The sequence below is a fragment of the Lentibacillus saliphilus genome, from assembly GCF_019093865.1.
GTDB classification, from domain to species: domain Bacteria; phylum Bacillota; class Bacilli; order Bacillales; family Amphibacillaceae; genus Lentibacillus_B; species Lentibacillus_B saliphilus.
On record NZ_JABJXD010000012.1, the window covers coordinates 1 to 57,671 of the forward strand.

Consider the following 57,671-nt stretch of genomic DNA (forward strand, 5'->3'; position numbering starts at 1 on the left):
TGCGCTTCTTGTAAAAGCGACCTCTTAAATATACCATGTGACAACAATACTGTCAACAACTTTTTTAAGAGTTTATTTTAAGCTACGCGTTCTTTAGCGCAACTTTTACATCTTAACATTTCACATCACATCTGTCAACACCGTATATTTCCTTTCGATGGTGTAACAAAAAGCTGGAAAACTATTTGTTTTAATCAGCGTTGACTATTGTATAACGGCACCTCTCAAAAAGCAATACATTTTTCACGACTTTTATATGGTAATAAAATGAAATCAATTTCAAAAGGCACATTATAATTGATTCGATAGCGACGTATAACCTAAAACACATTAATACATCCTATTATTAGACTGGAAGGAGGCGGTTTGTTTGCTTAAGTTGTTTTGCGTTACGGTATCAACTATATTATTATTCCTTAGTCCTCTGATTACACTTTCCGCATCAACTGAAACGACGGAAGTTAAACTTGATACAGAAAAAGTAGATCTCACAGGAAATAATGAAGATGAACATCTCACCTTGAAAGGAATGCCACTTTCGGACGATTCGCGATACTACCAAGACTTATGGGTCGACATTATCAACAATGAAGAGCAGTGGTCCATTCGATATGGAGGTGGTTACGAACCTACAATTAAAATTGTGCACTTGAAAGGGACAATGGCGCCACACATATATTTTAAGGCTCAATTAACTGAAGACGACCATTACCAGATGACCCATCATCTTCATCGTTTTAAAGACGGAAAAATGTCGCGCATATCTCTTCCTCAACTTGACTATTTAAACGCTTCTATCACCAAACAATACGAAGCGCTGATTCAAACTTCACCAACAGAAAACGCAATTAAAGTAGACCTGTCTAATTATAAAGAACAACTTAACACGATTTTATTTGATATAAAGAACGAGGAAAAGGATAAGGTACCACTATGGGTTGACGACAACATAGCATACAATATCATCGTCCTTGGAAACCAGGATGACCATGTCTTAGAAAGCATCATACCGATCAAAACAACGAAAACTGGAACAGTGCTCGGGAATATTCGTACCTTATGGGAACGTAAGGAGAATCAGTGGATTAACGTTCATACACAATGGGAAAAGAGCTAAGGGTGGAAAGCATAACACATACTAAGAGGGCAAACACGCATTTAACCGTGTTTGCCCTCTTCTCTTTACACTTCTTAATTAGCAACAATATTAACAAGCTTACCAGGTACTGCAATCACTTTACGAACCGTTTTATCAGTCAACCATTCTTGAATTGTTTCATTAGCGAATGCCATTTTTTCAAGCTCTTCTTTTGAACTGTCTGCTGGTACATTCATTTTTGCGCGAACTTTACCCATAACTTGGATAACTATTTCAACTTCATCTTCTACGAGTTTTGCTTCATCATATGCTGGCCAAGCTTCATAGCTAATCGTTCCTTCATGGCCAAGACGCGTCCAGAGCTCTTCCGCAAGATGTGGTGCAATTGGAGACAGCATTTTCACAAAGCCTTCAACATGGGATTTATCCAGTTGTTCAGCTTTATAACCTTCATTAACAAATACCATTAACTGAGAGATCCCCGTATTGAAATGGAGATTTTCAAAATCTGTCGTCACTTTCTTGACGGTTTCATGGTAGACCTTTTCCATTGGTGATGCTTCAATGGTGTCAACAATTTTGTCTGAGAGTGATCCATCTTCATTAATGAATAGGCGCCATATCCGATCCAAGAAACGTCTTGATCCGTCTAAACCATTCGTTGACCACGATACGTCAGCATCAAGTGGTCCCATAAACATTTCATACAACCGCAACGTATCAGCACCATGAGAATCAATAATGTCATCTGGGTTCACGACATTTCCTTTTGATTTACTCATTTTTTCGTTGTTCTCTCCAAGAATCATCCCTTGGTTAAAGAGCTTCATAAATGGTTCTTTCGTAGGGACAACACCGATATCATAGAGGAATTTATGCCAGAATCTTGCATAAAGCAAGTGAAGAACGGCATGTTCGGCACCACCAATGTAAATATCAGTCGGCAGCCACTTTTTCAAAAGCTCAGGATCAGCGAGCATATCAGGATTACGTGCATCAATAAACCGCAAGTAATACCAGCAGCTACCTGCCCATTGTGGCATTGTGTTTGTTTCGCGTCGCCCTTTCATACCTGTCTCAGGATCTGTAACATAAATCCAATCACTATTAGCAAGTGGTGATTCACCTGTACCAGATGGTTTGATTTCAGTCATTACTGGCAACGTCAACGGCAATTCTTCCTCTGGTACAGTTGTCATCGTACCATCTTCCCAGTGGATAATTGGGATTGGCTCTCCCCAGTATCGTTGTCTAGAGAACAACCAATCACGCAAACGATAGGACACCTTTTTCGTTCCTTTATCATTTGCCTCGAGCCATTCGATCATTTTTTCTATGGCTTGCTCTTTATTCAAACCATTTAAGAACTCAGAATTAACGAGCATGCCATCTTCCGTATATGCGGCTTCTGTCACATTACCGCCAGAAACGACTTCTTTTATTGGTAGGTCAAACGCCTTGGCAAATTCATGGTCGCGTTCATCATGAGCTGGTACAGCCATGATGGCACCACTACCATAAGACATGAGTACATAATCGGCAATCCATATTGGCATTTTTTCATTGTTTGCCGGGTTAATGGCGTAAGCACCTGTAAAGACACCTGTTTTTTCTTTCGATAACTCAGTCCGTTCAAGATCTGACTTCGTTTGAACGGCTTTCAAATACGTTTGAACAGCATCAGTCTGTTCAGCCGTCGTTATATGATTAACTAATGGATGCTCTGGTGCAAGGACTGCATACGTAGCGCCAAACAATGTGTCAGGTCTCGTTGTAAACACCGTAAATGTCTTTTCATGACCGTCGATTGTGAATGTGACTTCTGCACCTTCTGAACGACCTATCCAATTACGTTGCATATCTTTAATGCTTTCTGGCCAATCAACTTCTTCCAAATCGTCCAGCAATCTGTCCGCATACGCCGTAATTTTAAGCATCCACTGCTTCATTGGCTTCCGAATAACAGGATGGCCCCCCCGTTCACTTTTACCATCAATTACTTCTTCATTTGCAAGCACTGTGCCAAGTGCTGGGCACCAGTTTACCGCCACCTCATCCATATAAGCGAGACCTTTTTCATATAGCTTTGTAAAAATCCACTGCGTCCATTTGTAGTATTCTGGATGTGTCGTACTAATTTCTCGGTCCCAATCATAGGAAAAACCGAGCTCCTGAATTTGCCTTTTAAATGTAGCGATATTTTTATTCGTAAACTCAGCTGGGCTATTTCCGGTATCAATGGCATACTGTTCTGCAGGCAGACCAAACGCATCCCATCCCATCGGGTGTAGCACCTCATAGCCTTGCATCCGTTTTACTCTGGATAAAATATCTGTTGCAGTATACCCTTCTGGATGTCCGACGTGTAAGCCTGACCCTGATGGATAAGGAAACATATCCAAGGCGTAAAACGGCTCCTTGTCAGAATGTACATTTGTTTTAAATGTCTTATTATCTTGCCAATACGTTTGCCATTTCTTTTCGATTTCTCGATGATTAAATGCCATTATATCCAACCTCCTCTATAAAATTAAAAAAAGCCCCTCATCCCTAAAAAAGGGACGAGAAGCTGTAATTCCCGCGGTACCACCCACATTAGCGCCTTAATGACGCTCGCTCAGATCCTTAACGCGGATAACGGTAGATACTACTTCAGTTCATATCTACAACTTCAAGGCGAGTTCATAACACTTTAGGGACAGTTTTCACCAACCACTGCCTCTCTTGACCTAAAGCCATTATTACTAGTCCTTTGCAACGTTTTTACATATGTATCGCTTACTATAATAGAAAGACATGGTGTTGTCAAGGTGCAGCTACCTAGAGTGAATATCTTCCCTCATGACATTTGGCATGCTACTATAATGATAGATCATAATTTAAATGAAAGAAAGTGTGCTTAACATGATTAAAGGAATTTTACAATATGCTCATACACTCTTAGCAGATAGCCTTCAAGATGGTGACACAGCAATTGATGCAACGTGTGGCAACGGGCATGATACTGCATTTTTATGTAAGACTGTCGGTACTTCTGGCCATGTATATGGATTCGACATCCAAGACCAAGCGATTGAAAACACAAGAAAAAGATTAGCCGACGATAAATTAACGAATGCCACCATTATTAAAGACAGCCATGCCAATTTTATTCATCACATCCCCGTTGATCAACTCAACCACATTGGAGGTGCTATTTTTAACCTCGGCTATTTACCTGGAAGTGATAAGTCCATTATTACACAAGGTGAGTCGACCATTCTAGCACTGGAAGGTATGCTCGAGCATTTAAAAACAGATGGGGTTATCATTCTCGTCGTTTATCATGGGCATGAAGGCGGAGATACAGAAAGAGACCACATTATGAAATATGTCCGGTCCATCGATCAAAAAATGTGTAACGTCCTGTACTATGGTTTCGTTAACCAGAAAAACAATCCACCATTCATTCTTGCACTACACAAAAAAGCCCATCATAACGACTAATATGCACCAAACACATTCATCCTAATTAGTACAAAACACACCTTAGATAAGGCGCAAGGAAAAGCGCTTCGCTTCGTAGGTGTGTTTTGTACATTTATGTATTAGGAAAATTTGCGTTTGCTCCACCAATAAATGAGTTGAGCATTCCAATGGAAGAATCGTGCTCGAGGACCACTTTTTCGTAATAACAATTTCGTCATGTCGACGCCATTTGGTAGAGTTTTCACTTTTTCATCAGCAAAATACAATCCGACAAGCCCTTGCGAGACCATCTCATGAAATAGACGCTCAGGCATCGCTTGTACAGCTGCAATAGACTGCTCTGCGAAAAAACCAAGCCGTTCTTGTAAATGAGCTTGATCTTTGTAATGGCTGCAAAAGTTCAAATCCCCCTCTTCCACATCCTCTGTTTGATCTATATAATAATCCAACAAAATATGTAACCCTTGCACATACGGAAAATAGGAATTCGTAATGACGTCGCTCTGTTCAGACGTTATCGTACCACGTAAGGCATAAGATACTAAGCAAAAAATCCCCAATGTAGAACCGGCTGAAGCTGAAAATTCATACCATTCTAAGCCTTTAGCGATATCTTCATGGTGATGATGCCAGTCTGTTAATCTCGGCACACGCTCTGGAACAGCAACATGCTTATGAACTTGCAAATCTTCATAGAGCCCTTCCAAAAATTGAAGCTTTGGCTGAATGACAGAATACCGCTCTAGCTGACGCAACGTTGCTTGGCACGTCCGAACGAGATCAGCTAAATATTCACCATCATGCTGATCTAAACGCAAAGCATAATAATGATGTGGTGACGCATCTGGATCTAGTGCATCCTGCATCGATCTATGTAATAAACGGAAATCATCTGGATCAAGTGACGTGCTACGGTCACATAAGTTATCAAGGTAATCACTAATCGTTTGGTAGGCGACGATAAATCGCACTGCTTCCCGCCACCTATGTCCAGATAACAATGCAAAAACGGCGCCTCCTTGACAATGGAACCGCTTCGTTTCAATACTCGATACTGCTTGTATGCGTAATTCCTCATTCGGAATGGCCTTTGCTTTCCTAGACCAGAAAGCAAGCTCCTTAGTTACTTCCGGTAAAATTCTTCTATATACAGCTGACATGAGTGTCAATGCCGTCTTTGGTACACGATGTGACACCGCTGATCCTCCGTTCTTCATCTACACGTCTATATGGTTCATATTTAGTATACTAGGCTAGCTTAAAAACACAAAACCATCTAGCCTATGTAACATGCTATCTGATGTGATAACCCCATCATCCATTTAAGGAATTTTATACATCAAATCTATTCCCCACCTTCTGCCAAGGTTTCCACAATACTTTTTGTTATACTACATGTATCACCATTAATATCAGGAGGCTACATATGATACACTCATTTGAAAATAGCTCACCTCATATCCATGACACGGCGTTTATTGCTAAAAATGCTACCGTCATTGGAGATGTTCATATTGACGAACAGTCCAGTGTTTGGTTTCAAACCGTCATTCGTGGAGACGTTGCGCCTACGCGTATCGGGAAGCGGGTCAACATACAAGATTTAAGCATGATTCATCAAAGTCCTAACCTTCCAGTAACAATAGAGGATGATGTCACAGTTGGGCATCAAGTCACCATTCATGCTGCCACAATCCGACATCATGCATTAATTGGTATGGGCGCGATTATACTTGATGGTGCTGAAATTGGAGAGCATGCATTTATCGGGGCTGGGAGTCTCGTTCCCCCAGGGAAAAAAATCCCCCCACGCACTTTAGCATTAGGACGCCCCGCTAAAGTCGTGAGAGAGCTTACGGATAAGGATTATGCAGAAATGGAGCGCATTCGCCAAACATATGTGACACGGGCAACGTATTACCGAACAGAAACAGATTTGTAGATCCCTTAATTTAAATGTCATTAAAAAACGACCAGACTTGCTACCGAGCAATTCTGGTCGTTCATTTTACCTTTTATTTAGCAATCAATGCTTGTAAAGCCTTTACCTTATCGGTTTTTTCCCACGTAAATTCAACATCTGTTCGACCAAAATGTCCGTATGCGGCTGTCTGTCTAAAAATCGGCTTTTCTAAATCAAGCATGCGAATAATGCCAGCTGGTCTTAAATCAAATAATTCACGAATTGCTTTAACGAGCGTTGCTTCATCTACAACACCGGTATCCATCGTATTAACTGAAATTGATACAGGCTCAGCGACGCCAATTGCATAAGCGAGCTGAACTTCACAACGCTTAGCGAGTCCGGCAGCGACAATATTTTTTGCAACATGCCGTGCAGCATAAGCAGCAGAACGGTCAACCTTCGTAGCGTCCTTTCCACTAAATGCCCCACCACCATGACGGGCATAGCCACCGTATGTATCAACAATAATTTTTCGACCTGTTAAGCCAGCATCACCTTGTGGTCCACCAATCACAAATCGGCCGGTCGGATTGATAAAGTATTTTGTCGATTCACTCAAGAGATGTTCAGGTACGACTGGCTTGATAACGTGTTCAAGCAAATCTGCATGAATCTGCTCTAAAGTTGCCTCTTCATGATGCTGTGTTGAAATGACGATCGTATCAACATGAACCGGTTGATCGTTTTCATCATACTCTACCGTTACCTGTGTTTTACCATCTGGACGTAAGTAGTCAAGCGTACCATCCTTTCGAACATCTGCCAGACGCTTGGCCAATTGATGAGAAAGCGCAATTGGCATCGGCATCAATTCATCCGTCTCATCACAGGCATAACCAAACATTAACCCTTGATCCCCTGCACCAATCGAGGCAATTTCTTCTTCGCTCAACTGTCCTTGGCGTACCTCTAATGCTTGATCAACGCCACCAGCAATATCCGGTGATTGTTCATCAATTGCGGTTAGAACGGCACATGTGTCAGCATCAAAGCCATATTTAGCTCTTGTATATCCAATTTCCTTAACTGTTTGTCTAACAAGGGCTGGAATATCAACATATGTTTGTGTCGTAATTTCACCAGATACGAGCACAAGTCCTGTCGTTACTACGGTTTCACAGGCGACACGTGCTTTCGGGTCATTTTTTAAAATTTCATCAAGAATCGCATCGGATATCTGATCACACATTTTATCTGGATGACCTTCTGTTACGGATTCCGATGTAAATAAACGGCGATTTTTAGCCATATGGCTAAACACTCCTTCTATATAAATTACGGAACGCCTCCATCAGTCTGTATAAAACAAAAAACCTTTCCACAATCATGAGGAAAGGGTCACTTTGCCTTTCACTCTTATTGTTCAAGGAATCATCCTTGCACCAGTTAGCACCTTTTCACAAACGTGACGGTTGCCGGGCTTCATAGGGGCAGTCCCTCCACCAACTCTGAATAAGAGGTATCCGTTCGTTCTATATGCTATCGAATGCGGGTCAGGCTGTCAACTCTTTTAAATAGCACGTCATAGAAAATTAAGGGCACACATATAATTTTTTTGTATAAACTGGATCATTAGTATGGACTAATAAAATTAATGTGTTATACTAATAGCAGAATTTACAAATACACATCTAATGAACGACAACAGCTTAACTTTATCATTATCAAAAAGGTAGGTTATCATTCATGAAAACAATAGAGTCATTTAAGCTTGAACAGTTGCTGACTCATCACAATCTCTATGAAAATGCGTCGGTTCCTTATCTTGTTGAAAAGATCCTTGAGCGTCGTGAAGGTATATTAACTGCAACTGGGGCCGTTCGTGCAACAACTGGAAAATATACAGGTCGATCACCTAAAGACAAATTTATCGTTAAAGACGACTTAAGTGCCGATCTTGTGAATTGGGGGCCTGTCAATCAACCAATCGATGAGGTCGCATTCGACCAGCTCTACAACAAAGTGATCGATCATCTTCAAAAGCAAGATGAACTCTTTTCCTTCAAGGGCTTTGCCGGTGCGGACAGTAAACATCGCCTACCGATAACAGTTATTAATGAATATGCATGGCATAATTTATTTGCCCGACAATTATTTATTGTACCATCTGAACAAGAATTTGCCGAGCATCAATCGGAATTCACCGTTATTTCAGCACCAACGTTTCAGGCCGATCCAGTTGTAGACGGGACACACTCTGAAACATTTATTATGATATCGTTTAAACGAAAGATTGTATTAATTGGTGGAACTGAATATGCTGGCGAAATTAAAAAATCCATTTTTTCCGTCATGAATTATTTGCTTCCACAAAAAGATGTCATGCCAATGCATTGCTCAGCCAATGTTGGGCAAGAAGGTGATGTTGCTTTGTTTTTCGGACTATCAGGTACGGGGAAAACAACTTTATCTGCTGATCCACATCGCCGTTTAATTGGTGATGATGAACACGGTTGGAGCTCAAATGGCGTCTTTAACATCGAGGGTGGCTGTTATGCAAAGTGCATTAATTTATCACCGGAAAAAGAACCACAAATTCATCAAGCTATTCGATTCGGAACAGTTTTAGAAAACGTTGTGCTTGATGATGCAACTCGACTGCCGAATTATGATGATACATCTTTAACCGAAAATACAAGAGCGGCTTATCCACTAGAAAATATCGATAACCTTGTATCACCTAGTGTTGCAGGCCACCCAAACACGATTATTTTTCTAACAGCTGATGCATCTGGTACATTACCACCTATTAGTAAATTAACAAAAGACCAAGCGATGTACCATTTCCTTAGCGGCTACACAAGCAAATTAGCTGGAACGGAACGTGGTGTTACAGAGCCTGAGGCAACTTTTTCTACATGCTTCGGTTCGCCATTTTTGCCACTTGCACCATCAACTTATGCAAAAATGCTCGGGGAAAAAATTGACCACTATAATGCAAATGTTTTCTTAATCAATACCGGGTGGACTGGCGGACCATATGGTGTTGGTAAACGAATGAAGCTCACATACACACGCGCAATGGTACACGCTGCACTTGAAGGTGAGTTGAATACTGTTGAAGTCGTAAAGGATGATATTTTTGGTCTAGACATCCCAATGCATGTCCCTGGCGTGCCTGATGAGGTGTTGATTCCGAAAGATACGTGGACAGACCAGGATGCCTACACCACTCAAGCAAAAGAGCTTGCTCAGAAATTCCATGAGAATTTCGAGCAATTCACACACGCTGATGCGCATATTGCTCAAGCAGGGCCCCTTTACAGGCCTTAATCATTTTGTACCTCATCCCAAGAGGGTTTTATATATGTTTAGTACCATTAATCAAGCTGTCTTAGGGCAGCTTGATTTTTTTGTAGCAATCGTCTCTCAAACACTCTTCTTCCAATTCATCTATAGGCATTCACACATTTTTCCTGGCAAACATAAGCTATCCCGACAAACAAATTGAGATTGAAAGGATAGGATGACCTCATGAAATCTATAAAATATGCTGTTTTCCTAAGCATCGCTCTTCTCTTATTAGCAGCTTGCCAATCTAACGAAACATCATCCGTTAAAGTTGCCGAAGTGACACGATCTGTTTTTTATGCACCACAATATGTCGCCTTGGAAAAAGGTTTTTTTGAAGAGGAAGGACTGGATGTTGAACTTCAAACGACTTGGGGCGGTGACAAAACGATGACCACCTTGCTCTCAGACGGAGCTGATGTCGCCCTTGTCGGCTCGGAAACGTCAATGTATGTGTATGCCCAAAATCCAAAAGACCATGCTGTTAACTTTGCACAGCTCACGCAAACTGATGGAACATTTCTCGTCAGCAAAGAGCCGCAGCCTGACTTTTCCTGGACTGACTTAAAAGACACCATATTTCTTGGTCAACGAAAGGGCGGAATGCCACAAATGGTCGGTGAGTATGTCTTGAAGCAGCATCAAATCGATCCACATCAAGACCTTGATTTAAGACAAAACATTGAATTTGCAAACATACCAGGTGCCTTCGTATCAAGTGACGCACAATACGTTCAACTGTTCGAACCAACGGCGAGTGTTTTCGAAAAAGAAGGAAAAGGTCACGTCATTGCATCATTTGGAGAGGAGTCTGGAAAGGTGCCCTACACCGTGTTTATGGCAAAAGCGAGCTTTCTTGATAAAAATAGCGACACTGCCAAAGCATTTACACGGGCCATTTACAAAGCGCAGCAATGGGTGAATGACAACAGTCCAGATGATATCGCTAAACTGATTCAGCCATATTTTGAAGATACCGACTTAGATATGATTGCTTCTTCAGTAGAGCGCTATAAAAACCAAGGTTCATTTGCAACAGATCCGATTCTTGATGAAGAAGAATGGAACAATCTTATGGATATTATGAATGAAGCGGGTGAACTACCGGAAGACACACCATATGAGACCCTCGTCAACACAGACATTGCCAAAGACATCATGAACGAATAAGGAGGGAATTCGGTGGCTTTTTTAACCCTTGATCATGTCTCACATCACTATTTCTCGGAAAAGTCCTACACTAAAGCACTTGAGGACATTACATTTTCAGTTGATGAAGGGGAATTCGTTGCATTGCTTGGTCCAAGCGGCTGTGGCAAATCAACCATCCTATCCATTATTTCAGGTATTATTTCTCAAACAGAAGGTTCTGTTCTCCTCAACAAAACACCCATTTTAAAATCAACCATGGCAATTGGATACATGCTACAGCAAGATTACCTCTTTCCTTGGAAAACGATTATGGATAACGTCTGTATGGGGCCGAAAATAATGGGGACCAAAACGGTAAGCACCACACAAAAAGCAGAAGATTTACTTGAAGAGGTTGGATTAACAAATATCTCATCTACGTATCCCGATGCTTTATCAGGTGGCATGCGGCAAAGAGTCGCTCTCGTCAGAACACTGATGACAGACCCGAAAGTGCTCTTGCTTGATGAACCATTTTCAGCATTAGACTATTTAACAAAATTAAAGCTCGAAAATCTCGTGTCAAAGCTATTGAAGGAATACAATAAAACAGCCTTACTCGTTACGCACGACATTGGTGAAGCCATTTCGATGAGTGATCGCATCATCGTTATGGACGCCAACCCCGGAAAAATTGCCAAATGTTTTGAAGTCCCGATTGAATTACGTAACGAGGAGCCTTTTTGGGTGAGAAGACACCCAAAATACCATGTCTTGTTTGAAAAAGTATGGAATGAACTCAACAAGGATGATACCATTTCCTCCACTCAAAAGGAGGTTGAGAGCCACAATGAAACAAAGGACTGATGACGCTTTATTTGAACAATATCAAATACGCGTTAACCGCGATAAAAAAATCGTATTAACGTGGCAAGTTATTATTTTAATCGGCTTTTTTGCAGTGTGGGAAATAAGCAGCCGGCTTTACTGGATTGACCCACTTATATTTAGCTCACCTACAAAGGTGTTTAATTTGATTACACGTAAGGTCATCGACGGATCGATTTTAACCCATTTACAGATTACAATTTTTGAGACGGTTCTTGGTTTTATTATTGGGACAATACTTGGTATTGCTTTCGCAAGTATTCTCTGGGCATCTCCACGGTTATCACGCATATTTGACCCTTATCTTGTCATCTTAAATGCGATGCCTAAAGTTGCTCTTGGACCGATCATAATCGTTGCACTTGGTCCCGGCTATGCTTCAATCATTGCAATGGGGATCATTATTTCGGTTGTCATTACAACCATCGTCATATACTCGGCTTTCAAGGAAGTGAATCCCAATTATATTAAGGTTCTGCAAGGCTTTGGCGCGACAAGGCGGCAGTATTTTAGAGAAGCTGTTTTCCCGGCGACACTGCCAGCTATGATTTCAACACTCAAAGTCAATGTAGGTCTTGCTTGGGTCGGGGTTATCGTTGGAGAATTCCTCGTTTCAAAAGAAGGACTTGGATACCTCATTGTTTATGGATTCCAAGTGTTTGATTTTACACTCGTTATGTCGAGTTTGATTTTAATTGCCATTGTAGCAGCCTTAATGTATAAAGTCGTTGAAAAAATTGAGCGGTGGCTCATCAAACATACAGGTTAAAAAAAGGTCTGGTCACACATTGTGCCAGACCTATTTCATATGATGCGTAATTTCTTCAATACACAGCGGGACAATTTCATCCTTCATTATAAAGCTGAAGCGTTTGTCATGCTTTAAATGAGCTGGTAACTGTTCTTGAAGTACAGGGCCTTCTGTTTCAAAATACGTCGGCTGTTGCTCTAAGCGACTGATGGTCGCATAATAAACGTTTTTATAGACAGTTTCATATTTCCCTTGTACAACATACTGTGCAACATATCGAAGCGTATCAACAATGCCCCCTGTTTCCTCAAAGACTTCACGAATTGCAGCTTGTTCCGCAGTTTCCCCAGGCTCAACCTTTCCACCCGGGAACTCAAGGCCTCGTTCAGTATGTTGGGTTAAAAGCCATTGTTGATGATAGTTACATATAACAAGAACATGCTTCGGCTTTTTTGTAAATGGATGATTCGAAAAAGATAGCGTGACGACATTGTTATAAAAGTCCGTAAATGTATGCATGGTTTCAACTGCCTTTAAGTTTTGTTAGTCTTTTTCAATGGGTTGTATTCATAATTATATATCTTTCGTGTTTCTATCACGTGAAATCATTTTTGGTACAGCGAGACGATGTACAGTTATTCACTCACTATGCTTGTTATTTTCCACGTTTCATCATACGTAAATTCTATCTCTATCGAGTATGACCCGTAAAAAACAGAATCATTATGTTGAATGACTTTAACGGTAGTATGGCTGATCGTTTCTTTGTGATAGGTGTTCTCCGGATCAAACCAAGGTGCCGTTTCTGTTGGAACAATATATAACCCATCAGGATGTTCTTTAAAGTAAAAATCAACATAGCGTTTTGCGATATCTCGATCAGCAATTTTTTCATACGCATCAAGAAGCTCAGATTTTGACGCATAATGAATGACTTTATTGGTGTCGGTTGTCTCTTGAACAAGCGTGTCCATAAAAGCCGCAGTCAAGCGCTCGATCTCATTGTCACTAATATGTGGCAGTGTCTGCGCTTTTAGACGCGGCTGTTTCTGAGCTGTTAATTGATGACTGACATTCGTTGCTTCATTCATTTCGGGAACGATTAGTAAAGTCATTAAAATACCAACACTTAATAAACATACTACCATGATTACACGTTTGACAAAAGCCATCCCTTTCCCCCCTCTTGTTAAAAAGCGTATCGACCTGTTATCTAATATATTCCTTTAACTAGAAAAGTATAAACTACAAATCTTTTAATATAGAAGCAAACTTAATAGAAAATAGGAATGATACCCTTTTAATTAAGTTAATGCTCAGGTTATAACAGATGCAGAGGTGGATTGTATATTAATATTACTATTGAAAGTAATAATTTTAATAAATATTAACTAAAAGTAACTGCAACAACAAAGTCCCATCTTGATGACATACTTTAAGAATCAACCATTCAAAACAAAAAACGCAGAAGTCTTAAAACCTCTGCGCCGAATTATAAAAACAAGGCCCCCAAACTATAACCGCATATCTCCTAAAACACCCATCTCTTCAATATGTTTTTTTGTTTGATCGCTGCCGAGTTGGTAAATGAGTGTAAACGCTTTTGTTAGACCGTCATCATGCTCATGATTAAAGCGGTCATTGTGATAAGACATGATCGGTACATAAGAACGAAAAAACGAGCCCATATCCGCTTGGTGCATGTGATCCATCAGACTTCGAAGTGTCACGATTTCTGATTGTGTTGCATAAACAACAAAATCAGTATTGTTACCATATGGCACCTGGGAAATTTCAGTCGTTCCAATATTAATATAGTATTTCTTTCGATTCATCTGACAGCACCTCCACTATCAGTGTTTACTAAAAGCATCAAACAATGTAACAACTTGATTATGACTTATGATTGGTTAGAATATGTGTCCAGTATTGTAACAAGCTTGTAGCGCATGACCTTATTCGTTGCATTACGTGGCAACGCATCAACGAAATAAATCTCTTTTGGCACCTTATACCCCGCTAATTGCCTGCTAACATGATCTAAAATGTCGTTTTGTTCTAAGTTAGAATCAGACCTTACAACGAAGGCAACAGGAACTTGTCCCCACTCTGGATCTTCTTTTCCGACGACAGCGGCCTCATTTATACCTGTCACACCATATAAAACACTCTCTATTTCAGATGGATAGATATTTTCACCACCAGAAATGATTAAATCATGACGACGATCCACAATATAAAGAAAACCATCCTGATCTAACCTACCAAGATCGCCCGTTCTCAGCCACCCATTCTCAAACGATTCTTTTGTCGCTTGCTCACGTTTATAATAACCGCTCGTGACCATTGGACCTTTTACATAAATGTCTCCTACGTCACCCTGATTTGCATCAATGTAAAGCTGTGCCGGGATGAGTGGCTTGCCGGCTGAGCCTGTTTTTTCTAGTGCATCAGCAGCACTGAGGGTTACAATTTGAGATGAGGTTTCGGTCATGCCGTACGTTTGAAAAACAGGGATGTTCAACGTCTTGGCAGCCTTCAATAGCGGCAATGGAACGGGTCCGCCTCCGAGCAACATACAGCGAAACGAATGAGGATATGGCGTGTCTCCTTGATCAGCAATCAGTCTTTGCAACATGACTGTCACAACAGAGGCAATCGTAACCCCCTTTTCAAGAATCGCTTTGTTAACGACACTTGCCTCAAATTTTTCAAGCAAATAAACTGGCATGCCATAAATGACACTACGCAATAAAATTGATAACCCACCAACATGAAACAAAGGGAGTGCACAAAGCCATTTATCCTGCTTATCTAATCCAAGATTTAAGGCAGAAGCAATAGCGCTCCACCAATGGTTGCCATATGTATGAACAACACCTTTTGGAAAACCAGTCGTCCCTGACGTGTAAATGATAGTAAAAGGGTTATTCAAGACAAGTTCGGATTTCAAGTGAACGATGCTTTCTTCCAACTGTTCAATGTCAGAAAAGGCTTGTATTTTATCGGCAAAGGTCATTTCAGAAGCTGCATGACGTAAATCATCATGCACTAAAACTTTTTCAACATCCGCGTCCTCAATCTGAAAGCTTAATTCCGCATTCGTCAACCTAATATTTAACATGACAGCCACTGCCCCAAGATAGCTTAACGCATGTATTGCAACGGCCATGGAAAGATGGTTAGGGGACAGTAGGCCAACATGCATCCCTTCCTTCACACCGGCTTGACTGAGCTTCCGAGCAAAGGATTGGCTCTTTTGTTGTAACTCGAAAAAACTAACCTTCTCTCCAGTAGCCAATTCAAACGCTGTAGCATCTGGTACAAGCTCTGCCTGTTTTGTCAGCCAATGAGGAATTGTTTCATGACTCATGATAGATCTCTCCTTCAAAAAACATCATATCTATATTTTATTCTTTCATATCACTCAAAAAAAAAACCTTTATAAGGAAATGGTACACTTAAAGTGACCCATTTCCATTATAAAGGAGAGATTAGTATAGACAAGTATTCATTATAAGCTGTAACCAACCGTAATAATTTCGTGACCACTTACAGGAACATTTATTTTACCGTTAACGTCGAGAGAGAGGGTTTCTTCCTGTTCTTCAATGACATTACTTTTGTAGGCAGATGTGCTATAGGGTAATTTAATCTGCAATGTGTCCTTTTTATCATAAAGATGGAACCAACGCAGCATAATGTCACCAGTAGCCTCAGATACCCGTGCTGATGAAAATGCAAGCTTGTCTCCTTGCCATTCAACAAACGACCCCTCTGGCGCTAACGCACCGTCCTGAATCGGTGCCTGGCTCGTAGTCCATGGCACCTGATACTGATAGGCCTGTCGGTAACTGTCAGTTGCATCACCACGATGCGGATAGATGGCAAATGATACTGTGTATTCACCTAGACATTGCGCTTCAGGGGTCGGGAAATAGCCCCAGTCACCCATCTCACCAACTGAACGGAGTAAAGTCACTGCAATCGTGTTTTGGCCATCCCTTAATACTTCATACTCGTTTAGACCATAATTGGCGATGGTTAAGCCTTCTTCTTCGTTGCCAATAGAGACGAAATCCTGTTGGTGCTGAGAGTTATCAGGATTTATCCACTCAGCAGATGGCTCGTTTGGTCGCTTAACCACTTCGAATATCGAATCGGCATAGTGTTCGTTCGTGTCAATCATTGTTGGGAATAAAACACGCAATCGATGATCTTTTGCCTGGTTATTGAATGTAGTCTTTACTTGAACACCTTTACCATTTTTTTCAAGTGATACGTAAGTTTTGATGATAAATGGCACGGTTTCTTCTTTTCGAGCTGCTCTTCGCATATTAAATTGAACAAGCTCTTTTTGTTCACGGTCAAGAAGATCAGTCGCGCTTTTTGGTATCGCCCATTCATGTATGATTTCATAAGTTGCACGGAAAGAGGTATCCTCAATCACTTGAATATGTGCAGGAATTTGTTCCGTTGTTAAAGGTGTCTCATTTTCCGGTTGTTTAAACATATATTCATTACCAATATCACCGGTGTCTTCGTAGATTCCTAAACCACGATATGTTCGGCCCGTTGATTTGTCTGTAATCGATAATGAGCCATTAGATGCAATCTTCACCTCTAGATGATCGTTAGCCATCGTGTTCGTTCCAATAATCAGTGTAGAGGTTGGTTCACATTTCTTCTTTTCTTCTACAGGTATGAGGGCAAATGTTTTATAACCCAATGCTGGAATGTTTTGAGCTTCAAATGTTATTTTTGCCTGACGTGCCATAAATGGTTGCCTGAACTTATCATTTGGTAGATCATAGCCAAACATTATACCTAAGTCTTCCATTTCAAAATCATATTCATATCCATCGCTATCTACGAGTTTTTTATTACTTATTTCAAATGTTTTTAAGTTGTCTTGATTAACACCCTCAGAAAAATATTCCCGTTTTACATTAAGAGTGACACTGAGTGTGCCAGTACGCTCATATCCCGTCGTATTAAAAACGACAAACGGTAGCACTTCGCCCTCTCCGAATTGCGTCGTATTAATCTGCTCTGTAATGGCCGCTGACGATTCTTCAATCAAGGCTTCTGCCACATGCAAGCTGTCCGCAAATCGTGTCACCATATTTCGATGCACTTCATCGACACTGCAGCCGCAAATGCTATCATGAGGATGGTTTTGCATGAGCTTCTTCCAGGCATATTCAAACTTATGATGGTTATATGACTTACCGAGCATATAAGCGAACGATGCAAGTGGCTCAGCAACTTTTGCCAGCATCGTTTCGCCTGTTCGGTTCATTTGTTTTAAATACACACGTGATGACGCTGTATTAACAAGGGTTCCCCAACCATCCGTTTGTTGACTTCGCAATTCCCCATCAACCGTTTTTAAATTTTGTGGTAAAGCACCAACAAGACTTTCAATATAATCATTGAAATTTGAATGCTTAAATGTTACGTCAGGGTATAGCATTTGGGCAGTCTTAATCGCTTCAGGTAAATCTTTTTGAATCGGCTGATGATCACATCCGTTCATGACTAACATGTGCGGACTAGACGCAAACTTCTCCAGTCCTTCCATCCTACTCGACCAATAGGCTTTTGCCTCTTGTTTATCAACGGGAACCTCATTCCCGTTGCAATACCAGTTGGCAAATAAAACACCATACACTTTGGATCCGTCCGGTGAACGCCAGTACATTTCTGAATAAGGCGATTCAAAGTTGTCTGATTCAATTACGGTATTATTGAACCCTGTTGGTTTCACACCTCGCCCAAAAATGGCATTATTGATGCCAGCCTGACGAAGCAGCTGGGGGGCTTGGCCTATATTACCGAATGAATCCGGAAAATAGCCGACTTTAGAAACATTTCCCCATTGCTTAGCATCCTTCATTCCGTATTGAAGGTTCCGTACATTCGATTCGCTGCTCGTTAAAAATTCATCCTGTAAGATATACCATGGCCCGATATGTATCATACCTTCTTGAATGAACTGTTTAAGATCTTCTCTTTTATCGGGACGCACCTGCAAATAATCCTCGAGAATAATTGTCTGACCATCTAGATGAAAGCTTTTAAAACCTGGATGTGTTTTCAATGTTTCCAAAAGGTCATCCATCAAATCAACGAGGCGCATATGATGATTTTCATAAGGCATGTACCATTCTCGATCCCAATGGGTATGAGATATAATATGAATCTGTTTATTGTGTGTCATAATAACCTCCATTGACCACCTATATTTTTAAAGACATGTTGATTGTGTAACATGCTGACGTGCTGCAGCCAACACCTATTGAATCGTGCATTAAAATCGTCCTTTTGTGGCTATAATCATATCGTTAACCTTTAGATGCTCCACCAAGACTGAAGCCTTGAGACATATATTTCTGTCCCATAAAATACAAAATTATGACTGGAATTGTGTATACAAAGGAAAATGCTGCGAGTTGTCCGTAAAACACCATTCCATGCTGACCAAAGAACTGAAAAATGGTTACGGAAGCCGGTAATTTTTCCACTGATTGAATTAATATAAACGGCACAAAAAAGTTGCCCCAGCTATTTGTAAACGTAAAGATCAATACTGTAAAAATCCCCGGCTTCATGAGTGGCGCAATAACTTTTCTCAGCCCTACCAATACTGAAGCACCATCAATCCACGCAGACTCTTCAAGTGTAACTGGAACTGAATCAATGAAATTTTTCATCAGCCAAATACCATATGGCAATCCAGAAGCCGATAGAAATAGCATTGTAGCAATGAGTGAATCATTTAAATTAAAGAATACAAACAACTGATAAACAGGAACCATGATGGCAGTCATAGGCAACCCTGACATAAACAAGATTGTTAGTATAATAGAATTTTTATGCTTCAAGTGGTATCTCGATAATGGATACGCCGCAAGTGCAGATACAAATACGAGTAATAAAGAAGATCCCAGAGACAGGAATACCCCAATAGCAAAAGCTCGTAATATGTCCGGATCAGTCAACAATTGTGTCCAATTATCAAGTGTGAATTCTTCCGGCCACTCAATGGACAATGTCGCATGTGCATCAAAGGAAGCAAATAACATCCAAAGAAGTGGTATGAAAAACATGATCCCTATAATTGTAAGTATGATGTAGGGTAATGCGGTTTGTAGTCGTTTTTTACTGAACATATGAATCCCTCTTTTAATCGTCAGTTTTCAAAAATCGAATATACAGTAAGCTAAGCGCAATTCCAATTAACAAAAGTACGAGTGAAATAGCTGTCCCGTATCCTAATTGATAATTAACAAATGCCTGATCATACATAAATAATGGCAATGTAGTTGATTTTTCTCCTGGACCGCCACCAGTAAGAGCGAATATTAATGTAAAAACACCTAGCGTTTGTAATGTAACTAATACCATATTTGTTACAGCTGCACCTTTTATAATTGGCAAGGTTACTCTCCAAAGTCGCTGCCATGCATTAGCACCATCAATTTTAGCTGCTTCTTCAACTTCTTGCGGTACATCATCAAGAGCTGCCTGATACATCAACATGGAAAATGCAGCACCATGCCAAATGTTTACAAAGATCACGCTAATCAAAGGGAATTTCAACAACCATGCGATAGGTTCAATGCCTGCGAAGCCTAAAATAGTATTCAATGTACCTTGATCACTTAAAAATGCAAACCATACGAAAGCCACCACAATTTCAGGTGTAATCCAGCCAGCTAAAACAAGTAATCCAATCGTACTTCTGAATGGTTTTGCTTTTTTCTTCATTAAAAATGCAACTAGAAAGCCTACAAGCTGTTGGCCTATCACAGCGGAACAGATCAGAAAAATGAGGGTATTTATAATGCTCGTTTTAAAGCTTGGATCATTAAACATACGGGTAAAGTTATCAAAACCAATAAATTGTGTGTTGTTGGCAGCCTCTCCTGTTAAAGCCATATTCGTGAATGAAAAATAAATGGTCATGATAATCGGACCCATGACAAACAAGAGTAGCAAAACGATGGCAGGTGATCCAAATATAAGTGCCCTAAGATAAGGGTTTCCGTTAATTGATTTATGTTTTGCCAAGATCAAACACCTCTTTAATGAATGGGGCCATCATATGACGGCCCCAAAAATTCAATGTTATTCTGTCTTAGTATTCTCTTCTCCTACGTCACGTTTGACGTCTTTTGCAAATTGTTTCATCGCTTCTTCGGGTGTTAAATTGTCTGTTGTTACAGCTTCAACCGCACTCTGAATATTGGAAGAAACTGCAGGATAGTTATCATAAGATGGTCGATAACTCGTAAATTCAAGGAAGCTTGTCATTTTATCCTGGTATGTCAATTGATTGTATTCATCCATTTCCGCAATATCTTTACGTGGCGTTAATTGAGAACCATACCTTAGATTTTCTTTACTTGTCGCCATTTTTATAAATTCCATGGCAAGGTCTTTGTTGTCCGATTTGGCTGGGATTGAAAGGGTCCAACCACCAGACACAGTCGTATGACCTGGATCTTGTCCATCGGCTGTTGGCATTGGAGCAAGGTCAATAGATTCACTCCATTCAGGCCATGGCGCATTACCGTTTTCTTGCCAGTTTCCTGGTACCCAGTTACCATCAAGCGCAATACCTACTTCGCCAGCAGGCATTAATTCTGTTGAAACTTTGGCACCTCCCTGACCTGTAATGCCCCAACTTAAACTTGCACCAAGATCATTCGAATATATTTGATCAATAAACTCAAGCGACTTTAAAAATCCATCACTTTTTACAATCCATTTTTCCTTTTCTTCATCGTATAATTTACTGTCAGTCCCATTTAAGAGAACTAGGAATGTTTGCATCGTAGTACCTTCACCCATTGCTTTTCCGGAATTCAGCCAAAAAGGCACTTCGACCTGATTTTTTATTTTTTCAGCAGCATCAAGAACCTCTTCCCATGTTGCAGGCTGCCATGGTACGTCAATTCCAGCTTCTTCGAATACTTTTTTGTTGTACCAAAGTCCTCTAACATCGGTCGAAATTGGTACACCATAAATTTCTCCGCCTTTTCCTGTAACACCGTCTTTTACAGGCTCAAAAAATTGATCCCAATCAGACCACGCATTTACTTTATCTGTGATTGGCTCCAAATATCCTGCTGCAGAATCTGGCTTGATTTGGTAGGAATCCTCCATTACAATATCAGGTGCTGTTTTTTCTGATTTCATCATCAGAATTTTCTTGTTTGGATAGTCCCCTTCATTACTCTGAATTTCAGTAATATCTACGGTGACATCTTCATGCTCACTTTCAAATTGTTTCTTAACGTCTTTCATCCAAGAAGCAAAAGAATCATCAGGTGCTTTATATACGAGTTCTAACGTCTTTCCGTCTCCTTTTGCATCGTTATCATCCCCACCACACCCAGTAAATGCTACAGCCACTACAGCTAAAACTAATAAAGTAAGTATGCGTTTGCTCCAATAACTCATATTTATCTTCCCCTTTCAAATGTGTATCAAGATCGTTAACACGAGTCGCGTAATTGCGTATTGAAGCAACCACCCCCTTATTGTAGTTAGTGGACACTTGTTGATAGGACAACCCTATCGACCTTTAAAAAAAATGCGCCCTCTGGATAATCAAACAATCTTTGTTGTATGACAGCTGCCGCTCCAACTAAATTAGATTGCTTATGAAATTTCGATTGCGCAAATGTGATTCTCTCTGAAAAAGGTGAAAATGTACGTTGCTTAGCTACGTGTTCTGCAATTTTGATCATTTCTGGATATAGCACGGTTACTGATCCACCAAATATAACTTGATCAGGCGCAAATAAATTAATCGCATTGGCCACACCCAATCCGAGATATCTACCTGCCTCATCTAATATATGTTTAGCCAGCTGATCACCTTGTTTAGCGTGATTAATAATAAGATCTATTGTTAACGCTTTCTCGTTACGTACAAAAGCTTCTTCAAGTGTCGTTGGGTACCCGCGGCGTATTTCTTCTTTTACACGTCTCTGGATCGCAATACCGGAACTGAGCGCTTCCAAGCAACCAAAATTACCACAATTACAACGTGGGCCATCAATGTCTATTGCCATATGCCCAATTTCACCTGCACCATTTCCAAACCCTCGGTGTACACGGGCATTTATAATGAGTCCCCCACCAAGACCAACGTCGTTAAAAATATAAAGGATATCCTCATCCGTAGTGACATGTCCAAACCATTGTTCTGCCAAAGCAGAGGCATTGGCATCTTTCTCGAGGACGGTTGTTAATCCATATCTATCTTCTAGCAGATATTTAATATCAATGTTGCTAACACCTTCCATGTTTGGCGGTGTCAACATCCGCCCATCTCGAGCATCAATCGGCCCTGGGGCAGAGACGCCTATACCTGCTATCTTCACGGAATCATTCGTTCTTCGCTCTAGCAGTTGGTCAATTACCGTGTAAACTCTTTCAATTAAAGGAGCACCTTGAGTATCAACTGTTGTCTCCTCAATTACCCGAGCTTTTAAATCAATTTCTGCTGCCGAAATGTGTTCAACGCCGATATCTACCGCAATAACGTGGATGCTATTCCAGTTCATATCATATAACACAGGGGGTCTGCCACCTTCTGATTCACCATACCCCACTTCTTTAATTACGTTTAATTTGACCAGATCAGCTACAATGTTACTAACAGCAGCAAATGTGAGCGACAAATAATTTGCAAGCGCAATTTTAGTAATTGGACCTTGTTCACGAATCTGTTTTAAAATATAAGAACGATTAAGTTGTCGGACACCTTCCCCTTGAAGGTTTTTAACTTTCGACATTGACTTACCTCCACTCATTTTTAAATTAATTATAATAAACCATTGAATAAACCGTTTACACAAAGGGATAATACATGTATTAAGTGTTAATAACCGCTATTTATGATGTTCTTATTAAACTATTTTTAATAAGTGTTTAAAAAAAGTATAACATGCTCTATTATATTCGTAAACATTTTCAACCAAGTTTATAAACTTTAATCCATATATTTAGATATTGAAGTTAAACATATTATTTTAGATGAAATAATCCCAAGCAGAAAAACCTTTACTCAAATATGGCAAAGGTTTTTCGCTTTCAACAAAGTGCTTAACGCTTATGGGAAGCGTGGGAACTGTTTGAAATCAGGTGTTCTTTTTTCTTTAAAGGCATCGCGTCCTTCTTTTGCCTCATCTGTCGTATAGTAAAGCAATGTTGCATCGCCCCCCATTTGCTGGAGACCTGCTAAACCGTCCGTTGCTGCATTGAATGAAGCCTTCATGAAGCGTAGCGCTGTTGGTGATTTTTGTAGAATTTCCTCACACCATTGTAGCGTCTCAGCTTCAAGCTGATCGAGTGGAACCACTTTATTTACCATGCCCATCTCATATGCTTCGTCAGCATTGTACTGGCGGCATAAGTACCAGATTTCGCGAGCACGCTTCTGCCCGACCATTTCAGCTAAAAGACCAGCGCCGTAGCCTGCATCAAAGCTACCAACTTTAGGGCCTGTCTGTCCGAAAATTGCATTGTCAGCTGCGATCGTTAAGTCACATACGATATGTAGGACGTGCCCACCACCAATTGCATAACCAGATACTTCGGCAATGACTGGCTTTGGTATCGTTCGAATGAGTCGCTGTAAGTCAAGCACATTTAATCTTGGCACTTGATCTTCACCGACATAACCACCATGACCTCTAACAGACTGGTCGCCACCTGAACAAAATGCCTTGTCGCCAGCACCAGCTAATACAATGACACCAATTGATGAGTCGTCTCGTGCATCCGCAAATGCATCAATCATTTCATTAACAGTTAGTGGTGTAAACGCGTTTCGCTTTTCAGGACGATTAATCGTCACTTTTGCCACACCGTTATATTTTTGATAAATAATTTCCTTATAGTCGCGCACTTTTTCCCAGTTTACAGTCATAATTTACCTCCTAGTATAAAAACAGTTTATATATTGTTTTGCTTGATGAAATTATATACCATTTTACCAAAGATATGGGGAACTTCCACATGAATTGCATGTCCGACATCGTCAATCATCTCGAAATGGGAATTTGGCAAGTGCTCCACCATTGTTTGATTGATTTGAATAAACTTGTGATCGAGGGAACCGACCAAAAGTAAAACAGGACAAGTGACAGTAGATAGTTCTTGCCACAATGACGTCTGCGCACCTGTTCCCATCCCACGTAGAGAATGAGCAAGACCTATCTCCGTTTGCGATAACCGTTCCTCTCGAAGCGCAGTTTGAACCGATGAGATCAGTCTTTTTTGTGAAGCGAATAACGGAATGCCTTCCCAAAAGTCGACAAATGACTCAATACCTTCCGTTTCAATTCGTGTGGCCAGCTGTTCATCACGTTCTATACGATCCAACCTTTCGGCCTGATGCTCAAGACCTGGTGATGCACTTTCCAATATAAGTGTTTCAATCATATCCGGATAAGCAACCGCATAAGACAGCGCTGTTCGCCCCCCCATTGAATAGCCGACAAGGTGAATCCTATCGAGCTGCAAATGTCGAAATAAACGATTTAAGTCCGTACAACATGCCGCCATCGTTTTCGGACCAGTGTTTGTCTTTCCATGACCCGGTAAATCGATCAAAACAACGTTATAACCGGATTGAACATAAGGTAGAATATGAGTCCATGTTTTTGTAGTGCCAGTAAATCCATGCAACATGACGATTGTAGGTCCTTTATCACCATGTATGTCATACCAATATGCATCCTGTCCAATTTTAAAATACATGTCTACTCACCACGATCATGTCTTGATGTCATCTGCAATATCCTGCCAAAGCTGTTTGTGCATCTGTGCATTATCTGCTCGATTTGTCTGTACTTCGACGATTGTTACACCCTTTTGCTCATAACTATTTTTCAAGCTTTTGAGCAGATCAGCTTGATTGTCAACAAGGTCATAATTCAACTCATACAATGCTGCCGTATGTTTAAAATCTATATGAAGAGGTGTACCAAACAACGCCTCAAAATGTTTCGGTTCATTCGCTTGTGGCAAAAATGAAAATATACCACCACCGTTGTTGTTGATGACGAGTACCGTCATATTTAGCGGATAATGTTTCGCTGCAAGCAATCCATTCATATCATGGTAAAATGACAAATCTCCTAAAAGCAACGTAACATGCTGACCTGATGCAGCCGCCCCAAGTCCGCTTGAGAGCATGCCGTCAATGCCGTTTGCTCCTCTGTTTGCAAGAATATTGAGTTGTTTTGTATTGTTAATTAAAAATGTATCTAAATCCCTTACAGCCATACTGTTACCAACATAGACGGTTTCGTTTTCTGGCACCGCTTCAACCAACACGTTAACAGCATCACCTTCTGTTAACGTCTCTGAAGCCTTGCCAATATGCGTAGAAGCCGTTTGTTGCATGTCCTGCCATTGTTGCAGCCAATCTGGTTCAGCGTTTTGACCGCTCGCTTTTTGTTTAAGTGTTTCACAGAGTAACACTGGATCCGCATAAATAAATTGACTTGGTAGTCCAACGGGCTCTCTGTGGCCTTGGGCTTTTTCAACAACAAAATGAGCCGCTTCCGTTAATTCCTGAATGTAAAATAAATACGACTTTGAAACTGGCATTGCTCCAAATCGGACAATTACGTCTGCTTGAAGTCTCTCACGAATCTCTCGGTCTTTTAGAAAAGCATCGTACGTATCAATTATTACCGGACTTTGTTCACCAGTTGTACGCAGCTGTGATAAAGGGTCAGCAAGGATTGGCCAACCCCATTCAGATGCCAATCCAATGATGGCATTTGCCAGCTTTTGATCTGGCTGTGGCCCACAAACGAACAGCCCTTTCTTACCAGATGCCCATAAATTGATGAGCGCATGAATATCAGCTTCCGATAAAACATTTTGTCCATCAAAAGCAAAACGTTGATTATCATGCTTTGGAGCAGAAGTCCATTTATCTTGTAAGGCAACATCAGGCATAAGCGGTTCTCTGAACGGAAAATTCAAATGAACGATACCAGCGGTTCCTTCTTGGGACATGTGCACCGCTCTTACAGCTTTATTCCTGACATAGTTGAGCATGCTCGGGGTTGCTTCTGGTAATGCCATGTCATGGAACCATTTGGCATAGTCACCATACATTTTTATTTGTTCAATTGCTTGAGGCGCGCCGACATCACGTAGCTCATGGGGCCGATCAGCTGTAAGGACAATGAGCGGCACTCTACTATAATGTGCTTCAACAATTGCTGGATAATAATTAGCAGCCGCAGTTCCTGATGTACAAATAAGCGCAACAGGACGCTTTGTCTGTTTAGCTAAACCTAGCGCAAAAAACGCTGCCGAACGTTCATCAACAATCACCCATTCTTTAATCGTAGGATGCTCAGCAAACAATACAGCAAGTGGTGTAGACCTTGATCCAGGCGATATAACAGCATCTGTTACACCACTTTGTGCCAGCCCTTCTATGAAATGTCCGACATATTTTGTTAAGTGTTCTGTATGTGTCATCGGTTTTAGCCTCCAAGTACATGTAGCATAGGCTTTAATTTAATGTTTGTTTCCTCATATTCTATTTCTGGATCAGAATCTGCCACAATACCACAGCCAGCAAACAAGGACGCCTCATCTCCTTGAATCAATCCTGAACGGATCGCAACAGCAAATTCACCATTACCATAGCAATCTAACCATCCAACCGGCGCCCCGTACCAGCCGCGATCAAGCTGTTCATAGTCTCGAATAAAAGCTAAGGATACATCACGTGGCACCCCACCAAGCGCTGGTGTAGGATGCAACGCTTCTACTAATTCGAATAAGTCATGCCCCGAAGCGATAGTTGCAGACACAGGTGTATACAGATGCTGTAGGTTTTTAAGCTGATGCACGTGTGGCACATCTGGTATGTCAACCTGCTCACAATACTGCTCCAAAGATTCACGAATCATTTGCACAACAAAATCATGCTCCGCTCTGTTCTTCTCGTCGTTTAACAGACGATCAGCTAACACCATATCTTCTTTATCTGTTTCTCCTCGCGGGGCAGTTCCAGCAAGGCACATCGAAAACACTTGCCCAGCATTTACTTTAACCAATTGTTCCGGCGTAGCACCTATAAAACAATCGTCGCCATAATGAAAGGCAAAGATATAACTGCTCGGCTGTGTCTCTATAAGCTGTTCGAGCACAGCAGCGTGATCGACATCATTCGCAAATTTTAAACGAACTTCACGTGCCAGAACGATCTTTTCAGTATATCCACTCTTAATATTCTCTGTTGCTTGTCGAACTGTATTCTTCCAAGCTTCAGGTGCGATTTCTCTATAGTCCGTCATTTCCACAAGGTCATCTTGCGGAAAAGGATCATTAAGTAATGCCACTTGCATGCTTTCAATATCGGCTACCATCTGTTGAATGTTATCATCTTCGCCAACAGCGAGCGTCGTTGTTAAATAAACCGTATCATTATGGTTAACGAGTACAAAGGTAGGGACAATAAATTTTTTGGTGTCAAATTCAGACCAAAGATCACTTGACGGCTTTTGTGCATCAAATGTCATCCCTCCTAGAACCATGAGTCCAGTTCCCTCGATGGCGTCATATGGATTATGAACGATGGCATGCTGTTGTAGGCTTTGCCACTCATGCTGCACGCTACTAGATTTATTCGAATCTTCTACTAAAACATGAGCTTCTCCAGCACCTACAATTGTTGAATGGCGATCTGGTGTCATCCAGAACGCGCGCGACAACGCATGACGCCCAGCATTTCGGAATACATATAATGGCACAGCTGCACTCAACTGCTCTGTCATACTAACCAAATGCTTTTGTTTCGTCACCTTTGCTTGGTCAAAGCCTTTATTTAGTAAATATTGAAGATCAATTTTTTTCGTATCTATCATGAATGTTTCCTCCATTATGAGTCAATCATGCCCATACCCTATTCTATGCTTTCTTGATTGGTTTCTCAAGGATTGAACGTTTTAATGTTACAACCTATGCAAAATGTGTTTTACCATTGACACCCTATGAACTATTCCATAAACTTGATATGATATGAACGACAGGGGGAACTAAAATCAATGAGTAATACAGATATACGCGAAGCTTTAAATGAAAAAAGCGGCTTTCAAGTTTGGTGGCGGTTATTACGGCCACATACATTAACAGCCTCTTTTGTGCCCGTGTTTATTGGCACCATGATGGCTTATTATGTAACAGGCTCTATTAATACGCTTTTATTTATGGCAATGCTGCTTGCATCTATGCTAATCCAATCAGCAACGAACATGTTTAATGAGTATTATGATTATGTTAGAGGACTGGACACAGACCAATCTGTTGGTATTGGTGGCACAATTGTCCGTGATGGCATAGCGCCTAAAACCGTACTCCATCTCGCACTCACTTTTTTTGGCATTGCTATATTACTTGGTCTTTATATTTGTATTCAAACGAGCTGGTGGATCGCACTTATAGGAGCCGTTAGTATGCTTATAGGCTACTTATACACGGGTGGACCTATCCCCATTGCATATACACCATTCGGAGAAGTGTTCGCCGGTTTTCTAATGGGAACGGTCATTATTGGCATTAGCTATTTTATACAAACCGCTACAGTTACATCTGATGTTATATGGATTTCTGTTCCAATAGCGATTTTCATTGGCGCAATTCTACTTGCTAATAACATTAGAGACTTAGACGGCGACCAAGAAAATGGGCGTAAGACCGTTGCTATTCTTGTCGGCCGCAAAAAAGCGATTCAATTACTTGCATTTATGTTTATGACCGCTTATGGTCTAACTATTTTATACGTCATTCTCAATATGCTTCCAATCCTATCACTAATTGTCTTATTATCGGTAAAAAAAGCATTTAACGTCATTAAAAAGTTTCAAGGAAAAACGAACCCATTGGAAATGATGCCCGCAATGGTTGCAACAGGGCAAACAAACTCCTTATTTGGTCTATTGCTCGGACTAAGTCTTCTCATTAATGCAGTTATAAATTAAGGAAGGGATGTTGATTGGATGAGTCTTGACAATACGTTGATGAAGTCATTAGGGATTGAGGTCGTTTCATTAGATCGTAATTTAGTTGAATTGACGATGCCAGTTGATGATCGTACAAAACAACCAGCAGGGTATCTTCATGGCGGTGCAAGTGTAGCACTCGCAGAAACCGCTGCGAGTGTAGGAGCATCCTTGCACGTAGATCTTGCGGACTATCTCGTATTCGGCATAGAAATTAATGCCAATCATATCAAAAGCAAACGAGAAGGAATCGTTACAGCTAAAGCCGTGCCCGTCCACACTGGAAAGACGACTCAAGTGTGGGAGATTAAAATTACTGATGAAGACGAACAACTCATCTGTATATCCCGCTGTACCATAGGCGTCGTCCCCAAGAAAAACAAATCATAGTAGGAAAATATTCACATTATAACGTCCCGGCGTGAGCACAGTTAATGAAAATGGACTCCCAATTATAAAAGGAGTCCATTTTTATATTAACAAAGATTTATGCTGCAAAATTAGAACGTTCTTGTTCAATCCATTTATGCATTTTATTAAATAACGGTATAAATAACACACCGACAATAATGCCTTTAATAACGTTGAACGGCAACACACCGATAACGACGATTTGTCTAACGACTTCCACCGATTTATATTCTTCAATTCCCATAATAATGGCATAGAGCGGTAATAAAACGAAGTAATTAATAACACTCATACCAATTGCCATAACGATTGTACCGACCACTAAGCCCGATACAATACTTTTCACATTTTTGTATTTGTGATACAACAGCGATACTGGAAGGACAAACATAATACCTGCTACGAAATTCGCAGCAACCCCTACCGGCTCACCAAATCCAAATAACAAATATAGCGCGTTTTTAATTGCTATTACAATAACACCAGCGATCGGTGAAAAAATAAAAGATGCAATTAAAGCTGGAACCTCACTAAAATCAACCTTTAAAAACGGCGGCAAAAATGGTAACGGGAAATTCAAAAACAATAATGCTAGAGAAATTGTCCCCATTAGTGCCAAAATAATCATTTTCAACAACTTCGATGACTGCATATGACGCATCATCAATCTCCTCCTCCATCTGGTTATCGATTCTTATCTTGATGAAGGATCAGTCCTCGTCCTGCGCATATTTTCCCCATAATAAAACCCTAAAGCTTAAAAGGGCTTTAGGGTATAGGTATACACAGGAACACAGAGGTCCAAAAAATGGCACCACTGTTAAACTTGGTATCTTCTCCCATCCAGACTTTAACTGTCGGTTCCGGACTTGCACCGGATCAACCACTAGGCGTATGCCAAGCGGGTCACGGACTCGAGCTGTTTAAACAGCCCTTACCGTCGGTCGGGAATTGCACCCTGCCCCGAAGATAGAATCGATATTTGATTTTTCATGTCTTATTATACATGGCAACACTTATTTTGAAAAGAGGTTTGCTTATATTTTAGTATGAGGTTAGACTTTATTTTTTCTTATCCTTACAAAAAAATCCCGCACCTCTTTTGAACGGTACGGGATCTATTTCATATTCAATTTAGTCATCTAGTGGATTAAGGCTTTCTTCTCCTGTCAAATGACTAATCATCTCAACGAGCAACATAATTTCTTCTTCAATATCTTTTAAGCTTGCCGTTTCCACAGGTGAATGCATGTAACGCAGTGGCAAGGACACTAGTGATACTGGCACACCTTGACCAGTCAAACGCATTCGGTCTGCATCTGTACCCGTCATGCTCGGAGTAAGCTCATACTGCAGCTTCATATTGAGCTTTCTTGCTGTCCGTTCTAATAATTGATTGATTTTCCGATTAATTGGTGCTCCCTTTGCTAATACTGGACCACCATCTAACTTAACATCACCATACTTGTTTTTATTAACACCTGGATAATCTGTCGCAAAGGTCACGTCACACGCAATGGCCATTGTTGGATTAATGCCAGCTGCCGCGAAATAGGCACCGCCCATATTTGTTTCTTCGTTAACAGTACTTGCCGCATACACCCCTACATTTAAGTCTTTTTCCGAGAGACGGCGAAGAACTTCTGCAACAATAAAGGCGCCTGTTCGATTGTCCAATCCCCTGCCAGAAACGTAGTGATCCTGCAATAATTCTGGCTCTGTTTTATAAACAGCCATATCACCAATTTGGATGTGCTTCTCTGCTTCGTCTTTTGATTTATATCCACAATCAATAAATAAATCGTCTAAACCGAAATCATTTTTTAAACCGCCATGATGTTGCGCATTAACACCTATTACACCAGTTACTGCGCCTGCAATGCTCAGTACCGTTACTTTCATACCGACAGCCGCTTTCGGGTTAATGCCGCCAACCTTATCAAAATGCAAAAATCCATCCTCATCAATTCGGTTAATGACCAAAGCAATTTCATCACAATGGCCGGCTAATAATACTTTAAACGGTGCATCAGGGTTGAGGATTCCAATCGCATTACCTGCATGATCTGTCCGAATGTCATCTGCAAAGTTTTTGACATGCGCAATCCATTTTTTTTGAATCGCCATCTCTTGTCCCGATGGTGATGGCGTATTCAGCATATCTAACAAAAAAGCATGTTCTTCTTTTTCAAAACCCATTAAACCATCTCCCATTTCATCATCTACGAAAATACTATACTATATTCATCATAAAAAGTCTTTACAGAGCACTTTTATTTACGAAAGGACCAATAACCCTTACACTCTGTATAAAACGTATTTATGCTTTTAAAGACTTGCGGTGCTTCGTCAAAGGAAATCCACACGTATGGTGTTGTCAAGATTAAATTTAACATAAGAAAATGATATCACTAAAAACCTAACGCACTTATCTAGGAATATCTCAGAGTGCCAAAGTGATTGACAAATGATGCTGCAAGGTCATCCATTTATAAAAAAGACGCACATTTTGAGTTACCTGTAACGGAAGGCGGCGACTCCTGCGGGAACAGCACGCGTCCGAAGACCCCGCAGAGGTTAAAAGGATGGAAGGTTAAAATCGCGACGACAATCGCCACACCTTCATGACCAACTTCCTGTTGGCCTGAGGCTGAGGCCGTGCCCGCGGAAAGCGTCCGCCTGCAGTGAAAGGTAACGGCGTTATAACTTGTTGCATACTTATTTAGGTTCAGAATGAATAGGCTTAAAATCAATGCCTATATATACTATACGAGGAGGAATGAATATGAATTTAAATCACTGGTTTGCAAATGGGATCNTTCCTGTTGGCCTGAGGCTGAGGCCGTGCCCGCGGAAAGCGTCCGCCTGCAGTGAAAGGTAACGGCGTTATAACTTGTTGCATACTTATTTAGGTTCAGAATGAATAGGCTTAAAATCAATGCCTATATATACTATACGAGGAGGAATGAATATGAATTTAAATCACTGGTTTGCAAATGGGATCACACCTGAAGCGTATATCGCATCGATGAAAGAGAACAAAGACGAGACTTTACACATATACAACCAATTCACATGTCCTTCTGAAGCGGACACCATTCAGAAACTCCAATCTGCAAAACTACGGGTGATCATTTTAACAGAAGATTGGTGTGGAGATGCGATGCTGAATGTGCCCGTATTACTCCGTTTAGCAGAGCTTACCGATATGCCTGTTAGCATCTTACACCGAGACGAAAATTTAGAGTTAATGGATCAGTATTTAACGAATGGCACAGCTCGGTCTATTCCAATCTTTATTTTCATCGATGAAGATGGAAATGAAGTCGCCAAATGGGGACCAAGAGCACAAGAAGTACAGCGCTTTGCTGATGCATCAGTAGCAGAGCTCCCACCTCAAGAAGCAGATGATTTTCAAGAAAAAAGACTAGAAATGTTCCAAAATCTCATGGCTACTTATCGTAATAATGAGCAATTCCGCATACACGTCTACAATAGCATTCTAGAATGTTTAAAAAATCGTATATAACATATTCTTTTCACCGGTCTTGAACGTACATTTAAGACCGGTGATTTTTCATCGTATATTCCGCAGGGTCCTTTGCCGATACTAATAAAAAATACACACTAAAGGTGACACGATGACGATTTCTTCCCTGAAGCAGGTTTACTTTAAAATCCCAAAAATCATTCGGCTATTATGCGCCGTGCTTGTCCTACTGACGATATTCGGTGCGTGTATCCACTACATAGAACCAAATCAATTCAAAACAATTTTTGATGGCGTATGGTGGGCGTTTGTAACAGGAGCTACTGTCGGTTATGGTGATTTTGTCCCTTTGAGTACGACTGGTCGCTTACTTGGCATTGCCATTATTCTTAGTGGAGGCGGATTACTTGCTTATTATGTTTCCACATTATCTGCAACAGCAATTGACAGACAAACGAATAAAACCCATGGTCACATATCCTTCAGAGGGACAGGACACATTGTATTTATCGGTTGGAATGAACGAACTAGGCAATTAATTGATATGATTACGGTCAAAAATCCCCCTTTTAAAATCGTACTGATTGATCAAACTCTAATGGAACGGCCCAAAAATTACCCGCACATCCATTTTATTCAAGGTAATCCTACGATGGATACGACTTTAGAAAAAGCACACATATCTGCTGCGAGACGCGTCCTCGTTACAGCCAACACGTCCGAAAGCGAATCACACGCTGACAATATGACGATTTTAACAACATTAGCAGTCCGAGGGAATCATAGAGACGTTCCAATTGTTGTCGAAATTTTAACGGATAATCATATTGAAAATGCGACACGTGCAGGTGCCAATACGATTATTAGACCAAACGACTTTTTAAGTACTTTGCTATACCATGAGCTCATCCATACGCCGAAAACGACACCTTTCGAAAACATTTTACAGCTTTTGAATCACCAACATTTTGAGCAGATCTCCCTATCCGATCCAGAACAGTATTCCGACTTTCGTGAAGCCGCTAAAGCTTACCTAAATCAAGATCGTATTTTATTCGGTGTCATTAGGGACAATCAGTGGATCATCCACCCAAAGCATTCTTTTGCATTTAAACAGCATGATATCTTGCTTCTATTGACACATTGGCCAAAACCAAATCAACCGATTTATTAGTTTAATTCCGCTTGTTATTTTTTGTATATCACCCGATTTGTTGTGTATTTTGCACCTTTATGGTACAATGTGTAATTGTGCAAAAGGAATCGAACTTATATGGGAGTTGTTACAGCATGTCAGAACAATTTGAAGTAGGTCAAATCATGACTGGTAAGGTTGCCGGCATCCAAGCATACGGTGCTTTCGTAGCGTTAAATGAAGATATTCAAGGTCTTGTTCATATATCCGAAATTACGCACGGCTTTGTCAAAGATATTAATGAACATTTATCAATCGGTGACGAGGTTCAAGTCAAAATCTTAAGCGTTGATGAAGCGAATAAAAAAGTATCATTATCTATACGGGCAACAGAAGAACCACCAAAGAAACAAAAGGCACAACCAAAAAAGGTCCAACATGTCGAGCCTGAAGTTAGCACATCTGGTTTCAACACTTTAAAAGACAAACTTGAAGAGTGGATTGAACAATCTTCAGACCGCAAAAGTACATTTAGTAAATAAAACGATTATTAGCTGTCTACAATTAGTCACATTGTAGACAGCTTTTTTTATTGTACAAATTGCCTTCCTTGCTTTCACCATCTACTTCCGCTAAAGTAAAATTGTGTCTTATGATATCGATTTATATTTCCTTTAGGAGGTTGACTATGACTCACATTACATTTACACATAGCACGGCACAACCTTTTTTTAGCGAAGACGAACTCAAAAACATGGCCCCCTTCGTTAACACAGCTCATAACATGATTCATCAAAAGACAGGGCAAGGTCAAGACTTTCTTGGCTGGGTCGAGCTTCCTGCAAAATACGACCGTAAAGAATTTGCGCGCATTGAAGCGTGTGCCGAAAAAATAAGAACTGACTCTGATGTTCTGCTTGTTATCGGCATTGGTGGATCATACTTAGGTGCCCGCGCCGCAATTGATATGCTTGGCCACTCGTTCCACAATCTTTTAGCAGCTGAGCAACGCCAAGCACCACAAATTATCTTCGTCGGCCATCATATGAGCGCGACCTACATGAAAGACGTTTTTGATATCATTAAAGATAAAGATGTTTCAATTAACGTCATCTCTAAAAGTGGAACAACAACTGAACCAGCGATTGCTTTCCGGATTTTCAAAAAATATCTTGAAGATAAATATGGTAAAGAAGAAGCAGCTAAACGCATTTACGCCACAACTGACAAAGAAAAAGGAGCACTAAAGTCTGTTGCTGATGCTGAGAACTATGAAACATTTATCATCCCTGACGACGTTGGCGGTCGATACTCAGTGTTAACGCCTGTAGGTCTACTTCCAATTGCAGCAGCAGGTATTTCTATTAAAGAGATGATGAATGGTGCAAAAGAGGCTATGAATGACCTCGATGAACCAGCATTAGAATTAAACCCAGCTTATCAATATGCCGCTATGAGACAAATATTGTACAGCAAAGGAAAAACGATAGAAATGCTCGTCAACTATGAGCCGCATCTACAGTATTTTGCCGAATGGTGGAAACAATTATTCGGAGAGAGTGAAGGCAAGGATCATAAGGGTATTTTCCCAGCATCCGCTAATCTCTCGACTGACCTCCATTCAATGGGACAATATATACAAGAAGGACGTCGTGACTTATTTGAAACAGTTCTTCGGGTGAAAACGTCACGTCATGATTTAACACTTGAAGCAACTGACACGGATACAGATGGACTAAATTATCTCGCTGGAAGTCTCATTCACGATATTAATGACAAAGCATTTCAAGGAACACTGCTCGCCCATACAGACGGTGGCGTTCCAAACTTAACTGTAGATATTCCCGCACTTGATGCTTATTCATTTGGTTATCTCGTCTACTTTTTCGAAAAAGCGTGTGCAATGAGTGGCTATCTCCTTGGTGTTAACCCATTTGATCAGCCAGGGGTTGAAGCATACAAGCGTAACATGTTTGCCTTGCTTGGAAAGCCAGGCTATGAAGACGAAAAAGCAGCCTTGGAAAAAAGATTATAATAATCGACTTTTTCCATGTTTATATTTACAAAGCAGGGGTAATACTACTAACGTAAGACTTTCTCGTATTCCCCCTGTAGACAAAGCGTTTAAACGCTTTGTCTTTTTTTGTCTAATTACCCCGATGCGTATGGCGAATTGAAGCACAGTTCGTTATAATATACATAATTTGAAATGGGGGTTTGCATATGGGAAAGTTTGAACAACATTATGATCGAAAACAAACACGCTCGGTCAAATGGGACACGCTAGAAACGATATTTCAATCAGAAGATGTCCTTCCAATGTGGGTTGCAGATATGGATTTCAGAGCACCCCAAGCCGTTAATGATGCACTAAAAGAACGTGTTGAACACGGAATATATGGTTATACGTGCATTGATGACGATGTAAGAGGTGCGATCGTTAATTGGATTAAAACGAGGCATAATTGGGCGATTCACCCTGACACATTAACATTCAGTCCTGGTGTTGTTACAAGTCTGCATCTTGCTGTTCAGACTTTTACAGAGCCCGGCGATGGCATATTAATTCAAACACCTGTTTATCCACCCTTTTATAACGTCATTCAACAACATGACAGACAAGTGGTCAAAAACCCTCTCATAAAAGAGGATGGCTACTACACAATTGATTTTGACGACTTTGAAGCCAAGTTAAAGCAAGGTATCAAGGCTTTTATTTTATGCTCACCGCATAATCCTGTCGGACGTGTATGGCGAAAAGACGAACTATTAAAAATGGCACAGCTCTGTCTTGAACATGATGTATTAATGATTGCTGATGAAATTCATTGTGACCTTGTCTATCCTGGTTTTAAACACATTCCATTAGCGTCATTGTCACATGACATTTCACAGCAAACCATCACATGTATGTCACCGTCAAAAACCTTTAATTTAGCTGGCTTACAAGCGTCATATATGATCACAGAGAATGAGGACAAACGACAGAAGCTTGATGAAGCTTTTCAAAGGCAAGGGCTTAAAATGCTCAATACAATGGGGAACATCGCCATTGAAGCAGCTTATAAGTATGGGGAAAGCTGGTTAGAGGATCTCATGCAATTACTGCAAGATCATAAATCTTATACGATCAAGCGACTAGAAGAAGAAACAAACAACAGATTAACGGTCCTTGATCCAGAAGGTACATACTTATTATGGATTGATTTCAGCGCACTCAACATGTCGGGTGACGCCTTGAATGACTTTTTGGTTAAGGAAGCTAAGGTTGGCTTAAACCAAGGCTCCGCGTATGGCGAAGAAGGCGAACAATTCATGAGAATTAATATTGCCTGTCCACATCAACTTTTAGAAGAAGGCGTTAATCGAATTATCAAAGCTGTTAATAGCCTGTAATTGAATCAAACAAAAGGTGGCGCTATGTATGTGCCACCTCTTGTTATGGTTTTAGCCTTCTTCCTGTTTTTCGTTAAACTCAGTCGGATCTGTCGGTGACTCTTTATCAGTTGCATCTTCATCGGCTTTTATTGTGCCACAGGCTATTCTAGGGCCGCCATCTCCACCTGGTTGACTCATACCATCATCAGCACGCTCTTGAATAACTAGGGACGTCCCTTCTCCTCGTAATATTGATTTTTTACCATCTAATAGTGTTGCACCTGCCAGTAATAAATCTGCATCGACAAGACCGCCTCCGTCTGCTTCGATATTAGGTAAATCTCCTAGATGAGGGCCATCTGGATGCATAAGACCATGTTCTTTTCCTTCCGGATCGAAGTGATTCCCAGCACTCGTAAAGTCGGGCGCTTCACATTTAGGATATTCATGTACGTGGATGCCATGAAATCCGGGCGTTAAGCCTTCTAACTTAAGCTTTACATTAACACCTTCAGGGGCCTCTGATAATTTTGCCGTCCCAATCATATCACCAGATGCATTGTACATATCGATCGTTCGGGTCGTTTTTTCTTGTTGCTGGCAGGCAGCTAATACAAGTATCAAGAGCAAAAAGCATACACGCATATCGCATACTTCCTTTCGTTGATATGTTTAACACCTTAACCATTTAATATACACAAATAAAAAAACGAAACTAACCTAGAACGGTCAGCTTCGATGCGATTTTCCATGTAATGTTGTATCGTCTTCTGGGCTATGATCATGATGCTGTTTTAACTGCTGTTCATACTGATCATTAAATGCTTGTTCATCTTTTCTTGATTTTTTATAAAAAAAGTACATTGCTGCGACGGCACCAAGCATGAAGATTGTAAGCGAAATAAATGCCGAAATATATTCGGACTTGTCTTCAGGAAAATATAAAAACTCCATCATAAATCATCACGTCCTTCCACAACCCAGTATAGCAAACTGCAGTTAATTAGCCAAACAAGCAGGTTTCTGGCACAATATGAACAAGGAGGGGTATTCATGACACATACATTTCAAACTGGAGATACGGTACGCGCACATTATAGATCAGGCACATACATAGGCAAAATTGTTGAGGATCGTGGTGAACAGTATTTAATTGAAGTCCTCGCAGTTATAAAGCATCCATTGCAAGGTGATATTCATAATTACGGGAAATTAGATGGTGTATTTTTCCATGAACGCAAAGCATTGGCACATTATGAAAAAATGAATGTCAAAAAAGCGGCTGTCCATCCATTTCACGATGAAATTCCCGCTTATGGCGCATCGTTAAAGGAATCTGTCACAAAGCTAAGAGAGAAGCTTACGGACAAGGATACGCCATTCAACCGAAAAGCATTGGAGACACTCGCCAATCTCGAAACACATAGCTATCAAAAAATTTACAACCAATAACACGTGCCATATTCATATGACATTATACATCTATATCTTGTGCAGAAGGAACTTTAATGCGCTTTTTCTTCTGCACAGGCTTGCCGTATAGTTTTGTCGTAATTGCCGGTGCCATATTAAACAATATCATTCCGATAAAAGCTGCTAGCACAACATATATACCAGAAAAAACTTTTATCGCACCTGTCGCAATACTCGCTATAACGACAGAGAATTCTCCTCTGGCACATAAAGACAGGCCTGCTCGAAATGCGACACGGGGAGACAAGCCGTACCATCTTCCTCCGATCGTACCGACAAGAATTTTAGCAATTACAGACCAAATAATAACAACCACGAGTAAAAGAGGTAATGGGATGCCCGCCCCTAAATTAATGGTCGTTCCGAAGTAAACAAAAAACGTGGGAAGCAAAAGGTCTCTAACAGGACTTACGACACCCTCGATTAATTCAATCTTGCGGATTTCCGCCAGCATGACGCCTGCTAAAAATGCACCTAGCACTTCGGATAATCCTAAAAACACTGCTAACCCGCCATACGAAATAGCAATTCCGACCAGCAAGGCAATTTTTAAGTCATCTTCTTCTAGCTTATCTAGAAAGTCTTCAAAATGTCGAAACACTGTTTTCCCAAGAACAATTGCAACTAAGGCAAGTGCAGCAATTTTCCCGAGTAAAACAACTAAATCCAATGTAGAAAATGCATCTCCTGTATTTAAAGCAATCATAATTGCAACCGCTATTGGTGCGACTAAGTCTTCAAAAATCAGTAATCCAAGCATGAATTCTGTTTCAGTATTCGCCATACGTCCTTTATCATCTAACAATTTAGCCGTAATGGACGAGCTCGTTGCATAAGCAATACCACCGATTAAAAAAGCAGTCATAAAATCCATTCCAAAGGCAAACGCAATAAGCATCGTAACCCCGAAACTCAATGCAACGTCGAGCAAGCCGGAGGGCCAAATCTTTTTCGCAATATCACCGAGTCGTTTTGTACTGAATTCTAGCCCTAATAAAAAGAACAAGAGGACAATTGCTACTTCACTTGAAAAATGAAGGAGTTGATTATGGTCCAGTAGTCCAATTAAAGAAATACCAAATAATATATATAAAATGACACTCGGTATTTTAACTTTCAAAGCGATAAACCCAAGTATAAATATCCCGATTAAAATGAGTCCAGCATCAAGTAACGTTGGCAAATTATCGAGCAATACGCATCATCCTTCACCCTTACATAATTTGGATAGAGCCGATATTTGCTCATCTTTTCCAACAGCCATTACAACATCACCTGGCTTTAATGTCGTATCGACTTCTGGAATCGCAATAACATCATCACCGTCAACGATACCGATAATCGTTGCACCTGTATGGTTTCGTATATCTGATTCCTCAATCGTTTTATAAACAAGTGGAGACGTTTCTTTTATTTTCATATAGTCTACGATAATTTGCTTTTTGAACATGCGAATCTTATCAATGTCCGCTGGCTGATACGTGGCTCCTAGTAGTTGGGCCGCCAGCTCTCGTGTTTCATCCGGATTAAGGTCCATAACAAAATCAGCTTCATCCTGATCAGCACTTTCAAAAAAATAAAGCTCTCTTTTACCCGTGTGATGAACAACAATTACCAGCATACTGCCCTCAGCTGCTTTAAACGTAATCTTTTGTCCAATACCAGGTAGTTTAGAAACAGAAATCTTCATACCTTCACCTCGTCAGTCATCATTCAAAAATTAAAAAACAAAAGCCAGAGCTTGGATCCTCCGGCTTTTAATAGGTTATTCTCCTAAATGTTCCTTAATGATTTCAGCAACACCTTGCATGGCATCTTCTTCATCATTGCCGTCAACCGTAACCTTCACTTCAGCCCCTTTAGGGATACCGAGTGACATCACACCCATGATTGACTTTAAGTTAACTGTTCTTCCATTGTATGCGATCTCAACCTCTGATTGGTACTGCCCTGCTTTATTGACTAACAATGTCGCTGGACGAGCATGCACACCTGTTTCTGCAGTAATTGTGAATGTTTGTTCTTTCATGTTTATCCTTCATCCTTCCTCTAGTAGTATGTAATCGTTTTTCTTATTGATCTAAAGCGGTTTTTTACTATAATAACGTCCATCTATATTATAATACAAATATAGTCCCGATGAAACAAATAAGCGATGAAACATGGCGTTAAATTTTCGTAGGGCAGATTATACCCACAAACTTTATGGCTGTCTGTTATTTGTTTTTCTTGTTGGGATATGATAACGTTTATTTGATAACATTATATACCTTGAAGGGAGCATAAAAATGAGTGTACATATTGGTGCAAAACAAGGTGAAATTGCAGATAAAATCCTTTTGCCGGGGGACCCTTTACGGGCAAAATTTATCGCAGATCAATTTTTAGATAACGTTGTTCAATACAATGATGTTCGAGGTATGTATGGATTTACTGGAACGTATAAAGGTGAGCGTGTTTCTGTACAAGGAACAGGTATGGGTGTTCCTTCTATCTCAATTTACGTTAATGAACTCATTCAAAGTTACGACGTTAAAAAATTAATCCGTGTTGGTAGCTGTGGTGCCATTCAAAAAGATATTAAAGTACGTGACGTCATTCTCGCCCAAGGCTCAACAACAGATTCACAAGTGAACAGAATGACATTTGGCGGCATTGATTATGCACCACTCGCTGACTTTGATCTACTCAAAAAGGCTTACGACGTCAGCAATGAAAAAGGCTTAAACGCACAAGTCGGTAATGTGTTTACAAGTGACACATTCTATCGGGATAATGCTAAAGAAGTCAATGAACTTCTCGCTGCCTATAAAGTACTTGCTGTTGAAATGGAAACAACGGCCTTGTATACACTGGCTGCCAAGTTTAACCGCCAAGCATTATCAATTCTCACTGTTTCTGACCATATTTTAACAGGTGAAGAAACGACTGCAGAAGAAAGACAAACAACCTTCAACGACATGATGGAAATCGCGCTAGATACGATTATTAAATAAACCACCATGTATAAAAAAATGAGGCTGTTCCAATCAACAATTGGGATAGCCTATTTTTTATGTTTTTTTTCATCTAAACCACACGATTGTTAACCATTTATTTTTGGTGGTTGACAATGTCCTCTGAATCATTTTAAATATAGAGATAGAAAGGGGAATTAAAATGAAATTTAAAGCAATTGATCTCACGTTTGGAGCTGTATTCGTCTGCTTAATGGCTATTGGCGCAAATATTACAGCTTGGTTTCCAATACTCGCCATTCCGATAGGTGGAGCGAGTGTGCCTTTATCTCTACAAACATTCTTCGCAATACTGACTGGACTCATGCTAGGTAGACGACGCGCATTTATGGCTATGATGGCCTACGTCCTAATTGGGGTTGCTGGAGTACCTGTATTTGCAGGCTTACAAGCTGGGCCAATGCAGCTCCTCACACCAACTGGCGGATTTATTTTGTCATTTATCTTAGTTGCAACGGCCGTTGGGTGGATCGCAGAAAAAAGTAAAACATCGTCTTTAGGCATTTATATATTCGCAGCGATCATCGGACTTATTATTAATTATGGCATTGGCGTTAATTTTATGTATCTGGCAATGAACAATTGGCTTGAAATCAATATTTCTTACGGATTGGCATGGGGAAGCATGATCCCATTCATCATTAAGGATGGTGCCATGGCACTTTTGGCTGCTGTGTTTATGGTGCAAATCACAGCTAGAATGCCAGCCCATTGGATGCAAATTCACACACATTAATGCTTGTGTCTTTTCATATGCTGACAGTGAATACGTGTATTATTCAATTAGGAAAGTGACAACACTAACAACTGCTATTATGCTTTATTACTTAATTGTGCTAAACTGATCCTATCAAAAGTCGTAAATAAAGCATCATAGAAAGGACGTTGCCAAACGAATGAATGTGTTATTCAACTTTCCATTAATCGCAGCCTTGGCCGCGATTATCTTTGCTCAAGTGGTAAAAATACCGATTCGCTTTGCTGTCACACGTGAGTTCAAACCGAATCTTGCTTTTAGTACTGGTGGAATGCCGAGTAGTCATTCTGCAGCTGTATCGGCACTGACAACAGGCATCGGCTTAATCGATGGGGTAACGAGCACGATATTTGCTGTGTCTTGTGTATTTAGTATTATCATTATGTTTGACGCATCTGGAGTCAGACGGCAAGCCGGAGAGCATGCAATATTGCTAAACCAGCTCATTAAAGACTTTCAATACTTTGTTGGTGAAGCTAAAGATTGGCAAAGAAAGGCCGATTATGAAAAGCGCAAAGAGTTAAAAGAGCTCCTTGGCCATCAACCCATTGAAGTATTCTTTGGCAGTGTAACTGGTATTGTAATTGCCCTTGTACTTTACAACTTTTATTAAAAAACGAGCGTTTCCGATATGGTGAGCCCATATGGAATCGCTCGTTTTTTTATGGTTAATAATGTTCCTCTCTAAAGACCTGCAATGCTTCTTTTTCATTCAGCTGAATCAGGTCTTCTTCCGTTAGTTGTCCATCACCCATTTTAATAACATAGACGTCAACTTCTTTTTTACCCCATTCGGAATAAACGTCTTCTACAGTAGGGTAATAGAGGTCGATTTTATTGCCCGTGATCGCACCGCCTTTATCTGCAACAACGCCATAGCCGTATTCAGGAATGAATAAAATCGTTCCTAAAGGATAGATGTTTAAATCAGCCGCAATTGTAGAATAGAGATCGCGCTTCACCTTTATTCCCGAATAGGTAATCCCATATTGTGGATGATCAGGTGTCTTTCCTGTGGATTCAACACCTGCCGTATAGCCCGTTGCGACGACTTTTCTACTCGGATATTTAGATAAATCAAGTGTATCCTCTAATGAGAGTGGTTCGTCTGCTCCATCTTCTCGTTCCAAATTGGGCATATCTTTTAAAGCTAATGCTATTTTTCTATCTTTATATGATTGAACAGTTGACACAGCAATAGGCTCACGTGAATGAATCAACGTCCGGACGTCTGATGCTGTCATATTCGTCACAAAAGTAAAGGTTGAATATAACGCAGCAAAGAATAACATCGTTATCGCACAATGTTTGAACACATGTATTAATTTCAATGATAACACCTCTCTGGATGTCATCATCTCCATAAAGATACATTTTTATTCATTTAAAACATTTGATAACCGCTTTTTCTGAGACGTTTAATGACTATACCTGATACAATCGTACCGATAAGACCTGATAAAAACACAATATAGTCAAAAGTTCCAATACCGCTTAGCCTCTCCCATGCTGCACTAAACGCGGATTTAGGACTTGTAACGTATGTAAATGTTGAAATTCCATCAATCATCATAATAATGATGAAGATGTACAAAAACGACATCAACCACGTACGTCTTAGGAGCATATTAAAAATAAATGCCAGCCCAAAGAACATAATAAAAAACAATAAAACCTCTACAAATGCCTGTATCATCAATATTCCCCCTCCCGCTTATCCACCCTATATTTTATATCACGAACCGAAAAAAGCAAAGGCAAGTAACTTATGCCTTTGCTTTTCTATTCATACGACTTAATAAAAAATGTTAAACTTACCTTTTTTCAACAATAAACCAATTCCACCTAGTTTAAAGAGGTAACGATTATCAATCACTTTTTTCATGACCGTCGCTTTCCATCCAAAAATCTTTGTATTGTCAAATATAACACCGATCGCATCGTTGTGACCAAGAGATGCAACTGTTCCCTTTAAATCTGGCTCAAACGGTTCCATCTCTTCTCCGCGAACCATTGCTTTAATATTTTTTGCAATAAGCTCTGCTTCTTGAATGGCAATTTGAGCTGTTGGCGGATATGGTCTACCCGTTGATTCATCCATAATTAATGCACAATCGCCAACAACAAATACATCGTCATAATCTGGTGCACGCATATCGTCGCGTACTTCAACCTTACCTCTGTTTGTTGTAAAGCCAGAGTTTTCAACAATGCTGTTAGCCTTAACGCCAGCTGCCCATACAGTTGTTAACGTTGGTACTTCTTCTTGAACACCGTCTTTTTCATAGACAATCTTATCTGCTTCACACTTTTTAAGCATCGCACCAGTTATGAATTCAACACCACGAGCTTCTAATGAATTCATCGCGTATTCAGCTAATTGTGGATCAAAACCTGGCATAATAGATGGTGCACCTTCAACGTTTATAATACGAACTTGAGCTGGGTCAATGTCATACTCACGGCATAATTTAGGAACGCGGTTTGCTAGTTCACCAACAAATTCAATACCCGTAAAACCACCGCCACCTACAACGATGTTTAAACGGCCTTCGTGATGGTCTGCTTCATTATGATACTTCGCAAACGTATATTCTAAGTGATCACGCAATAAACGTGCACTGTTAATATTATTAATCATAAATGCATGCTCTTCTAAACCAGGTATGCCAAAGGTCGCTGCCTCAAAACCTAGTCCAACAACGAGAATGTCGTAATCCAATTCTCCATAAGCGAGCTGTACTTTCTTTTTGTCAGGATTAATCGAAACAACCGAGTCCTGCACGAATTTTACTTTGCTGAAATTGACGACATCCCGAATTGGGATACGTGTATCGTCATGATGACGTGTGCCAGCAGCATTCTCATGTAGCCAAGTCGCTTGGTAGTGATAGTCATTTTTGTTGACCAATGTAATTGTGGCTTCATTAACACCTAGCGCCTTTTGCAGCTTGACAGTCGTCATGATTCCCCCATAGCCTGCACCCAAAATTACGATGTTTGGATTCTTCACTGTCTCATCACCTATCTGTCTTTTTTTATATGTGTTCGGCTCTATCCATGTGAGATCGTTCACGTAATAAAACGTATTGATCTATGAGCGACCCGTTTTGGTACAAAGTGCAAATGAACGAACATGGCTACATGTCGAAAAATGTTCACTTGATTGTAATAGAACCGTAATACATTTTCCATTGATAATATTAGCTTGTCCTGGGCAAGGTTGCAACCCTTTATTAAGTTTTTGTAAAAATTAGTTACATATTTAAGCTATCTATGATGTTTAAACCGAATGCTGTGCAAGTTTCAACATCAATATGGTAATATTAACATGGTATGCTCATTTCAAAAAAAGGGGGGTCATTCGTGACTGATAAATTAGTTGATATTACAATTCTCGGAGCAGGTCCTGCCGGGTTATTTACTGCCTTTTATGGCGGTATGCGTGATGCAAGTGTTAAAATTATTGAAAGCTTACCTCATACAGGGGGACAATTAACTGCCTTGTATCCTGAGAAATATATATATGATGTTGCTGGATTTCCAAAAATTAGAGCCCAACAGCTCGTGGACAATTTAGAAGAACAGCTTAGTCTTTTCAACCCAGACATTGTATTAGGACAAGCAATCGATCATGTTGAAAAACGTGATGATGGCACATTCGTGCTGACATCAAATACAGGAGAAAAGCATTATACAAGAACGATTATTATTACAGCTGGTAACGGGGCCTTTCAACCAAGACGGCTTAAAATTGATGGCTGTGATCGATTTGAAGACACCAATCTTCACTATCATGTTAAAGATATGAATTATTATAAAGATCAGCATGTTGCCCTGCTTGGTGGGGGCGATTCAGCAGTCGACTGGGCTTTGATGCTAGAGCCAATTGCTAAAACCGTCACACTCATCCACCGCCGTGATGAGTTCAGAGCACACGAAAGCAGTGTCGCTCAACTTAAAGCGTCCACAGTGAACATTCTAACGCCATATGTCCCAATTGCGATCAATGGGGATGATCAAATTGAACAAATCACTCTTGAACAAGTAAAAGGTGATGATACCATTACATTAGATGTTGATTCTGTTCTTTGCAATTATGGTTTTATCTCATCACTTGGACCAATCAAAGACTGGGGACTAGACATCGAAAAAAACAGCATCGTCGTTAATACAAAGATGGAAACGAATATACCTGGTATATATGCCGCCGGTGATATTACGACATATCCTGGAAAAATAAAGCTCATTGCAACTGGATTTGGCGAAGGCCCAACAGCTGTTAATAATGCCAAACAGTACATTGATCCGAAAGCACGGGTTCAGCCGAAGCATTCAACGAGCATGTTTTAATACGTACATGCATATTAAATTTCTGCATCACCTTGATTAAGGGGGATGCAGATTTTTTTATTCCATAAACACCTCTTAAGGCATCGAGGCAGCTTCTTTCAAGGCAGGCAAATTTTTGATTTCAATGTCTCGTTGTCCGTTTTGTAAAATCCAGCCATTTGTCTGAAATTGCGCCAGCCGTCGACTAATCGTCTCTTGCGTTGTTCCTAAATGTGACGCAAGCTCTTTCTTGCTCATTGGTAATCTGAGTGCCATTCTATTTTGCAGCATCGCCTGTTCAACTAAATAATGTGCTGTTCGCGCTTCAGCGTCTTTAACACTTAACTGTCCAACAAGCTTCTCAGTTTGATCTAAGCGGTCACTGAACTGTTCAAGAATCTTCATAGCAATAGACGGATGATCCTGCATCAAATTTTGAATATCATGGCGATGAATGGTGCAAATGTCCGTCGTCGTCATTGCTTCCGCATAGCTGTCAACAACTTTTTGAGTAAACAATGCTAATTCTCCCATAAACTCGCCTGGTTCAAGAATACGGATCAATTGTTCTTTACCTGATTCATATAAATAATAGATCTTTACACGCCCTTTATGAACAATATGCAAGTAATCGAGCGTGTCACCAGCCTGGTGAATGATGTCCCCCTTGCTATAATGCTTGTGTCTACTCAATTTCACGATTTTGAGCATGTCGTCTGTCTCCAAATGGTTAAAAAAAGGAACTTTTGTCACACAGAGCTGACTCACACATGCTGGCTGAACATCTTTACCATTTTTCTTCAACTTTTTTCACCTCTTCCATATAACAAAACCGGTACACGTCATATGTACCGGTTGTTATGCAAACTGAAAGGCTTTTAGCACTTTTCGGGCGTACCCTCATATTCCTTTGCTTTAAAGGATGACCCACAGCCACATGATACAATGGCGTTCGGATTATCAATTGCAAATCCGCCACCCATCATGTTTTGTTTAAAATCTATCGTTGTACCTTCTATAATCGGTATATCCTGTTTAAAGATCACGACAGGAATTCCGTTGATGTCGTCAATCATATCCAACTCTTCGTTCACATCGTAATCAAAGCCGAGGGTATACGACAATCCGCTACAACCTCCACCTTGAATGCCGAACCTTAAGCGCACGCCAGCCTCTTCTTCCTTCATCATTTCTAGAACTTGATCTCGCGCCCGATCTGTTAATGTGATCGTCATATGCACCAACCTCCTCTTATTCGCTTATCATTTAAGTATACAATGAGCCCTATAACCATTCAATCATTTAAACTTACCAGCTTATTAATTGTAAAGCTATTTCTGAACAACCCCAAGCTCATCCAACGCTTTATAAACCGTTTTCAACCTTGGTATCCCCTCTCCAACCATATCCTCGTTCACACATACAATTGGATAAAATAAATCCTCTTCAATAATACGGTCAACAAATTGTTGGTGTTCCTCATTAGCTTGTGGCTCATCAATATCGACATACTCATAAGCAATGTTACGATCTTCATACTTTCGACCAATGGCAGCCTGAAGCCACTCATATGTGTCCTTTGACCCAGGTGCGCCGACACAGCTTGCACATATTTGATCTCTTCCATATACAGTAATCAATACATTGTTCACGATTATATATCCCCTTTATATTTAATTCCGTTTACCGGATCGTCCTCCCACTTCATCAAAAAATTCAATAGTTAGTTTCATTTTACAAAAGAATCATTTAAAGTTAAAATAAAAGCAACCAATTGATTAGTGTTCTCAATTAGACATAGATTTTTCAGGCGATACAGCTTATAATATAGATAGTGGAAAGGAGAGATCAGTGATGAAAGAACAAGTACAAGAAGTGTTGAATAAATTACGTCCATTTTTACTTCGTGATGGTGGCGATGTTGAGCTTGTTGACGTTGATGAAGACGGTATCGTACTTCTCCGGTTGATGGGCGCATGTGGCAATTGCCCAAGTTCTACAATTACATTAAAAGCAGGAATTGAACGCGCACTAATGGCAGAGGTTCCTGGCGTAACTGAAATTGAACAAGTATTCTAATCAGACATTAAAATAACCAGACGTTCTTTGCGAGCGTCTGGTTTTTGATGTGTCTTTACTTTACTTGTGTCAATGGACCTTCCCCCTGGAAAACGCCCTTAACATTATCAAAGCATAGGTTAAGCATTTCCCAACGCGTCTCATGGCTAGCTGAACCGATATGTGGTATACACACAACATTATCGAGACTGAGTAATGGATGGTCAGATCGTATTGGCTCACTTTCAAACACGTCCAAACCAGCTGCATGAATTGTTTTATTTTTCAACGCTTCATATAGAGCTGCTTCATCAACGGTTCGTCCACGAGATGCATTAATGAATATAGCCGATGACTTCATCTTGGCAAAAGCAGCCTCATCAAAGAGCTGTTCTGATTGTTTATTAAGTGGTAAAAGTGCAACGACATAATCAGATGTTTCCAGTAACTCTGAAAAGGAAACATACGCAGCACCGAGCTCTTGCTCTGCCACTTCTTTACGCGTGCGGTTATGATATTGAATGGTCATCCCGAAGCCTTTTGCACGTCTTGCTACAGCCTCACCAATCCGTCCCATACCGACAATTCCAATCGTTTTATGATGGATGTCCTGACCAGCTAATAAAAATGGTCCCCAATTACGCCACTGATCAGCTTTTATAAATTCACTAGCCTCAACAATCCGACGTGCCGTTGCCATTAATAAAGCAAACGTTAAATCAGCTGTCGTTTCTGTCAACACATCTGGTGTATTTGTTACGATGATGTCTTTTTCTGCAGCTGATTGCAAATCAATATTGTCATAGCCTACTGCATTATTTGCAATCACACGTAATTTTGGACTTTGCTCAATCAATTCCGCATCGATACGATCTGACAGCATACAAATTAATGCATCTGCATGTTTACAATTGTCTAGTAGAATGTCTCGCGAAACAGGTACATTCGCTTCACGCCACATGCTGATGTTAAAATGCGCTTTGTATGGCTCCATAATTTCTTCTGGTATACGTCGTGTAATGTAAATGTTTGGTTTTGTCATAGCTGTGCCTCCAATATACCTTTTATAACCAGTTTACCACAGGCAAATCAAATGAACGACCAGCACACCCAAATTCCGAAAAAAAGCGACCAAGTTTTTCTTCGTATGCCGTCTGATTTTCTAGAAGAGATGTCAACTGGTCGGAAATGTCAGTTCGGTCCTCCACTTTAAATCCTTCACCTATCACATCTAATATATGCATTGGCATTAACAGTCTCGCATATAAGCTGCGCCATGCCAATATAGATAATGGGCGAATGGATTGATAGTCTGTTAAAAACTGACGAGCGCGATGTTCACCCTGATGATCAAATAACAAGTACTGTCTCACAATCTCAGCCAAATCTCTCGTTCCGTGATCATATACAAGTTCATAAGGCCAAATAATGCCTGCATCAATTTGACCTGTATAACGTTGAAAGGCAATTGTTCCACGATCAAAGTCATTCATTCGTAATTCGTCCTCACTTTCCTGAATATATTGAATCGCATTTTCGCTCATTCCAACAATGTATGGCAGATGGTCAAGCAGGACATTCATATAAGTAGACCCATCTTCTGCTGCAACCTGATCCATGATTTGCTCATACAAATCAAGCTTATTCATCCATAATTGTTTCCAAACGCCATAGCTTGAGATGTGATTTGGTTCATAGTCGTAAGTCGCTCCTATTTGATGGAATTGAGCAAGCGCGTAACCTGGCGAACGGTAATTTCTTGGTGATGATTGAACGGCATAAATGACGACATATCGTCTATCTTTGTATAACGTGAACCACTCACCATGGATGTTTTGCATGAAACGGGCAATAGATGACCATCCTTGATCAAATAAAAAATGTGAAAGTACCGCCTGTTCCAGATAGATTGCTTCCTTGTTGTCGGATGGAATGATAAGATAGATATATTCACCGTCCGTTAACACATCACGACCGGATATTCTAACGGTATGTGTAACAGATACACCATAGTAATTCATAAGCAAATCTTGCACCAAGATCCCTCCTCAAGATTTTAGTAATATATATGACTAAACGAATCAAGAAAGAAGAGGTGCTGAAACATGAATGAAAACACACAGCAAAGTAACCTAGAGGCAAAAGCGCGACAATGGTTAGAAGAAAGAGGTGTCAGCCTTAATGACATCGCTGAACTTGTATATTATTTACAAGCTAATTATCATGAAGATTTAAAAATGGAGGAATGTCTGTACAACGTTGATCGGGTTTTAACTAAACGTGAAGTGCAAAATGCGATTTTGACAGGGATTCAACTCGACAGGTTGGCCGAAGAAGGCAAGCTGGATAGCCCGCTTCAAGAAACCATCGGCGTCGATGAAAGTTTATACGGCATTGATGAAGTGATCGCCTTTTCAATTGTTAACGTCTATGGCTCAATTGGCTTTACAAATTATGGATATATCGATAAACAGAAGCCAGGTATTTTAAAGCGACTGAATGATAAATCAACCGGAGAATGTCATACGTTCCTAGATGACATCGTCGGCGCTATAGCTGCAGCGGCATCAAGTCGTTTGGCCCACGCAACAGCAGACGATGCACTTATTGATGACTAAGCCCATTAGAAAAACCGGGGCAGGACCATTCGAGGTCAGCTCCGGTTTTTATAGTTTTTTAATAAAGCAGCACAGCTCCGTTTTCACGTTTTCGTAAATGCGTTAGCCACACCTAGCTCATTATTCAAATACGTCTTAATATATGTACTAAACGTTCCTAACCTCTGTCTATATTTCGCCAAAACTTGAAAAATGAGTTCATGATCAATCGTTACATAATCTTGAACGACCATTTTACGTAGATCAATTACAGCGATATAGCCGTCTTTGTCTGCCTCTGGTAAGACACCTTCATCAACCATAATATGAATGATGTCATGATAACTACCAGGATCACGCATTATAAAGCCATCAATCATCATATTACCAACATCGAGCATAGACTCAATGAGCATTTGTGTCAGCCGCTCCAAAGCTAGCTGATCAATTTCCGTTTCAAATGCCTTGCCTCTGTCGAATAATACGAGCAATGAATCAATGTATTCCAGCAGGTCGTCAATTTTTTTTCGTTCTACAAAATACATGATGTCCCCTCCATTATTGTTGCATCATACACATACTATATTTTAACATAAACAGTATGATTATTAGAGCAAATAGTGGTATAGTGAACAAAACGGATCATAAAAAAGGGGGCACTTTTAACATGGACCAATCCTTCGATCTCATCCAAGATAAAACCATTTCCAAAGACGTTCGTTATGTCAGTGTCATGGGAAACTACAAACGATATGACTTTGCTTTTATGCCGTATGCTGAAGATATGGCAAAGAGTATCGTCATTGATTTATCAAAAAATCGGTACGCCATCCTCGATCAAAGTGACGTGGAACAAAGAGATATTGCACATCTATTTCAAGTGTCGGGAATGGAAGCCGATGAACTGTGTGCGTTTTTAAAAGACGTTCTATAGACACCATTAAAGGCCTTCAGAGGTGCCGAATAACGCGCGGGACACTGGAGGCCTTTTTATTTATCTAAGCCTAGACAAATTATATTTTTAAGTTTCCTCTACTTCATAGTGCCTGACGACTCGATAATCAAGCAGCCGATCGATTAATGTTTGCTTGTCCTTGGTAAAAAGTGCGAACGCTTGTCCAATCCCTAGACATAAAAGTGAAAGGATATTCAAGAAAAACTTTCCACTCGCTTTGCTAAAGGCAATTCTTTCTTCAAATTCGCCAACAACCTTTAGTTTAACGAGATTCTTGCCTATCGTTGCTTGCAGAAGACTACTTTCTAGCACAGAGTAGTACAACCAAAAAATGATGATGATGATAGATGTTTGAATAACCCAATAGTTTATGGCATACGCCTCAGCAGGTCGATCTGAAAATAATAACGTTGTGATAGCAACTGCGCCATAGGGCACTATTTTAACAAAATAAAGACAAAAAGAGACGATACTCGCATCAATAACCCACGCCGCCAACCTTAACCAGAATCCAGCCGGGACCGTTTCCTCTTCCTGCTTAAACGCTCTATAAACTGTAATCGCCAACACTTCCCTCCCTGTTTAAAGCTGTTAGCCGGTCCGTTACGCCTTTACGGATTGGATACAGTCAATAACCTTATCCCTTTTCGCGACAACAAACTTGTGAGCAATACCCTCTGCTGTTGTGACAGTCATGGCGTTGGATATGAAACCCATTGACTTTGACTTTTCGATCATACGAATCTGATCGAGGAGAATGTCTAAATCATCTTTCTGAATATTAATCGAATGTGGTTTGAAATATAGACGTTCGTTTGTTACATACAGTCTACCACCTACCATTTCAAGCCCTCGCTTTAAGTTTGCTCCTGTCTTAAGATGCTCTTGCTCCCCTTTGTTCCACTCCATAATATTTCACTCCTTTATTTTTACGGCAGATCCTTACCAAAAACAGGTGTACGTTTATTCTAAGTTGATGATAAATTGCTTAATGTCTTCAGGTTTTGCTATGTTCTTAACCTCTTTTTCACCTATCGAGAGAAAGTGTGTAGCATAGTCCATATTTTGATGAGATGGCTCTATATCATTACCTTCTTCTTCTTTAAGCTGTTCATCATAGTAGTTCACTTCAAAACTTGTCACATGAATATTCTCGTCTTGAAAATAGGTCATCATATCAAACAATTTATCTAGTTCTTGATCCTCAACGAAATCTTGAAACACAAAAATCTCTACCCAATAATAATAGACGGTTGGATGATTCAAGCGCGCTTCTGAAAAAGTTGGAACGGTTACATTTTCATCTATAACCTCTTCTTTCCTACCAGCTCTAACGGAAACCTCTACATCGTAGATCCAAATGTCCTTAAACAGATTTTCGATCAATGGTGTCAATTCCTCATGGGCATCTCGAGACCAGTGTTCATCGATGTAGTAATCCTTAAAGTTATCATTCAAATCCTGATGTACACCAAAAACAACCTCTGGATCTGAAACTGGCGATGCTTCAATGAGATAATGGCCATAATTGGCGCTATAGCTTTCTTCTCCTAAATTAAATGTTTCGTTATACGTTTCCTCTAAATAAGACTTATATAACTGTTTTTCTTCTTCTAGTTGCTCTACTGATCCACCTTCATCGTGTGATCCTGTCGCTAAAATGAAATGGGTAATATTAGGGAGTATAGTCGGGAGTATTGCTATAGGAAGAATAATAAGCATTGATATCCCAACAACAACCATAGCCCGTCTGCCACTGTATACTGGATGAACATACTTTTCTTTGTGAACACGATAAGCAATAAATGATGCATCTATAACACTATAAAGCCAGATCAACCGGAAAATAATTACTAGCCACACATACGAAGGCGCCATATAATGTATTCCCATCTCAACGACAACAAAGGTGATACCCTTTGCCCATTGCCGATTATATATCTGTCCTATACCAGGGAATATAAGTGAACATATTCCCGCCAATATGACACGTACCATCTATGCCACTCCTTCAAAATCAATCTCTAAAATAGAGTTAAAAGACAGCTACCTCTGATGAATAATTGTATGAAGAGATTAAGTTAACACACAATCATAATGTCGAAAAAATTACCCATACCATGATTCGGAACGCCATCGACTATATCCTTAATCATTCTAGTTACTTTACCGAATAATGTATCACGCTTATGAGCTTCTTCACTGTAATCATCATGTACCGATGACAGTCCGTCACCTGAATACACATACGTTTTTCCTGCGTGAATATGATATGTACCGATTTCATCATTCTCCATAACATGATTTTCAATAAGGTTATTCAAAAATCCATTTTGATTCAAATGCATCGTCAACGGCTCCATTGCGTTATTGCTCATCCAAATAGACAACGGATGCTCCCAAAAACCATAATCTCGCGTCTTTATACCAGGGCTATTAAACGTAACAGCCGGTATCTGTGTGTTAATAGACGTATACTGTGCCAGAGCACCACCAAGTGAATGTCCGGTAACGACAATTTTATGATCAGGATAGCGTTTCATCATATCATCTACATAATCTATGGCTTCATCATATTGCTCCATATTATACCCAAAAGCAATAGCCGCATCTGAAGCATAGTCTTTTAGCTCCATTTCTGTTCCCCCAAAAGCAACAACAATCGTATGATCTTCTTTATTTTCGTACGTTCTAGCATGAAATCCAGATCCGTCAAAAATATTATGTTTCTCTTTCCAGCCATGCTCATCCAACATTCGGTCAGTATCTTTTTTAGAGCCACCTAAATGGTTATCGCTATACGCGGAAAAGGCAATATTTGCTATAATATTATCAGCTATATTTATCTCTCCAACTGTTCCATGTGGTCTATCTGTTAACGTTTTATATTGTTGTTTTAAACGTTCAATCTGCTCTTTTCGTTGCTCACGAAAAAAAGGAGAATCAGGTAAAAGCATATACGGATGTTCCTTCAAATAGAGATCAATCGCTTCGTCTACTTTTTCATCAGTTACTTTATGAAGGGCATCATTTTCATCACAATCATCGTTAGTTGGATCTGGAAGACATAGCTCTTCTATATCATTGTTCAGTTTTCTGTCTTCAACCTCACTTACCTCTGCTCCTTGTGTGTGTGTTCCCTCATGTTGACTGTCACTTCCTTCCCAAGGAACACCCTCCCAAATAAAATCACTTGCGTCCCATGGGGTGCCTTCCCATGATTCCCCTTTCCATGAGTTACCCTTCCATGGTTCAACTGCCTCGACACTGGGCGTCCACGCAATCTGAAACATTATACCAAGTGTAAACAAAATCAAAACAGATTTTTGTATATAACGATACACCAAGTTAATCACCCTCATATTTTTACATTTAATGTATCATGAAAATTCCGTCTTAATTACCTCTAAAAAAGTGCACCCTTCGCGATTGGTGCACTTTTTTAGAGGTCAATTAACCTTCTTCTTTAGTCAATTCAACACCATGCTCCTCAGCCAATTCGACCATCCGTTCGTCTGCTTCCTGCGCCTTTTTGATCGCTTCGGTCATTTTTTCATCCGAATCGGCAACAAGCTGGTTGATTTCATCTTCCGAAGCACCCTCGACTGTTTTTTGCAAAGCCTCATGATGTAATTCTAAAGCTTCTGACCATGCGGCTAATTGTGTAAGACGCATGTTATGTAATTCCTTAACGATATCGGTTTGCGGATCCTGGGCTTCAATATAGTCAGTTATTTCTTTCACAAGCGGCATAACGTATTCTCTTTGAAGCTCCACTGTTTCTTCTGGCGTTTCGACATTATAAGAATTCCCCAGTTCAACATCTACTTGATTTGCAAGATTATTAACAGTTTCTACATAGCTGTTATGATAATCAGCTAACTCCTTAGCTTGCTCAGACGCACCGCAAGCTGAAAGTAAACCTACCATTAATGTGGAACCTATGATTGCTAGTATTTTTTTCAAAATTATATCTCTCCCTTTTTATTATCCAATTTCCTGTTGAAATCTACTTATAAACACTATAAGTCGTAGCTTGAATGACCCGTCCACAGATCTTCAATGAGATTAACCCTTGGCCCTGCTGAACCTCTATATAGCTTTTGTTTAATTCCTTCAAAAAAGCCATCATAGGAGGTTGATTGAAATTCATTAGCAGCATTTACTTTAAAGCGATTCTCATCTATTTTCAAAACGGCTCCATCAAGCTCACCACCATTCGCTACAACAGCCGTTCTAGCTGCTTCTACAACATTTTGATGCGAAATATTACTCTTTAAATGCTCTTCTACTATTTCACCTAACAAAGGGGTGTGTAATGCAGCCGTTATCACACGTTCTAATATTTCAATCTCCCATTCATTCGGACTTAGGCTACCAATTGGGGTGCTTTCTCTTGCCTTCTGTAATTCCTCGT

60 protein-coding genes, 2 riboswitches and 1 other annotated feature (1 of these 63 running past the window's edge) are annotated in these 57,671 nt (G+C 40.2%); of the genes, 22 read left to right on the forward strand and 38 right to left on the reverse strand.

Annotation, left to right across the window (positions count from 1 at the left end; all coding sequences use genetic code 11):
* Positions 1-370 precede the first annotated feature (370 nt).
* Positions 371-1,117: a hypothetical protein gene (locus HPC67_RS14130; RefSeq protein WP_217589057.1), complete on the forward strand. Its 747-nt coding sequence runs from the start codon at positions 371-373 to the stop codon at positions 1,115-1,117.
* A 74-nt stretch (positions 1,118-1,191) separates the two neighbouring features.
* On the opposite strand, the gene leuS is transcribed toward HPC67_RS14130, so the two are convergent.
* A complete protein-coding gene (leuS, locus tag HPC67_RS14135; RefSeq protein ID WP_217589059.1) occupies positions 1,192-3,606 on the reverse strand; it encodes a leucine--tRNA ligase in 2,415 nt (804 codons plus the stop codon).
* A 47-nt stretch (positions 3,607-3,653) separates the two neighbouring features.
* Positions 3,654-3,866, reverse strand: a binding site (T-box leader).
* A gap of 137 nt (positions 3,867-4,003) precedes the next feature.
* Between leuS and mnmM the strand changes: the two genes are divergently transcribed.
* Entirely contained in the window at positions 4,004-4,585 is a 582-nt protein-coding gene (gene mnmM / locus HPC67_RS14140; protein ID WP_217589061.1) for a tRNA 5-(aminomethyl)-2-thiouridylate-methyltransferase MnmM, read from the forward strand.
* 101 nt (positions 4,586-4,686) lie between these two features.
* Here the strand turns inward: mnmM and HPC67_RS14145 are convergent, their stop codons facing one another.
* The gene (locus HPC67_RS14145; RefSeq protein ID WP_343327851.1) at positions 4,687-5,763 is read right to left on the reverse strand and encodes a tetraprenyl-beta-curcumene synthase family protein; all 1,077 of its coding nucleotides are present in this window, start codon (positions 5,761-5,763) and stop codon (positions 4,687-4,689) included.
* Between the two features lie 230 nt (positions 5,764-5,993).
* Here HPC67_RS14145 and HPC67_RS14150 point away from each other — a divergent pair, with 230 nt between their 5' ends.
* A complete protein-coding gene (locus tag HPC67_RS14150; protein WP_217589065.1) occupies positions 5,994-6,509 on the forward strand; it encodes a gamma carbonic anhydrase in 516 nt (171 codons plus the stop codon).
* 73 nt (positions 6,510-6,582) lie between these two features.
* Here the strand turns inward: HPC67_RS14150 and metK are convergent, their stop codons facing one another.
* Positions 6,583-7,782 (reverse strand): methionine adenosyltransferase, encoded by a 1,200-nt coding sequence (gene metK, locus HPC67_RS14155; RefSeq protein WP_217589067.1) that lies wholly within the window; start codon positions 7,780-7,782, stop codon positions 6,583-6,585.
* Between the two features lie 104 nt (positions 7,783-7,886).
* A riboswitch (SAM riboswitch) is annotated at positions 7,887-7,992 on the reverse strand.
* 227 nt (positions 7,993-8,219) lie between these two features.
* Here metK and pckA point away from each other — a divergent pair.
* The 4 genes from pckA to HPC67_RS14175 all read left to right on the forward strand — a co-directional run bounded on the left by pckA (position 8,220) and on the right by HPC67_RS14175 (position 12,612).
* Complete coding sequence (gene pckA / locus HPC67_RS14160) at positions 8,220-9,806, forward strand: phosphoenolpyruvate carboxykinase (ATP) (RefSeq protein WP_217589081.1); 1,587 nt, start codon at positions 8,220-8,222, stop codon at positions 9,804-9,806.
* 201 nt (positions 9,807-10,007) lie between these two features.
* On the forward strand, positions 10,008-10,994 hold the full coding sequence (locus HPC67_RS14165; RefSeq protein WP_217589083.1) for an ABC transporter substrate-binding protein: 987 nt from the start codon (positions 10,008-10,010) through the stop codon (positions 10,992-10,994).
* Positions 10,995-11,006: 12 nt separating this feature from the next.
* Entirely contained in the window at positions 11,007-11,822 is an 816-nt protein-coding gene (locus HPC67_RS14170; protein WP_217589090.1) for an ABC transporter ATP-binding protein, read from the forward strand.
* Positions 11,806-12,612: an ABC transporter permease gene (locus HPC67_RS14175; RefSeq protein ID WP_217589092.1), complete on the forward strand. Its 807-nt coding sequence runs from the start codon at positions 11,806-11,808 to the stop codon at positions 12,610-12,612. The genes HPC67_RS14170 and HPC67_RS14175 overlap by 17 nt, the downstream gene beginning before the upstream one ends.
* A 30-nt stretch (positions 12,613-12,642) precedes the next feature.
* On the opposite strand, the gene ytkD is transcribed toward HPC67_RS14175, so the two are convergent.
* The 13 genes from ytkD to HPC67_RS14240 all read right to left on the reverse strand — a co-directional run bounded on the left by ytkD (position 12,643) and on the right by HPC67_RS14240 (position 28,517).
* On the reverse strand, positions 12,643-13,113 hold the full coding sequence (gene ytkD / locus HPC67_RS14180) for an RNA deprotection pyrophosphohydrolase (RefSeq protein WP_217589094.1): 471 nt from the start codon (positions 13,111-13,113) through the stop codon (positions 12,643-12,645).
* Positions 13,114-13,229: 116 nt separating this feature from the next.
* Positions 13,230-13,766, reverse strand: coding sequence for a hypothetical protein (locus HPC67_RS14185; RefSeq protein WP_217589096.1), 537 nt, complete (start codon positions 13,764-13,766; stop codon positions 13,230-13,232).
* Between the two features lie 342 nt (positions 13,767-14,108).
* On the reverse strand, positions 14,109-14,429 hold the full coding sequence (locus HPC67_RS14190; protein WP_217589104.1) for a hydrolase: 321 nt from the start codon (positions 14,427-14,429) through the stop codon (positions 14,109-14,111).
* Positions 14,430-14,494: 65 nt separating this feature from the next.
* Positions 14,495-15,967, reverse strand: coding sequence for an o-succinylbenzoate--CoA ligase (locus HPC67_RS14195; protein ID WP_217589106.1), 1,473 nt, complete (start codon positions 15,965-15,967; stop codon positions 14,495-14,497).
* A gap of 141 nt (positions 15,968-16,108) precedes the next feature.
* Positions 16,109-18,817, reverse strand: a complete 2,709-nt coding sequence (locus HPC67_RS14200; protein ID WP_217589113.1) for an alpha-mannosidase — start codon at positions 18,815-18,817, stop codon at positions 16,109-16,111.
* Positions 18,818-18,941: 124 nt separating this feature from the next.
* Positions 18,942-19,769 (reverse strand): carbohydrate ABC transporter permease, encoded by an 828-nt coding sequence (locus HPC67_RS14205; protein WP_217589115.1) that lies wholly within the window; start codon positions 19,767-19,769, stop codon positions 18,942-18,944.
* Between the two features lie 13 nt (positions 19,770-19,782).
* A complete protein-coding gene (locus tag HPC67_RS14210; RefSeq protein ID WP_217589302.1) occupies positions 19,783-20,580 on the reverse strand; it encodes a carbohydrate ABC transporter permease in 798 nt (265 codons plus the stop codon).
* 147 nt (positions 20,581-20,727) lie between these two features.
* A complete protein-coding gene (locus HPC67_RS14215; RefSeq protein WP_246570145.1) occupies positions 20,728-22,065 on the reverse strand; it encodes an extracellular solute-binding protein in 1,338 nt (445 codons plus the stop codon).
* A gap of 86 nt (positions 22,066-22,151) precedes the next feature.
* On the reverse strand, positions 22,152-23,408 hold the full coding sequence (locus HPC67_RS14220; RefSeq protein WP_217589117.1) for an ROK family protein: 1,257 nt from the start codon (positions 23,406-23,408) through the stop codon (positions 22,152-22,154).
* A 317-nt stretch (positions 23,409-23,725) separates the two neighbouring features.
* Complete coding sequence (menB, locus tag HPC67_RS14225; RefSeq protein WP_217589119.1) at positions 23,726-24,544, reverse strand: 1,4-dihydroxy-2-naphthoyl-CoA synthase; 819 nt, start codon at positions 24,542-24,544, stop codon at positions 23,726-23,728.
* Between the two features lie 26 nt (positions 24,545-24,570).
* Complete coding sequence (menH, locus tag HPC67_RS14230) at positions 24,571-25,377, reverse strand: 2-succinyl-6-hydroxy-2,4-cyclohexadiene-1-carboxylate synthase (RefSeq protein WP_217589121.1); 807 nt, start codon at positions 25,375-25,377, stop codon at positions 24,571-24,573.
* A gap of 15 nt (positions 25,378-25,392) precedes the next feature.
* Complete coding sequence (gene menD, locus HPC67_RS14235; RefSeq protein WP_217589123.1) at positions 25,393-27,123, reverse strand: 2-succinyl-5-enolpyruvyl-6-hydroxy-3-cyclohexene-1-carboxylic-acid synthase; 1,731 nt, start codon at positions 27,121-27,123, stop codon at positions 25,393-25,395.
* A 5-nt stretch (positions 27,124-27,128) separates the two neighbouring features.
* Positions 27,129-28,517, reverse strand: coding sequence for an isochorismate synthase (locus tag HPC67_RS14240; RefSeq protein WP_217589126.1), 1,389 nt, complete (start codon positions 28,515-28,517; stop codon positions 27,129-27,131).
* 180 nt (positions 28,518-28,697) lie between these two features.
* On the opposite strand from HPC67_RS14240, the gene HPC67_RS14245 reads away from it, so the two are divergent.
* Positions 28,698-29,630: a 1,4-dihydroxy-2-naphthoate polyprenyltransferase gene (locus tag HPC67_RS14245; RefSeq protein WP_217589128.1), complete on the forward strand. Its 933-nt coding sequence runs from the start codon at positions 28,698-28,700 to the stop codon at positions 29,628-29,630.
* A gap of 18 nt (positions 29,631-29,648) precedes the next feature.
* Positions 29,649-30,041 (forward strand): PaaI family thioesterase, encoded by a 393-nt coding sequence (locus HPC67_RS14250; RefSeq protein WP_217589137.1) that lies wholly within the window; start codon positions 29,649-29,651, stop codon positions 30,039-30,041.
* A gap of 97 nt (positions 30,042-30,138) precedes the next feature.
* On the opposite strand, the gene HPC67_RS14255 is transcribed toward HPC67_RS14250, so the two are convergent.
* Positions 30,139-30,726, reverse strand: coding sequence for an ECF transporter S component (locus HPC67_RS14255; RefSeq protein WP_246570146.1), 588 nt, complete (start codon positions 30,724-30,726; stop codon positions 30,139-30,141).
* Positions 30,727-30,889: 163 nt separating this feature from the next.
* Positions 30,890-31,037: riboswitch (FMN riboswitch) on the reverse strand.
* 159 nt (positions 31,038-31,196) lie between these two features.
* Complete coding sequence (locus HPC67_RS14260; RefSeq protein WP_217589144.1) at positions 31,197-32,261, reverse strand: M20/M25/M40 family metallo-hydrolase; 1,065 nt, start codon at positions 32,259-32,261, stop codon at positions 31,197-31,199.
* A gap of 772 nt (positions 32,262-33,033) precedes the next feature.
* Between HPC67_RS14260 and HPC67_RS14265 the strand changes: the two genes are divergently transcribed.
* The 5 genes from HPC67_RS14265 to HPC67_RS14285 all read left to right on the forward strand — a co-directional run bounded on the left by HPC67_RS14265 (position 33,034) and on the right by HPC67_RS14285 (position 38,083).
* On the forward strand, positions 33,034-33,591 hold the full coding sequence (locus tag HPC67_RS14265; protein WP_217589146.1) for a thioredoxin family protein: 558 nt from the start codon (positions 33,034-33,036) through the stop codon (positions 33,589-33,591).
* A gap of 112 nt (positions 33,592-33,703) precedes the next feature.
* The gene (locus HPC67_RS14270) at positions 33,704-34,726 is read left to right on the forward strand and encodes a potassium channel family protein (RefSeq protein ID WP_217589158.1); all 1,023 of its coding nucleotides are present in this window, start codon (positions 33,704-33,706) and stop codon (positions 34,724-34,726) included.
* A gap of 116 nt (positions 34,727-34,842) precedes the next feature.
* Positions 34,843-35,229: a S1 domain-containing post-transcriptional regulator GSP13 gene (yugI, locus tag HPC67_RS14275; RefSeq protein WP_217589160.1), complete on the forward strand. Its 387-nt coding sequence runs from the start codon at positions 34,843-34,845 to the stop codon at positions 35,227-35,229.
* A gap of 146 nt (positions 35,230-35,375) precedes the next feature.
* On the forward strand, positions 35,376-36,722 hold the full coding sequence (locus tag HPC67_RS14280) for a glucose-6-phosphate isomerase (RefSeq protein WP_217589162.1): 1,347 nt from the start codon (positions 35,376-35,378) through the stop codon (positions 36,720-36,722).
* A 188-nt stretch (positions 36,723-36,910) separates the two neighbouring features.
* Entirely contained in the window at positions 36,911-38,083 is a 1,173-nt protein-coding gene (locus HPC67_RS14285) for a MalY/PatB family protein (RefSeq protein ID WP_217589170.1), read from the forward strand.
* 51 nt (positions 38,084-38,134) lie between these two features.
* On the opposite strand, the gene HPC67_RS14290 is transcribed toward HPC67_RS14285, so the two are convergent.
* Together HPC67_RS14290 and HPC67_RS14295 are read right to left on the reverse strand one after the other, a co-directional pair.
* The gene (locus HPC67_RS14290; RefSeq protein WP_217589172.1) at positions 38,135-38,710 is read right to left on the reverse strand and encodes a superoxide dismutase family protein; all 576 of its coding nucleotides are present in this window, start codon (positions 38,708-38,710) and stop codon (positions 38,135-38,137) included.
* Between the two features lie 84 nt (positions 38,711-38,794).
* Complete coding sequence (locus HPC67_RS14295) at positions 38,795-39,022, reverse strand: hypothetical protein (RefSeq protein ID WP_217589175.1); 228 nt, start codon at positions 39,020-39,022, stop codon at positions 38,795-38,797.
* Positions 39,023-39,118: 96 nt separating this feature from the next.
* Here HPC67_RS14295 and kapB point away from each other — a divergent pair, with 96 nt between their 5' ends.
* Positions 39,119-39,517 (forward strand): kinase-associated lipoprotein KapB, encoded by a 399-nt coding sequence (kapB, locus tag HPC67_RS14300; RefSeq protein WP_217589176.1) that lies wholly within the window; start codon positions 39,119-39,121, stop codon positions 39,515-39,517.
* Between the two features lie 22 nt (positions 39,518-39,539).
* Here kapB and HPC67_RS14305 read toward each other — a convergent pair whose 3' ends face one another.
* The 3 genes from HPC67_RS14305 to HPC67_RS14315 form a co-directional block, all read right to left on the reverse strand.
* Positions 39,540-40,733 (reverse strand): cation:proton antiporter, encoded by a 1,194-nt coding sequence (locus tag HPC67_RS14305; protein WP_217589185.1) that lies wholly within the window; start codon positions 40,731-40,733, stop codon positions 39,540-39,542.
* A gap of 6 nt (positions 40,734-40,739) precedes the next feature.
* Positions 40,740-41,228: a cation:proton antiporter regulatory subunit gene (locus tag HPC67_RS14310; protein WP_217589186.1), complete on the reverse strand. Its 489-nt coding sequence runs from the start codon at positions 41,226-41,228 to the stop codon at positions 40,740-40,742.
* Positions 41,229-41,303: 75 nt separating this feature from the next.
* The gene (locus tag HPC67_RS14315) at positions 41,304-41,567 is read right to left on the reverse strand and encodes a phosphocarrier protein HPr (RefSeq protein ID WP_217589188.1); all 264 of its coding nucleotides are present in this window, start codon (positions 41,565-41,567) and stop codon (positions 41,304-41,306) included.
* Positions 41,568-41,826: 259 nt separating this feature from the next.
* On the opposite strand from HPC67_RS14315, the gene deoD reads away from it, so the two are divergent.
* The 3 genes from deoD to HPC67_RS14330 all read left to right on the forward strand — a co-directional run bounded on the left by deoD (position 41,827) and on the right by HPC67_RS14330 (position 43,925).
* Positions 41,827-42,534, forward strand: coding sequence for a purine-nucleoside phosphorylase (gene deoD / locus HPC67_RS14320; protein WP_217589195.1), 708 nt, complete (start codon positions 41,827-41,829; stop codon positions 42,532-42,534).
* Positions 42,535-42,697: 163 nt separating this feature from the next.
* Positions 42,698-43,291: a biotin transporter BioY gene (locus HPC67_RS14325; RefSeq protein ID WP_217589196.1), complete on the forward strand. Its 594-nt coding sequence runs from the start codon at positions 42,698-42,700 to the stop codon at positions 43,289-43,291.
* A 160-nt stretch (positions 43,292-43,451) separates the two neighbouring features.
* Entirely contained in the window at positions 43,452-43,925 is a 474-nt protein-coding gene (locus tag HPC67_RS14330) for a divergent PAP2 family protein (RefSeq protein ID WP_217589197.1), read from the forward strand.
* Positions 43,926-43,980: 55 nt separating this feature from the next.
* On the opposite strand, the gene HPC67_RS14335 is transcribed toward HPC67_RS14330, so the two are convergent.
* From HPC67_RS14335 to HPC67_RS14345, 3 genes are all read right to left on the reverse strand, one after another.
* A complete protein-coding gene (locus HPC67_RS14335; RefSeq protein WP_425514323.1) occupies positions 43,981-44,643 on the reverse strand; it encodes a 3D domain-containing protein in 663 nt (220 codons plus the stop codon).
* A 53-nt stretch (positions 44,644-44,696) separates the two neighbouring features.
* A complete protein-coding gene (locus HPC67_RS14340) occupies positions 44,697-45,008 on the reverse strand; it encodes a YuiB family protein (protein WP_217589201.1) in 312 nt (103 codons plus the stop codon).
* 99 nt (positions 45,009-45,107) lie between these two features.
* Positions 45,108-46,325: an NAD(P)/FAD-dependent oxidoreductase gene (locus tag HPC67_RS14345; RefSeq protein ID WP_217589210.1), complete on the reverse strand. Its 1,218-nt coding sequence runs from the start codon at positions 46,323-46,325 to the stop codon at positions 45,108-45,110.
* A 323-nt stretch (positions 46,326-46,648) separates the two neighbouring features.
* On the opposite strand from HPC67_RS14345, the gene HPC67_RS14350 reads away from it, so the two are divergent.
* Positions 46,649-47,665, forward strand: coding sequence for an NAD(P)/FAD-dependent oxidoreductase (locus HPC67_RS14350; RefSeq protein WP_246570147.1), 1,017 nt, complete (start codon positions 46,649-46,651; stop codon positions 47,663-47,665).
* 75 nt (positions 47,666-47,740) lie between these two features.
* Here the strand turns inward: HPC67_RS14350 and HPC67_RS14355 are convergent, their stop codons facing one another.
* From HPC67_RS14355 to HPC67_RS14365, 3 genes are all read right to left on the reverse strand, one after another.
* On the reverse strand, positions 47,741-48,448 hold the full coding sequence (locus tag HPC67_RS14355; RefSeq protein ID WP_246570148.1) for a Crp/Fnr family transcriptional regulator: 708 nt from the start codon (positions 48,446-48,448) through the stop codon (positions 47,741-47,743).
* Positions 48,449-48,522: 74 nt separating this feature from the next.
* A complete protein-coding gene (locus tag HPC67_RS14360; protein WP_217589214.1) occupies positions 48,523-48,879 on the reverse strand; it encodes a HesB/IscA family protein in 357 nt (118 codons plus the stop codon).
* A gap of 96 nt (positions 48,880-48,975) precedes the next feature.
* The gene (locus HPC67_RS14365; RefSeq protein WP_217589216.1) at positions 48,976-49,296 is read right to left on the reverse strand and encodes a YuzD family protein; all 321 of its coding nucleotides are present in this window, start codon (positions 49,294-49,296) and stop codon (positions 48,976-48,978) included.
* A 202-nt stretch (positions 49,297-49,498) separates the two neighbouring features.
* Between HPC67_RS14365 and HPC67_RS14370 the strand changes: the two genes are divergently transcribed.
* Complete coding sequence (locus HPC67_RS14370; RefSeq protein WP_217589218.1) at positions 49,499-49,723, forward strand: NifU family protein; 225 nt, start codon at positions 49,499-49,501, stop codon at positions 49,721-49,723.
* Between the two features lie 55 nt (positions 49,724-49,778).
* Here the strand turns inward: HPC67_RS14370 and HPC67_RS14375 are convergent, their stop codons facing one another.
* The gene (locus HPC67_RS14375) at positions 49,779-50,744 is read right to left on the reverse strand and encodes a 2-hydroxyacid dehydrogenase (protein WP_217589221.1); all 966 of its coding nucleotides are present in this window, start codon (positions 50,742-50,744) and stop codon (positions 49,779-49,781) included.
* Positions 50,745-50,766: 22 nt separating this feature from the next.
* Positions 50,767-51,738 carry a protein kinase family protein gene (locus HPC67_RS14380; RefSeq protein ID WP_217589230.1) on the reverse strand — a complete coding sequence of 324 codons (972 nt, stop codon included), beginning with the start codon at positions 51,736-51,738 and terminating at the stop codon, positions 50,767-50,769.
* A 69-nt stretch (positions 51,739-51,807) separates the two neighbouring features.
* Here HPC67_RS14380 and HPC67_RS14385 point away from each other — a divergent pair, with 69 nt between their 5' ends.
* Entirely contained in the window at positions 51,808-52,320 is a 513-nt protein-coding gene (locus HPC67_RS14385; protein ID WP_217589232.1) for a phosphatidylglycerophosphatase A family protein, read from the forward strand.
* 83 nt (positions 52,321-52,403) lie between these two features.
* On the opposite strand, the gene HPC67_RS14390 is transcribed toward HPC67_RS14385, so the two are convergent.
* Positions 52,404-52,844 carry a DUF86 domain-containing protein gene (locus HPC67_RS14390; protein ID WP_217589234.1) on the reverse strand — a complete coding sequence of 147 codons (441 nt, stop codon included), beginning with the start codon at positions 52,842-52,844 and terminating at the stop codon, positions 52,404-52,406.
* Positions 52,845-52,966: 122 nt separating this feature from the next.
* On the opposite strand from HPC67_RS14390, the gene HPC67_RS14395 reads away from it, so the two are divergent.
* Positions 52,967-53,233, forward strand: coding sequence for an SAV0927 family protein (locus HPC67_RS14395; protein WP_217589242.1), 267 nt, complete (start codon positions 52,967-52,969; stop codon positions 53,231-53,233).
* An 87-nt stretch (positions 53,234-53,320) separates the two neighbouring features.
* Here HPC67_RS14395 and HPC67_RS14400 read toward each other — a convergent pair whose 3' ends face one another.
* The 6 genes from HPC67_RS14400 to HPC67_RS14425 form a co-directional block, all read right to left on the reverse strand.
* On the reverse strand, positions 53,321-53,821 hold the full coding sequence (locus HPC67_RS14400) for an RDD family protein (RefSeq protein WP_217589244.1): 501 nt from the start codon (positions 53,819-53,821) through the stop codon (positions 53,321-53,323).
* A 36-nt stretch (positions 53,822-53,857) separates the two neighbouring features.
* A complete protein-coding gene (locus HPC67_RS14405) occupies positions 53,858-54,163 on the reverse strand; it encodes a GRAM domain-containing protein (protein WP_217589252.1) in 306 nt (101 codons plus the stop codon).
* 54 nt (positions 54,164-54,217) lie between these two features.
* Entirely contained in the window at positions 54,218-55,252 is a 1,035-nt protein-coding gene (locus tag HPC67_RS14410; protein WP_217589259.1) for a hypothetical protein, read from the reverse strand.
* Positions 55,253-55,335: 83 nt separating this feature from the next.
* A complete protein-coding gene (locus HPC67_RS15955) occupies positions 55,336-56,598 on the reverse strand; it encodes a Tle-like phospholipase domain-containing protein (protein WP_217589261.1) in 1,263 nt (420 codons plus the stop codon).
* Positions 56,599-56,707: 109 nt separating this feature from the next.
* The gene (locus tag HPC67_RS14420) at positions 56,708-57,220 is read right to left on the reverse strand and encodes a hypothetical protein (RefSeq protein WP_217589263.1); all 513 of its coding nucleotides are present in this window, start codon (positions 57,218-57,220) and stop codon (positions 56,708-56,710) included.
* 56 nt (positions 57,221-57,276) lie between these two features.
* Positions 57,277-57,671, reverse strand: partial view of a hypothetical protein gene (locus tag HPC67_RS14425; RefSeq protein WP_217589265.1) — the 3' portion only. It continues 310 nt past the right edge of the window; only the last 395 of its 705 coding nucleotides appear in the window; its start codon lies off the right edge, out of view — the gene reads right to left on this strand; its stop codon occupies positions 57,277-57,279.

Bases quoted from the DNA above. Each gene is read 5' to 3' on its own strand.
- HPC67_RS14175 (WP_217589092.1), top strand. From the start codon at position 11,806: ATGAAACAAAGGACTGATGACGCTTTATTTGAACAATATCAAATACGC.
- HPC67_RS14205 (WP_217589115.1), bottom strand. From the start codon at position 19,769: ATGTTCAGTAAAAAACGACTACAAACCGCATTACCCTACATCATACTT.
- HPC67_RS14185 (WP_217589096.1), bottom strand. From the start codon at position 13,766: ATGGCTTTTGTCAAACGTGTAATCATGGTAGTATGTTTATTAAGTGTT.
- HPC67_RS14375 (WP_217589221.1), bottom strand. From the start codon at position 50,744: ATGACAAAACCAAACATTTACATTACACGACGTATACCAGAAGAAATT.
- pckA (WP_217589081.1), top strand. From the start codon at position 8,220: ATGAAAACAATAGAGTCATTTAAGCTTGAACAGTTGCTGACTCATCAC.
- metK (WP_217589067.1), bottom strand. From the start codon at position 7,782: ATGGCTAAAAATCGCCGTTTATTTACATCGGAATCCGTAACAGAAGGT.
- HPC67_RS14200 (WP_217589113.1), bottom strand. From the start codon at position 18,817: ATGACACACAATAAACAGATTCATATTATATCTCATACCCATTGGGAT.
- HPC67_RS14395 (WP_217589242.1), top strand. From the start codon at position 52,967: ATGGACCAATCCTTCGATCTCATCCAAGATAAAACCATTTCCAAAGAC.
- HPC67_RS14350 (WP_246570147.1), top strand. From the start codon at position 46,649: ATGCTCATTTCAAAAAAAGGGGGGTCATTCGTGACTGATAAATTAGTT.
- ytkD (WP_217589094.1), bottom strand. From the start codon at position 13,113: ATGCATACATTTACGGACTTTTATAACAATGTCGTCACGCTATCTTTT.
- HPC67_RS14215 (WP_246570145.1), bottom strand. From the start codon at position 22,065: ATGAGTTATTGGAGCAAACGCATACTTACTTTATTAGTTTTAGCTGTA.
- HPC67_RS14250 (WP_217589137.1), top strand. From the start codon at position 29,649: ATGAGTCTTGACAATACGTTGATGAAGTCATTAGGGATTGAGGTCGTT.
- HPC67_RS14290 (WP_217589172.1), bottom strand. From the start codon at position 38,710: ATGCGTGTATGCTTTTTGCTCTTGATACTTGTATTAGCTGCCTGCCAG.
- HPC67_RS14405 (WP_217589252.1), bottom strand. From the start codon at position 54,163: ATGGAGTGGAACAAAGGGGAGCAAGAGCATCTTAAGACAGGAGCAAAC.
- HPC67_RS14150 (WP_217589065.1), top strand. From the start codon at position 5,994: ATGATACACTCATTTGAAAATAGCTCACCTCATATCCATGACACGGCG.
- HPC67_RS14270 (WP_217589158.1), top strand. From the start codon at position 33,704: ATGACGATTTCTTCCCTGAAGCAGGTTTACTTTAAAATCCCAAAAATC.
- HPC67_RS14165 (WP_217589083.1), top strand. From the start codon at position 10,008: ATGAAATCTATAAAATATGCTGTTTTCCTAAGCATCGCTCTTCTCTTA.
- HPC67_RS14370 (WP_217589218.1), top strand. From the start codon at position 49,499: ATGAAAGAACAAGTACAAGAAGTGTTGAATAAATTACGTCCATTTTTA.
- menH (WP_217589121.1), bottom strand. From the start codon at position 25,377: ATGTATTTTAAAATTGGACAGGATGCATATTGGTATGACATACATGGT.
- HPC67_RS14330 (WP_217589197.1), top strand. From the start codon at position 43,452: ATGAATGTGTTATTCAACTTTCCATTAATCGCAGCCTTGGCCGCGATT.
- HPC67_RS14410 (WP_217589259.1), bottom strand. From the start codon at position 55,252: ATGGTACGTGTCATATTGGCGGGAATATGTTCACTTATATTCCCTGGT.
- HPC67_RS14385 (WP_217589232.1), top strand. From the start codon at position 51,808: ATGAATGAAAACACACAGCAAAGTAACCTAGAGGCAAAAGCGCGACAA.
- HPC67_RS14390 (WP_217589234.1), bottom strand. From the start codon at position 52,844: ATGTATTTTGTAGAACGAAAAAAAATTGACGACCTGCTGGAATACATT.
- HPC67_RS14325 (WP_217589196.1), top strand. From the start codon at position 42,698: ATGAAATTTAAAGCAATTGATCTCACGTTTGGAGCTGTATTCGTCTGC.
- HPC67_RS14245 (WP_217589128.1), top strand. From the start codon at position 28,698: ATGAGTAATACAGATATACGCGAAGCTTTAAATGAAAAAAGCGGCTTT.
- HPC67_RS14195 (WP_217589106.1), bottom strand. From the start codon at position 15,967: ATGAGTCATGAAACAATTCCTCATTGGCTGACAAAACAGGCAGAGCTT.
- deoD (WP_217589195.1), top strand. From the start codon at position 41,827: ATGAGTGTACATATTGGTGCAAAACAAGGTGAAATTGCAGATAAAATC.
- HPC67_RS14190 (WP_217589104.1), bottom strand. From the start codon at position 14,429: ATGAATCGAAAGAAATACTATATTAATATTGGAACGACTGAAATTTCC.
- HPC67_RS14210 (WP_217589302.1), bottom strand. From the start codon at position 20,580: ATGGGTCCGATTATCATGACCATTTATTTTTCATTCACGAATATGGCT.
- HPC67_RS14280 (WP_217589162.1), top strand. From the start codon at position 35,376: ATGACTCACATTACATTTACACATAGCACGGCACAACCTTTTTTTAGC.
- HPC67_RS14285 (WP_217589170.1), top strand. From the start codon at position 36,911: ATGGGAAAGTTTGAACAACATTATGATCGAAAACAAACACGCTCGGTC.
- HPC67_RS14240 (WP_217589126.1), bottom strand. From the start codon at position 28,517: ATGATAGATACGAAAAAAATTGATCTTCAATATTTACTAAATAAAGGC.
- HPC67_RS14255 (WP_246570146.1), bottom strand. From the start codon at position 30,726: ATGATGCGTCATATGCAGTCATCGAAGTTGTTGAAAATGATTATTTTG.
- kapB (WP_217589176.1), top strand. From the start codon at position 39,119: ATGACACATACATTTCAAACTGGAGATACGGTACGCGCACATTATAGA.
- HPC67_RS14315 (WP_217589188.1), bottom strand. From the start codon at position 41,567: ATGAAAGAACAAACATTCACAATTACTGCAGAAACAGGTGTGCATGCT.
- yugI (WP_217589160.1), top strand. From the start codon at position 34,843: ATGTCAGAACAATTTGAAGTAGGTCAAATCATGACTGGTAAGGTTGCC.
- HPC67_RS14265 (WP_217589146.1), top strand. From the start codon at position 33,034: ATGAATTTAAATCACTGGTTTGCAAATGGGATCACACCTGAAGCGTAT.
- HPC67_RS14260 (WP_217589144.1), bottom strand. From the start codon at position 32,261: ATGGGTTTTGAAAAAGAAGAACATGCTTTTTTGTTAGATATGCTGAAT.
- HPC67_RS14310 (WP_217589186.1), bottom strand. From the start codon at position 41,228: ATGAAGATTTCTGTTTCTAAACTACCTGGTATTGGACAAAAGATTACG.
- menD (WP_217589123.1), bottom strand. From the start codon at position 27,123: ATGACACATACAGAACACTTAACAAAATATGTCGGACATTTCATAGAA.
- leuS (WP_217589059.1), bottom strand. From the start codon at position 3,606: ATGGCATTTAATCATCGAGAAATCGAAAAGAAATGGCAAACGTATTGG.
- HPC67_RS14360 (WP_217589214.1), bottom strand. From the start codon at position 48,879: ATGACGATCACATTAACAGATCGGGCGCGAGATCAAGTTCTAGAAATG.
- HPC67_RS14295 (WP_217589175.1), bottom strand. From the start codon at position 39,022: ATGATGGAGTTTTTATATTTTCCTGAAGACAAGTCCGAATATATTTCG.
- mnmM (WP_217589061.1), top strand. From the start codon at position 4,004: ATGATTAAAGGAATTTTACAATATGCTCATACACTCTTAGCAGATAGC.
- HPC67_RS14220 (WP_217589117.1), bottom strand. From the start codon at position 23,408: ATGTCGAAAGTTAAAAACCTTCAAGGGGAAGGTGTCCGACAACTTAAT.
- menB (WP_217589119.1), bottom strand. From the start codon at position 24,544: ATGACTGTAAACTGGGAAAAAGTGCGCGACTATAAGGAAATTATTTAT.
- HPC67_RS14340 (WP_217589201.1), bottom strand. From the start codon at position 45,008: ATGATACAGGCATTTGTAGAGGTTTTATTGTTTTTTATTATGTTCTTT.